This is a genomic window from Streptomyces sp. NBC_01750 (assembly GCF_035918095.1).
Lineage (GTDB): Bacteria > Actinomycetota > Actinomycetes > Streptomycetales > Streptomycetaceae > Streptomyces.
In genome coordinates this window covers 3,032,302-3,089,972 of record NZ_CP109137.1, presented here as the reverse complement: position 1 = coordinate 3,089,972, position 57,671 = coordinate 3,032,302, and the positions used below count along the sequence as shown (strand labels likewise).

Sequence of the window (57,671 nt, the reverse complement as noted above, 5' to 3'; positions counted from 1 at the left end):
GGCACGGGCGCCGTCAAGGTGACGCCCGCCCACGACCCGAACGACTTCGAGATCGGCCAGCGGCACGGCCTGCCGAACCTCGCGATCATGGACGAGCACGCGGTCATCACCGTGCACGGCCCGTTCCAGGGGCTGGACCGGCTCGAGGCCCGTTCCGCGATCGTCGGCGCGCTGCGCGCAGAGGGCCGGATCGTGGCCGAGAAGCGCCCGTACACCCACTCCGTCGGCCACTGCTCGCGCTGCAAGACGACGATCGAGCCGCGGCTGTCCATGCAGTGGTGGGTCAAGGTCGGCCCGCTCGCCCAGGCCGCGGGCGACGCGGTCCGCGACGGCCGGGTCACCATCCACCCGAAGGAGATGGAGTCCCGGTACTTCGGCTGGGTCGACAACCTGCACGACTGGTGCATCTCGCGCCAGCTGTGGTGGGGCCACCGCATCCCCGTCTGGTACGGGCCGAACGGTGAGGTCGTCTGCGTCGGACCGGACGAGCAGCCGCCGACGGGCGAGGGCTGGACCCAGGACACGGACGTCCTGGACACCTGGTTCTCCTCCGGCCTGTGGCCCTTCTCCACCCTCGGCTGGCCCGAACAGACCGAGAGCCTCGAGAAGTTCTATCCGAACTCCGTCATGGTCACCGGGTACGACATCCTCTTCTTCTGGGTCGCCCGGATGATGATGTTCGGCCTGTACGCGATGGACGGCACCCCGCCGTTCCACACCATCGCCCTGCACGGCATGGTCCGCGACCAGTTCGGCAAGAAGATGTCGAAGTCCTTCGGCAACGCGGTCAACCCGCTGGACTGGATGGACACTTACGGCTCCGACGCCGTTCGGTTCACGCTGGCCCGTGGTGCCAACCCGGGGGTGGACGTCCCGATCGGCGAGGACTGGGTCCAGGCCTCCCGCAACTTCGCCAACAAGATCTGGAACGCGACCCGATTCGCCCTGATGAACGGCGCGACGGTGGAAGGCGAACTGCCGCCCACCGAGCAGCTGTCGGCGGCCGACCGGTGGATCCTCTCCCGGCTCAACGCGACCGTGGCCGAGGTCGACGCGTACTACGAGGACTACCAGTTCTCCAAACTGTCCGACGCCCTCTACCACTTCGCGTGGGACGAGGTCTTCGACTGGTACGTCGAGCTGTCCAAGACCACGTACTTCGCGGGCGGCGAGCAGGCGCGTGTCTCCGGCCGTGTGCTCGGCGAGGTCCTCGACGTCACGCTGCGGCTGCTGCACCCGATCGTCCCCTTCGTCACCGAGACGCTGTGGACCACGCTCACCGGCAAGGAGTCCGTCGTCATCGCCGACTGGCCCGGCGACAGCGGCTTCCGGGACGAGGCGGCCGAGCGGGAGATCGAGCTGGTCCAGCGGGTCGTCACCGAGGTCCGCCGGTTCCGTTCCGACCAGGGCCTGCAGCCCGGTCAGAAGGTCCCGGCGCGGCTCACCCTCGACGGCACCGCGCTGGCGCCGCACGAGGCCGCGATCCGGCAGCTGCTGCGGCTGCAGCCGGAGGGCGAGGGCTTCAGCGCCACGGCGACCCTTCCGGTCGCGGGGGCCACGGTCGCGCTGGACCTGTCCGGCACGATCGATGTGGGCGCGGAGCGCAAGCGGCTGGCGAAGGACCTGGCCGCGGCCGAGAAGGAGAAGGCGCAGGCACAGGCGAAGCTCGGCAACGAGGCGTTCCTCGCCAAGGCACCGGACAACGTGGTCGACAAGATCCGTACGCGCCTGGCCAAGGCCGAGGAGGACATCGCCCGGATCACCGCGCAGCTGAACAGCCTGCCGCAGGCGTAGCGGCACGCGGGATACGTACGAGAGGCCCCGGGATTTCCCCGGGGCCTCTCGCGTTGCCCCGGTCCCCGGGCGTAGCAGCGGCGTGACCGGCGGTGTGGGGAACAGGGCGGGAACGTCGTGTCACTCCTCCTCCGTAGACTGGCCCTGTGAGTGAGCAGCCGGACCCATTCGAAGAGATCGTCGACGCCGAGACCAACCGTGACCCCGACCTGGCGGTGATCGAGGCCGGCAGCCGTACCCTGCGCGCGCAGGCCGGCTCGCCCCAGGGTGACCCCGTGCCCGCCCGGCCCGCAGACCCGGAGGTGGACAAGGCGCTGCGCGCGGTGGAGCAGGAGCTCGCCGGGCGCTGGGGCGAGACCAAGCTGGAGCCCTCGGTCGCCAGGATCGCGGCGCTGATGGATGTGCTGGGCGAGCCCCAGCACGCGTACCCCTCGATCCACATCACCGGTACGAACGGCAAGACCTCCACGGCCCGCATGATCGAGGCCCTGCTTGCCGCCTTCGACCTGCGCACCGGCCGCTACACCTCGCCGCACGTCCAGTCGATCACCGAGCGGATCAGCCTGGACGGCGCCCCGATCGAGGCCGAGCGCTTCATCGAGACGTACAACGACATCAAGCCGTACATCGAGATGGTCGACTCCGCGCAGGAGTACCGGCTCTCCTTCTTCGAGGTGCTGACCGGCATGGCCTACGCCGCCTTCGCCGACGCGCCCGTTGACGTCGCGGTCGTCGAGGTCGGCATGGGCGGCAGCTGGGACGCGACGAACGTCATCGACGGGTCCGTCGCCGTCGTCACCCCCATAGACCTGGACCACACCGACCGGCTCGGCAACACGCACGCCGAGATCGCCGCCGAGAAGGCCGGTGTCATCAAGCAGGGCGCGACGGTGATCCTCGCCCAGCAGCCGGTCGACGCCGCGCAGGTGATGCTGAAGAAGGCCGTCGAGGTCGACGCCACGGTTGCCCGCGAGGGCATGGAGTTCGGTGTGGTCGCCCGCGAAGTCGCGGTAGGCGGTCAGCAGGTGACGCTGCGCGGGCTCGGCGGTGAGTACGAGGAGATCTTCCTCCCGCTGTACGGGGCGCACCAGGCGCACAACGCCGCGGTGGCGCTCGCCGCGGTCGAGGCGTTCTTCGGCGTCGGTGCCGAGCAGTCCCGCACGCTGGACATGGACACCATTCGCAAGGCGTTCGCCTCGGTGGCCTCGCCCGGCCGCCTCGAGGTCGTGCGCCGCAGCCCGACGGTCGTCCTGGATGCCGCGCACAACCCGTCCGGTGCCCGGGCGAGCGCCGAGGGCATCAGCGAGGCCTTCGGCTTCTCGCGTCTGATCGGTGTGGTCGGCGCGAGCGGGGACAAGGACGTCCGGGGACTTCTCGAGGCGTTCGAGCCGATCTTCGCCGAGGTCGTCGTCACACAGAACTCGAGCCATCGGTCGATGGACGTCGACGAGTTGGCGGCGGTCGCCGTGGAGGTCTTCGGCGACGAGCGGGTGGTCGTCGAGGCTCGTCTCGACGACGCGCTGGAAGCGGCGATCACGCTTGCCGAGGAGGAGTCCGAGTTCGCGGGCGCGGGCGTCCTGGTGACCGGCTCCGTGATCACGGTCGGCGAGGCCCGGCTGCTCCTGGGAAGGGCCTGACAACCGATGCGTACGCTCTGTGCATCCACCCTGATCGGTGAATTCTTCGTGATCGGCTTCGCCGGTCTGGTCGCCATGAAGTCCGACGACCTGTCGATGGCGACGGTCTGGACGGTCTGCGGTATCGGGATGCTGCTCTCGGTGCTGCTCTGCGGGATGATCAGCCGCCCGGGCGGAGTGCAGCTCGGCTGGGCGCTGCAGATCGCGCTGATCGCGAGCGGCTTCGTGGTGCCGACGATGTTCTTCCTGGGCGCGGTCTTCGCGGCCCTGTGGTGGGCCTCGGTCCACTACGGCCGCAAGATCGACGAGGCCAAGGCCTCCTGGGCCTAGTGCCCGGTCCTGCTGGGCGTGCCGGGGCGTTGTCTGCTGCTGTCCGGTGGGGGATGCCCGGGGGCCTTCGGCGGACGGCCCTGGCGTCGGCCCCCGGACCTGACGCTGCGTAATCGGTAACCCCTTTGGCCCTGTAGCCTCTGAACTCTTGAATCCGCACATGAAGGAGCCCGTACCGTGAGCCAGCGCACGCTCGTCCTGCTCAAGCCCGACGCCGTACGCCGCGGCCTGATCGGCGAGATCATCGGCCGTATCGAGGCCAAGGCCGGCTGGACCATCGGCGCGCTGGAGCTGCGCTCCCTCGACCGGGAAATCCTTGAGCAGCACTACGGCGAGCACAAGGGCAAGCCCTTCTACGAGCCGCTGGTCGAGTTCATGTCCTCCGGTCCGGTCGTCGCGCTGGTCGTCGACGGCGAGCGGGTCATCGAAGGCCTGCGCCAGCTGTCGGGCCCGACCGACCCCATCGCCGCCGCGCCCGGCTCCATTCGCGGTGACTTCGGCACGATCGTCCGGGAAAACCTGATCCACGCCTCGGACTCCGAGGAGTCCGCCATTCGGGAACTCAAGATTTTCTTCCCCGGCCTCGCGGACCACCAGAAGTAGGCCTCGCCACTCCCGGCGGCCCAGGCGCCCGGGCCACGCAGCCATGAGGGCAGCGAGTTCCTGATTGGGCGTCAGCCATACAGCGCTCATGACCTGGGGCGACCGAAGTAATTTCGGTCGCCCCCAGGCATATGGACGAGCATTGCGGGAACGCATCGGTCCGACACCTCGTCACCTAATAGAGAGGTGGACCACCGCGCGGTGTCCGTGCAGGCGGCACTACGATGGAAACCTCCACGCCACAGCGCACCCACCTCGCCATCCTGAAAAGCCATCAACGCTCGATTTGGGAAGGCCAGACGCATCCTCATGGGGAACAACATGTCGTTCATCGGCCGTGACATGGCTGTCGACCTCGGGACCGCCAACACGCTGGTGTACGTCAGGGGCCGGGGGATCGTCCTCAACGAGCCGTCCGTCGTCGCCATCAACACCAACACGGGCGGCATCCTGGCGGTCGGCGCCGAGGCGAAGAAGATGATCGGCCGGACACCGGGCAACATCGTTGCCGTCCGGCCGCTGAAGGACGGCGTCATCGCCGACTTCGAAATCACCGAACGGATGCTCCGCTACTTCATCCTGAAGATCCACAAGCGCCGGTACCTCGCCCGTCCGCGCGTCGTCGTCTGTGTGCCCTCCGGCATCACGGGTGTTGAGCGCCGCGCGGTCATCGAGGCATCGACGCAGGCGGGCGCCCGGCAGGTGCACATCATCGAGGAGCCCATGGCCGCGGCCATCGGCTCCGGACTCCCGGTTCATGAAGCCACCGGCAACATGGTCGTCGACATCGGTGGCGGGACCACCGAGGTCGCCGTCATCTCACTCGGCGGAATCGTCACAGCACAGTCCATCCGCGTCGCCGGCGACGAGCTGGACAACGCGATCATCCAGCACATCAAGAAGGAGTACTCGCTCCTGCTCGGCGAGCGGACCGCCGAGAACATCAAGATCACCATCGGCTCGGCGTTCGACATGGGCAAGGACGAGCACACCGAGATCCGCGGTCGTGACCTCGTCTCCGGTCTGCCGAAGACCGTGGTGATCTCCGATGCCGAGGTCCGCAAGGCGATCGAGGAACCGGTCAACGCGATCGTCGACGCCGTGAAGACCACCCTCGACAAGTGCCCGCCCGAGCTCTCCGGCGATGTCATGGACCGGGGCATCGTCCTCACCGGCGGTGGCGCGCTGCTGCGCGGCCTCGACGAGCGGCTGCGCCGCGAGACCGGGATGCCGATCCATATCGCCGAGGATCCGCTGGACTCCGTGGCCCTCGGAGCCGGCAAGTGTGTCGAGGAGTTCGAGGCGCTCCAGCAGGTGCTGGACGCCCAGCCCCGCCGCTAGGTCGTATCTCGCCGCGGAGACTCACGAATCCGCCGTCCGGGGGCCTGCCAACCCGTACGGCGGATCGTTGATATACAGACATCCACATTCCTACGAGGAAGGCACGGCCGCCGCACGTGAGGGACACACGAGAGAGCCGGCTGCTCCTGGTGCTGCTGATCGCCATCGCGTTCGCTTTGATCACGGTGGACATCCGCGGAGGCGAGGAGTCGCCGGTCGACGGCGCCCGGCAGGCCGCCGCCACGGTCTTCGGACCCGTCGAGAAGGGCGTCGCGAGTGCGGTCGACCCGATCGGCAACGTCATCGGGGCCGTTCGCGACTCCGGCGAGCGTCATGACCGCATCGGCAAACTGGAGCAGGAGAACGCCGCGCTGAAGCAGAGGCTCGGCAGCGACGACCGAAACCGCAGCCGGGTGCGCGAACTCGACACCATGCTCAAGAAGGCAGGCGCCGGCCAGTACGGCATCAAGGGCGCGGAGGTCATCGCCATAGGAGCGGCCCAGGGCTTCTCCTGGACGGTGACCATCGATGTCGGCTCGGGCGACGGCATCAGGCGCGATATGACCGTCCTCAACGGCGACGGACTCGTCGGCCGGGTCACCACCGTCGGGCCGAACACCTCGACCGTACTCCTCGCCAACGACCCGGACTTCACGGTCGGCACCCGGATGGAGAAGACGAACGAACTCGGCTTCGCCACCGGCCAGGGCGACCGGCCGCTCTCCGTCCAGCTGCTCAACGGCAAGGCCAAGGTGAAGAACGGCGACCGGCTCGTCACCTTCGGCTCGCAGGGCGACAAGCCCTTCGTGCCCGGTGTCCCGGTCGGCGAGGTCGTCCGCGTCGACCCCTCCGGCGGCGACCTCACCAGGAACATCTACGTCCGCCCCTTCGTCGGCTTCACCCAGCTCGACATCGTCGGCGTCGTCGTCCAGGCGCCCAGATCCGATCCGCGTGACACGGTCCTGCCGCCCAAGCCCGCCGCGCCCAAGCCCACCCCGACCGTCACGGTGACGGTCACCCCGTCACCGAACGGCGAGGGTGAAGGTCAGCAGGCCCAGGGCGACGTCGGCGCCAGAGCCGACGGCAAGGGGCAGGACCCGGCGAACGCCGACGGCCAGAACGATGTCGAGTAGTAGGAGCTGATCCGTCATGCGTTTCAACCGGATGCTGCTCTCCACGACACTCGTCGTGGTCGCCCTCGTCATCCAGGTCTCCGTCCTCGCCCGCCTCCAGCTCCCCGGCGCCGTCCCCGATCTGCTGCTGCTCGTCGTTCTCGGACTCGCCTTCGTGTACGGGCACGTGGCAGGCGCGTTCATCGGCTTCGGCGCCGGACTGCTCGCCGACCTCGTCCCGCCCGCCGACCACGCCGCCGGACGCTACGCGCTCGTGCTCTGCGTGATCGGCTACCTCGCAGGCCTGGTGCGCCCCGACAACGGCCAGCTCAGGTCCGCCACCGCACCGATGATCGCGGTCGTCGCCGCCGCCATCGGTTCGACACTGCTGTACGCGGGCGTGGGCGCCCTCGTCGGCGACACCGCGGCCCGCCATGTGGGCCTCGGCAGCCTGCTGTTCACCGCCGCCGTCTACGACCTGCTGCTCGCGCCGTTCACCGTGCCGCTGATCATGGCCCTGGCCAGACGCTCGGAGAACGATCCGCTCGGCGAGAGCAAGGGCGGCGGTGGGGGCGGTGATATCGCCGCGCGCTGGACCAGCTCCGGCACCGGCCTGCGCATCGGCAAACAGCGCGGCGGACTGCGGGTGAAGGCCACCCGGGCCAAGGTGGCACGGGCCGGCCGTATCAAGGGAGTCAAGCGACTGTGATCGAGGGGGCAGCGTGAGCAACATTCCGGAGACCGGGCGGACCCCCCGGGTCCAGATCCGGCTCATCGTCATTCAGGTGCTTGTCTTCTCCCTCCTGCTCACCCTCGGCGGACGGCTCTGGTACCTCCAGATCCGCAACGGCCAGGAGTACACCAACGAGGCGAAGAACAACCACGTCCAGCAGGTCGTCCAGCCCGCCGTCCGCGGCTCGATCCTCGACTCCCGCGGCATCCCGCTCGCCGACAACGAGACCCGTCTTGTCGTCTCCGCGTCGCGCACCGAGCTGATGAAGATGAAGGACGACGGCAAAGGCGTCCTCACCCGGCTCGCCGGTGTCCTCGGCATGAAGCCGAAGGACGTCATGGACAAGGTCCGGCTCTGCGACGCCAAGACCCCGCAGCCTTGCTGGAACGGCTCGCCCTACCAGCCGATCCCGGTCACCGACGAGGCCAACACCCAACAGGCCCTCCAGATCCGCGAGCGCGCCGAGGACTTCCCGGGCATCACCGCCGAGCCCACCGCCGTACGCCGCTACATCGGGCCGGGAAAGACCAACACCGCGCAGGTTCTCGGCTATCTCTCGCCCGTCACCGACGAGGAGATCATCAAGGCCAAGGACACCGACTCGCCGTTCCTCCGCTCCGACCAGGTCGGCCGCTCGGGCCTCGAGCGCACCTACGACAAGGAGCTGCGCGGCAAGGCCGGCGTCACCCGCTACGAGGTCGACAACCTCGGCCGGGTCATCGGCGAGGCGGCCAGGGACGAGGCCCAGCCCGGCGCCAACCTCGTCACCTCGATCGACGCACGCGTACAGGCGGTCGCCGAGTACGAGCTCAACAACGCGATGAAGGCCGCCCGTCTGGAGTTCGACAAGAACACCGACGAGAACTACAAGGCCGACGCCGGTGCCGTCGTGGTGATGGAGAACAAGACCGGCCGGATCGTCTCGATGGCCTCCCAGCCGACGTACGACCCCAACTCCTGGGTCGGCGGCATCTCCGGCAAGGACTACGCCAAGCTCACCGGCAAGGCCTCCAACTACCCACTGCTGAACCGCGCGATCCAGGGCCAGGCCGCCCCCGGCTCGATCTTCAAGGTGATCTCGTCGACCGCCGCGGTCAACGCCGGTTACCCCTTCGACGGCGGCTACCCCTGCCCCAGCTCGTACTCCGTAGGCGGCCAGGTCTTCAAGAACTTCGAGTCCAAGGGCTACGGCAGCATCTCCCTCGGCAGGGCCCTGGAGGTCTCCTGCGACACCGTCTTCTACGGCATCGCACACCGGGAGTGGCAGAAGGACGGCGGCACCAAGCCCAAGAAGCGCACCAACGACTGGTTCTACAGGACCGCCCACCAGTTCGGCCTCGGCAACGAGACCGGCATCGACCTCCCCAACGAGGTCAAGGGCCGCGTCCCGGACCGCCAGTGGAAGCAGAACTTCTGGGAGGCCAACAAGGACGGCTGGTGCAAGCAGGGCAAGAAGAACGGCGACTACGTCGAGAAGATCGCGTACGAGAACTGCCTCGAAGGCAACCGGATGCGAGCGGGTGACTCCGTCAACTACTCGATCGGCCAGGGCGACACGCTCGTCACCCCGATCCAGATGGCCACGATCTACTCCGCCATCGCCAACGGCGGCACCCTGCACAACCCCACCATCGGCAAGGCCGTCATCAGCGCGGACGGCAAGAACGTGCAGGAGATCAAGCCCACATCGCACGGCAAGCTGCCGATGAACGCCCGGACCCGGGACCAGATCGACGAAGCCCTCGCGGGAGTCACGACCCGCGGTTCCGCCGCCTGGCGATTCGGCGGCTGGCCGCAGGACAAGATCCCGATGCACGCCAAGACGGGTACCGCCGAGGTCTACGGCAAGCAGACGACCTCCTGGTTCGTCTCGTACACCAAGGACTACACGATCATCATGACGATCGCCCAGGGTGGTACGGGATCCGGCGCCTCGGGTCCCGCCGTCCGCAACATCTACGAGGCGATGTACGGACTCGACAAGGACGGCGGCCAGGACCTGAAGAAGGCACTCCTGCCCGAACCGCAGAAGACGCTCCCGAAGATGGAGCCGGACGGTTCCATCGAGGCCCCGAAGATCGAGCCGTACGAGCCGGAGAAGAAGGAGCCCCCGGCCGAGGACCAACAGCTCGCGGGCCCGCCCGCGCGGAGGGACTGAGACATGGCCGGCTCGAATGGCTTCTCCGTCTCCGGCTACGGGCCCGAGCGCGGAGGTCTGTGGTCCCAGCTCTCCGCCCGCGACTCGGTGGTGCGCAGGCTCGACTGGCCGATGCTCTTCTCGGCGCTCGCGCTCTCCTTCGTGGGCTCGCTGCTGGTGTGGTCCGCGACGCGCGGCCGCACCGAGCTCAACCAGGGCGACCCGTACTACTTCTTCCTCCGGCACGCCCTCAACACCGGTATCGGCTTCGCGCTGATGATCGGCACGATCTGGCTCGGGCACCGCACCCTGCGCGGCGCGGTCCCGGTCCTGTACGGGCTGTCCGTCCTGCTCGTCCTGCTCGTCCTGACACCGCTCGGCGCGACCATCAACGGCGCGCACGCGTGGATCGTGATCGGCGGCGGCTTCTCCCTCCAGCCCTCGGAGTTCGTGAAGATCACGATCATTCTGGGGATGGCGATGATGCTGGCCGCGCGCGTCGACGCCGGCGACCTGTTGCACCCGGACCACCGCACGGTCGCCAAGTCGCTGGGCCTGGCGGCCCTGCCGATGGCGATCGTCATGCTGATGCCGGACCTCGGCTCGGTCATGGTGATGGCGGTGATCGTGCTCGGAGTGCTGCTCGCCTCCGGTGCCTCCAACCGCTGGATCCTCGGTCTGATCACCGCCGGAGCCATCGGCGCCGTACTGGTCACCGCGCTCGGACTGCTCGACGAGTACCAGATCAACCGCTTCGCGGCGTTCGCCAACCCGGAGCTCGACCCGGCCGGTGTCGGCTACAACACCAACCAGGCGCGGATCGCCATCGGATCCGGCGGACTGACCGGCACGGGCCTGTTCAAGGGCTCCCAGACCACCGGCCAGTTCGTCCCCGAACAGCAGACCGACTTCGTCTTCACGGTCGCGGGCGAGGAGCTCGGCTTCCTCGGTGCCGGCCTGATCCTGCTGCTCCTCGGCGTCGTCCTGTGGCGTGCCTGCCGTATCGCACGCGGGACGACCGAGCTGTACGGCACGATCGTCGCCGCGGGCATCATCGCCTGGTTCGCCTTCCAGGCCTTCGAGAACATCGGGATGACGCTCGGCATCATGCCGGTGGCGGGTCTGCCGCTGCCGTTCGTGTCGTACGGAGGCACCTCGATGTTCGCGGTCTGGATCGCGATCGGACTACTCCAGTCGATCCGGGTGCAGCGGCCGATAACTGCGTAGCCCGGGCAGGCCCGACCGGCCTGCCCGGCGCTTCAGGGCACAGCACAGCAAGCCCGACCGGCGCTGGAGGACAGCGTCGTCACGAGAGTGGGTCTGCCACAAACGAGCTTCGGCGACTAAGTTCGGTTCATGGCGGACACAAAGCGCGAGATCGAGCGGAAGTACGAGGCCACCCCCGACACCAAGCTGCCGGACCTGACCCGGGTGGCCGGCGTCGCGGCCGTCATCGACAACGGCGTCGCCGAACTCGACGCCGTCTACTACGACACGGCAGACCTGAGACTGGCCGCCTCCTCCATCACCCTGCGCCGCAGGACGGGCGGTACGGACGCGGGCTGGCACCTCAAGCTCCCCGTGGCACCGGGTGTGCGGGACGAGATCACCGCGCCGCTGGCCGAGCCGGTTCCCCACGCCCTGGAGAGTCTGGTCCGCGCCCGCACCCGGGGCGCCGAACTCGTCCCCGTGGTGCGCCTGCGGTCCTCGCGGCACATCCACCATCTTCTCGACGCGGACGGTGCCCCGCTGGCCGAGCTCAGCAGAGACGGCGTGCGCGCGGAACGCCTCACGGACGGCGGCCGCACCGCGCAGTGGGACGAGATCGAGGTCGAGCTCGCCGACGACGCGGACCCGGCGTTCCTCGACGCGGTCGACAAGAAGCTCCGCAAGGCGGGCGTGCGCCCGGCCAAGTGGCCGTCCAAGCTGGCCAGGGCCCTGGCGGAGACGGCCCCCGAGGATGGCGAGCACGCGAAAGCGGCCGCGGAGCCGGCGGCCCCCGCCCTCGTGGAGGAACCGGCGAACGCGGGCGATCACATCCTCGCCTTCTTGCGGGAACAGCTCGACGCCATCCTCGCGTACGACCCTGCCGTGCGCCGCGATCTGCCCGACTCCGTCCATCAGATGCGGGTCGCCACCCGGCGGATGCGCAGCGCGTTCAAGACCTACCGCAAGATCATCGATCGCACCGTCACCGACCCGATCGGCGAGGAGCTCCGATGGCTGGCCGGTGAGCTGGGCGTCGCCCGGGACCAGGAAGTGCTCACCGAGCGACTGCGCTCCCGGATCGACGCCCTGCCGAGGACCCTGCTGCTCGGCCCGGTACGCGGGAGGTTGCGCATCTGGTCCGTTGCCCATGGCTCGGGCGCGCGCCGCAAGGCCATCGCCGTACTCGACAGCAAGCGGTACTTCGCGCTGCTCGACTCGCTGGACACGCTGCTCGCCGACCCTCCGCTGCTGAAGGCCGCGTTCGGCGCGGCCGCACGGGTCGTCCCCAAGGCCGTCCTCAAGGACTACGACCGGCTGGCCGGCCGGATCGACCACGCCCTCGAGCTCCCCCCGGGACACGAACGCGATCTGGCGATGCACGACGCCCGCAAGGCCGCCAAGCGCGCGAGGTACGCGGCCGAGGCGGCGATCCCCGCGCTCGGCAAGCCCGCCAAGCGCTTCGCCAAGCGGATGAAGGCCGTGCAGACGGTGCTCGGCGATCACCAGGACAGCGTCGTCGCCCGCGAGGCGCTGCGGAATCTCGGGATCCAGGCGCACGCGGCCGGGGAGTCGGCCTTCACCTGGGGACTGCTCCACGGCCAGGAGGAGGCGCAGGCCGCCGAGCGCGAGCGGGAGCTGCCCGAGGTGTGGCGGGAGGCTTCGGACGAAGATCTTCGGGCGGCGCTCAGCGGCTGAGCCCCGGGGTACGCTTGATGGTCACCCTGCCCGCTCACGAGAGACACCACAATGCCTGTCGAGTCGGTCTTCCCACGCCTGGAAGCGCTTCTCCCGCACGTCCAGAAGCCGATCCAGTACGTCGGTGGAGAGCTCAACTCCACCGTCAAGGACTGGGACGCCTGCGATGTCCGCTGGGCGCTCATGTACCCGGACGCGTACGAGGTCGGGCTGCCCAATCAGGGCGTCATGATCCTCTACGAGGTACTCAACGAGCGCGCCGGAGTGCTGGCCGAACGCACCTACAGCGTCTGGCCGGACCTCGAAGAGCTCATGCGCGAGCACAAGCTCCCGCAGTTCACCGTGGACTCGCACCGTCCCGTGAAGGCCTTCGACGTCTTCGGGCTGAGTTTCTCCACCGAGCTCGGCTACACCAACATGCTCACCGCCCTGGACCTCGCGGGCATCCCGCTCGAGTCGAAGGACCGTACTGTCGACGACCCGATCGTGCTCGCGGGCGGCCACGCCGCCTTCAACCCCGAGCCGATCGCGGACTTCATCGACTGCGCGGTCATCGGCGACGGTGAACAGGCCGTCCTCGACATGACCGAGATCATCCGCGTCTGGAAGGCCGAAGGCCGACCGGGCGGGCGCGAGGAAGTCCTCTTCCGCCTCGCGAAGACGGGCAATGTCTACGTCCCGCGCTTCTACGACGTCGAGTACCTTCCCGACGGCCGGATCGGCCGCGTCGTCCCGAACAAGTCGGGCGTGCCGTGGCGTGTCTCCAAGCACACGGTCATGGACCTCGACGAATGGCCGTACCCCAAGCAGCCCCTCGTGCCGCTCGCCGAGACCGTTCATGAGCGGATGTCGGTCGAGATCTTCCGCGGCTGTACCCGCGGCTGCCGCTTCTGCCAGGCCGGCATGATCACGCGCCCTGTCCGGGAGCGAAGCATCACCGGCATCGGCGACATGGTCGACAAGGGTCTGAAGGCGACCGGCTTCGAGGAGGTCGGCCTGCTCTCGCTCTCCTCCGCGGACCACAGCGAGATCGGCGACATCGCCAAGGGCCTGGCCGACCGGTACGAGGAGGACAAGATCGGCCTGTCCCTCCCGTCCACCCGTGTCGACGCGTTCAACGTGGATCTCGCCAACGAGCTGACCAGGAACGGCCGTCGGTCGGGTCTGACCTTCGCCCCCGAGGGCGGCTCCGAGCGCTTGCGCAAGGTCATCAACAAAATGGTCTCGGAAGAGGACCTGATCCGCACGGTCTCAACGGCGTACGGCAACGGCTGGCGCCAGGTGAAGCTGTACTTCATGTGCGGCCTGCCCACCGAGACCGACGAGGACGTGCTGCAGATCGGCGACATGGCGGTCAAGGTCATCGCCGAGGGCCGCAAGGTCTCCGGCCAGAACGACATCCGCTGCACGGTCTCGATCGGCGGGTTCGTGCCCAAGCCGCACACACCCTTCCAGTGGGCCCCGCAACTGTCGGCGGAGGAGACGGACGCGCGCCTGGCGAAGCTGCGCGACAAGATCCGCGGCGACAAGAAGTACGGCCGCTCGATCGGCTTCCGCTATCACGACGGCAAGCCCGGCATCGTCGAGGGCCTGCTCTCGCGCGGTGACCGCCGTATCGGCTCCGTCATCCGCGCCGTCTACGAGGACGGCGGCCGCTTCGACGGCTGGCGCGAGTACTTCTCGTACGACCGGTGGATGGCGTGCGCCGCCAAGACGCTGCCCGAATTCGGTGTGGACGTCGACTGGTACACCACCCGTGAGCGTACGTACGAGGAGGTCCTGCCCTGGGACCACCTGGATTCCGGTCTCGACAAGGACTGGCTCTGGGAGGACTGGCAGGACTCGCTGGACGAGACCGAGGTCGAGGACTGCCGCTGGACGCCGTGCTTCGACTGCGGTGTCTGCCCTCAGATGGACACGCAGATTCAGATCGGCCCGACCGGCAAGAAGCTGCTGCCGCTGACGGTCGTCAAGTAACAGCTGCGCGAAGGCCCGGCCGTATGGGCCCCGTGGCCGGGCTTTCCTGCGTCCCGACGGCGGACGAGCGCGGCGAAAAGCGCAGGTAGTGGATCCGGACGGGGCTGTAATGCGTCATCTCTGACATGGAGTTCGAGAAGTCGCCTCAGACCTACGGGAGTCACCAGGCTCCCGCGCACTACCAGCCCGGCGCGGGCTGTCTGACCACGGTCATCCGGATTCCGGTGCGGATCGTGGTGCTGCTTGTCGTCCTTCCCGTGCGGATGGTCTGGGACGTCCTCGTCGTCTGCGCGCTCGCCGTCGACCGCGTGCTGCTGCGACCGCTGCGCCGGGCGCTGGCCTGGGTGTACGAGAACGTCCTCACCCCGATCGGACACGGTCTGGCCCGGCTCGCGTCCTTCGTCGGCAGGGCGCTGTTCGTCTGGCCGTGGGTCGCGCTGTGGCGCTATGTGCTGGTGCCGGTGGCGATGTACGGGCTGGTGGTGCCGCTGGTGTGGATCTACCGGCAGCTGGTGACCCCGCTCGGCCACGGCATCGCCTGGCTCGTGGAGCATCTGCTGCTCGCGCCCGGGCGCTGGACCTACCGCCGGCTGCTCACACCCGCCGGTCACGGCATCGCCGCGGTCCTCGGATGGCTGGGCAGGGCGCTGTTCGTCTGGCCGTGGGTCGCGCTGTGGCGCTATGTGCTGGTGCCGGTGGTGATGTACGGGCTGGTGGTGCCGCTGGTGTGGATCCACCGGCAGCTGGTGACCCCGCTCGGCCACGGCGTCGCCTGGCTCGTGAGCACCGTGTGCCGCGCTGTGTGGACGGCGGTCGTCTGGCTCGTGGTGACGCTGCTCGTCACGCCCGTCGCCTGGGTGTACCGCCATGTCCTCGCTCCGGTCGGCCGGGAGATCGCCGACGCGATCGGCGTCGCCTGGAGCATCGCCGGACATATCTCGCGCGCCGTCGGCCGGGCCCTCAAGTGGCTTGCCCGGAACTTCGTCGGGCGGCCGGTGCGCTGGTTCTACCAGTACGTCTGCACCCCAGTGGGGCATGTGCTGCGCGACGGCGTCTGGCGTCCGGCCAGGAAAGCCGCTGTCGAGGTGGGCCGGGCGGCGCGGGCCGCGCTGCGGTCGGCCGGCGAAACGGTGCGGCAGGCACGGCGCGACGCCTGGCGGGCGCTCGTCGGCGAGCCACGGGCTTTGAAGCCCGTGGAACCGGCAGTGCGGCAGGCGCGTACGCTGGGTAGTACAACGACTGTTCCCGGCGCGGCGGCCGAACCCGAGATCTCCCTGCACAACCAGGGGTGAGCCGGGCGGCCCCCGAGGAACACCACCGCACGTCCGAGGGCGGGCGCGCCACCCGCGCTCGCTCCGCACCGAGGAGAAGAACCACTGGGCAAGCGACAGCCCGAAGGCCCGCCGCCCGCACCGGCGGTGCAGCGCATCCGACTGCGCTACACCAAGCGCGGCCGCCTCCGGTTCACCAGCCACCGTGACTTCCAGCGCGCTTTCGAGCGTGCACTGCGCCGTGCAGAGGTGCCCATGGCGTACTCGGCGGGCTTCACTCCGCACCCCAAGGTCTCGTATGCCAATGCCGCACCCACCGGTACGGGCAGTGAGGCCGAGTATCTGGAGATCGCCCTCACCGAGCACCGTGACCCGGACAAGCTGCGTGAGCTGCTCGACGAGTCGCTGCCCGGCGGGCTCGACATCACCGACGCCGTGGAGGCCCGCACCTCGGGTCTCGCCGACCGGCTCACCGCATCCGTGTGGGAGCTGCGGCTCGACGGCGTGCCCGTCGAGGACGCGGAGAAGGCCGTTTCCGGCTTCCTCGCCGCCGAGACCGTCGAGGTCGAGCGGAAGACGAAGAACGGTATGCGGACCTTCGACGCACGAGGTGCCGTAGCGGAGCTGCAGGCGCTCCGTCCGGCGTCCGATGCCGGCGTCGGCACCACCGGAGCGGCTGCCACCGCGCTCATCAATAGGCCGGGGGACGGGCCCTGTGCGATACTGCGCCTGGTTGTTCGGCACGTGACACCTGCCGTGCGACCCGACGACGTCCTGTCCGGTCTCCGAGCTGTGGCCGACCTGGCGCCGCCGGTCCCCGCAGCGGTGACCAGGCTGGCGCAGGGGCTCTTCGACGAGGAGTCCGGCACGGTGACCGACCCGCTCGCGCCCGACCGCGAGGCAGTTCTGGCCGCTCCACCCACGGCCGCCGGAACAGCCGCCGCGACGGCGCCGGAAGGTCCCGCCGCGTAAGGGCAGTCGTTGTAGCGCAGCCCTGGTACTCGGGAGCCACCTGGGTCGGGCCGCGTACTGACAGGAGACTTTCGCCAGGCCGTACGTACATCGCGTAGGGAACCGGCGAGCCATACATCAGCTCCCGTGCGGCGCCCGCGCCCCGGACGGCGGCACCGCGCACATCACGCGGGCCGTGGCCGGACCGGAATCAGGCGCGGCGCCCGGGAGCGTGACGGGAGAACCGCCCGCATGCTCGAACCGATCGAATCCGGCACCGCCGGAGACACTGAGAACAACTCCCCCAGCGACACGTTGCCGCCGCGCCGCAGGCGTCGCGCCGCGTCGCGTCCCGCAGGGCCGCCCACGGCGGCCGCGGGCACCAAGGACGCCGTGGAAGCCACGGACGTCACCGAGACGGCCGCTCCGGCCGCAGCGGCCGTCGAGAGCGCTGAGAGCGCCGAGCCGGAGGCCGCCGCGCCGCGTTCGCGCCGCCGTGCGACTCGCAAGGCGACGGCGCCGGCCGGTGCGCCGCAGTCCGACGAGGCCGCTGAGGCCGCTGAGCCCGAGGCTCCCGCCGCCGAGGCGTCCGAGCCTGAAGACGAGGCCGCCGCGCCGCGTTCGCGCCGCCGTGCGACCCGTAAGGCGACGGCGCCCGCCGGTGCGCCGCAGTCCAACGAGGCCGCTGAGGCCGACGAGACTGTTGCCGCCGAGGCCGCCGAGCCCGAGGCCGAGGTGGCCGCGCCCCGTACGCGCCGCCGCGCGACCCGTAAGGTCACCGCGCCCGAGCCGGTCGCCGAGGCCGTGACCGGCGAGGCCGTGTCCGCCGAGGCCGTGTCCGCCGAGGCAGAGACCCCTGCCGAGGCCCCCGCGCCGCGCGGCCGTGCCCGCCGCCGGGCCTCCGCGCCCGCCGGTGCGCCGCAGGGTGCCGAGGCCGCGGAGGCAGCCGGGCCCGAGGCGCCCGCCGAGGAGGCGGCCCCCGCAGGCCGTACCCGCCGCCGCGCCACCCGCAGGGCCACCGCGCCCGCCGACGCCCCGCAGGCCGCCGAGGCCGACGAGAACGGCGTCGCCGACGGGGGCGAGAGCCTGCCGCAGGACGTGGTGGCACAGATCACAGCGGACGAGGCCGAGGTCGAGGCCGCCGCGAAGGCGGCGAGCCGTGGCCGTTCGCGCCGTCGTGCCGTCTCGCCCGAGTTCACCGCCCAGCCGGAGAAGGCCGCCATGGCCGAGCAGGGTGAGAAGGCGGAGAAGAGCGAGAAGGCGGAGAAGAGCGAGAAGGCCGCCAAGGCCGAGAAGAGCGAGGCGCCCGCGCGCGGCCGCCGGGCCACCCGGCCCGCCGTCGCCGTCTTCCAGGCACCGGTCTTCACCGAGCCGATGTTCCAGACCCCGGAGACGGCCGCCGCGGCCGCCGCCGCTGCCGTCGAGGCGGAGCCGGAGGTGGACGAGGAGTTCGCCGAGCCGGTCGCCGAGCCCGTCGCTGCCGAGCCCGCCGGACGTCGCCGTCGCCGCCGCCGTGGTGAGCCCGCCGAGGCCCCGGCGCCCGTGGCCCACGAGGCCGAGCCCGCCGAGGCGGAGACCGAGTCCGAGCAGGCCGCCGAGGGCGAGGAGTCGGACGAGTTCGAGGACCGCCCGTCGCGTCGCCGCCGCCGTGGTGGCCGTCGCCGCCGCCGTGGCGAGCCGGCCGACGCCGACGAGACCTCGGAGGAGCAGGCGGACGAGGCCACCGCCGAGGACATCCAGGACGACGAGGAAGCCGAGGAGGACGACGAGCAGGGCGACAGCGAGACCCCTTCGGCCGCCGGCACCAGCAGCAGCCGTCGCCGTCGCCGCCGTCGTCGTCGCAGCGGTGATTCCGGCCCCGAGGAGGAGACGGCTTCGGGCGACCCGGAGCGTACGGTCGTCAAGGTCCGCGAGCCGCGCGCCCCGCGTGCGAAGAGCGACGAGCCGTCCGACGAGGTGCAGTCCATCAAGGGCTCGACCCGTCTGGAGGCGAAGAAGCAGCGCCGCCGCGAGGGCCGCGAGCAGGGCCGCCGCCGGGTGCCGATCATCACCGAGGCCGAGTTCCTGGCCCGCCGTGAGGCCGTCGAGCGTGTGATGGTCGTCCGGCAGAACGGCGAGCGCACCCAGATCGGTGTCCTCGAGGACAACGTGCTCGTCGAGCACTACGTCAACAAGGAGCAGGCCACCTCGTACGTCGGCAATGTCTACCTGGGCAAGGTGCAGAACGTACTGCCGTCCATGGAGGCCGCGTTCGTCGACATCGGCAAGGGGCGCAACGCCGTCCTGTACGCCGGCGAGGTCAACTTCGAGGCGCTGGGCATGGCCAACGGCCCGCGCCGTATCGAGGCCGCGCTCAAGTCCGGCCAGTCGGTCCTCGTCCAGGTGACCAAGGACCCGATCGGCCACAAGGGCGCCCGCCTCACCAGCCAGGTCTCGCTGCCCGGCCGCTACCTGGTCTATGTGCCCGAGGGCTCGATGACCGGTATCAGCCGCAAGCTGCCCGACACCGAGCGCTCGCGTCTGAAGACCATCCTCAAGAAGATCGTCCCCGAGGACGCGGGCGTCATCGTGCGTACCGCGGCCGAGGGAGCCAGCGAGGACGAGCTGCGCCGCGACGTCGAGCGGCTGCAGGCGCAGTGGGACGACATCCAGAAGAAGGCCAAGAGCGGCAACGCCCCGACGCTGCTCTACGGCGAGCCGGACATGACCGTCCGCGTCGTCCGCGACATCTTCAACGAGGACTTCACCAAGGTCATCGTCAGCGGCGACGAGGCGTGGGACACCATCCACGGCTATGTCTCGCACGTCGCGCCGGACCTGGTCGACCGCCTGCAGCGGTGGACCAGCGAGGTGGACGTCTTCGCGTCGAACCGCATCGACGAGCAGCTGATGAAGGCGCTGGACCGCAAGGTCTGGCTGCCGAGCGGTGGCTCGCTGGTGATCGACAAGACGGAGGCCATGGTCGTGGTCGACGTCAACACCGGGAAGTTCACCGGCCAGGGCGGCAACCTTGAGGAGACCGTCACCAGGAACAACCTGGAGGCGGCCGAGGAGATCGTGCGCCAGCTGCGGCTGCGCGACCTGGGCGGCATCGTCGTCGTCGACTTCATCGACATGGTGCTGGAGTCCAACCGGGACCTGGTCATGCGGCGGCTGCTCGAGTGCCTGGGCCGTGACCGTACGAAGCACCAGGTGGCCGAGGTCACCTCGCTGGGCCTCGTCCAAATGACCCGTAAGCGGGTGGGCCAGGGCCTCCTGGAGTCTTTCTCCGAGACCTGTGTCCACTGCAACGGCCGCGGTGTGATCGTGCACATGGAGCAGCCGACCACCGCCGGTGGTGGCGGCAAGCGCTCCAAGAAGCGCGGCCGCGGCGGCGCCGATCAGGTGCACGAGCACGAGCACGAGGCCGTCCTCGAGACCGAGGCCGAGACCGAGGCGGAGGTCGCCGCCGAGGTGGCTGCCCCGGTCGCGCTGGCCGAGCCCGAGTTCGTCCCGGACGAGGAGCTCTACAGCAGTGCCGCGGAGGCCGAGGCGGCCGTGTCGCGCGGTCGTGGCCGCCGGCGGGCGACCCGTAAGGCGACGGCTCCGGCCGGTGCTCCGAAGGCCGCGGAGGTCACGGTGGCCGAGTCCAGGGCCGAGGAGCCGAAAGCCGTCGAGGTCACGTCCGAGGCCCCGGTCGCCGAGTCGGCGGCTCCCGCGGAGGCCGAGGCGGCCGTGTCGCGCGGTCGTGGCCGCCGCCGGGCGACCCGTAAGGCGACGGCTCCGGCCGGTGCGCCGAAGGCCGCGGAGCCGGAGATCGTCATCGAGGCGAAGGCCGAGGCTCCCGCCGCCGCGGTCGAGGCCACGGCAGTCGAGACCGCCGGGTCCGAGGAGGCTCCCGTCGCGGCCCCGCCGCGTGCGCGCCGCCGGGTGACCCGCAAGGTCACCGCTCCCGCCGGTTCGCCCTCGGGCACGGAGGAGGCCGCGATCGTCGTGGTCCCCGCCACGGCCGAGCCGGACGCCGGGTCTTCGGAGGCCGCCGAGAGCGAGGACCAGGCTCCGGCCAAGAAGGCGGCCCGCAAGACCGCCAAGAAGGTCACCGCGAAGAAGGCCGCCACCAAGAAGACTGCGGCCAAGAAGACCGCGGCGAAGAAGACGACCGCCAAGAAGGCCACCGCGAAGAAGACCGCGGCCGCCGAGCAGCAGACGCCGACGTCGGTCTCGGCATCGACCGACAGCTGAACAGCTGAACAGTTGATGAGCCTTCAGTGAACAGGCCGTGTCCCATCCCGCAACCCGCGGGGTGGGACACGGTTTTTGTCGCCGAATCGATGCCGTGCTCCGTTAACAGCCCCGAAATTCGCTAGGAAATCCCTGATAATGTGACGGCGGTCGCTGCCGGGTGCGGTCTCGTTCCAGACACTACGGTGGGTGACCGGCCCGGTTCGGGACAAGACCGGTCCCAGAATCCTCGGTAGGGCGTCGGCTTCGCGCCGGAGGGGTTTGCGCGGCCTCGTGAGACGTCCGCACGGCCCCTGATCCTCTGCCATAAAGAGTTCAGCGGTGTTCAAGGAGGACGTCCATGACGAGCAGCAACCAGCAGCCCATTCCCGCTGCCCGCCCGGTCATCGGTGAGGAAGAGATCGAGGCGGCGGTACGCGTACTGCGTTCCGGCAGGGTCGTACAGGGCCCGGAAGTAGCGGCATTCGAGGAGGGCTTCTCGGAGCTGGTCGAGGGGCGCCATTGCGTGGCCGTCAACTCGGGTACCTCCGCACTGCACCTCCTTCTGCTTGCACTTGGCATCGGCCCGGGTGACGAAGTGATCGTTCCTTCGTTCTCGTTCGCCGCCTCGGCGAACGCGGTCCGCCTGGTCGGCGCCGACGTCGTCTTCGCCGACATCGAGCCCGGCAGCTACGGCCTGGACCCGGCAGCGGTCGAGGCGGCCATCACGCCGCGCACCGCCGCGATCATGCCGGTGCACCTCTACGGCCACCCGGCCGCGATGGACAAGATCATGCCCATCGCCGCCAAGCACAAGCTGGCCGTGGTCGAGGACGCCTGCCAGGCGCACGCCGCGGCGCTGAACGGCACCCCGGTGGGCGCCTTCGGCTCCGGCGGTACGTTCAGCTTCTACCCGACCAAGAACATGCACTCCCTCGAGGGCGGCATGATCTCCACCGGTGACGCCGAGGTCGCCCGCACGCTGCGCCTGCTGCGCAACCAGGGCATGGAGCAGCGGTACGCCAACGAGATCGTCGGCGCCAACATGCGGATGACCGACGTCGCCGCCGCCGTCGGCCGCGTACAGCTGTCGAAGCTGGGCGGCTGGACCGAGCAGCGCATTGCCAACGCCGCGTACCTCACCGAGAACATCACGGCACCGAACGTGCAGACGCCGACGGTCGCCGAAGGCGCGCGTCACATCTACCACCAGTACACGATCCGGATCACGGGGGACCGCGACGCCGCCATGGCGAAGCTCACCGAGGCGGGTGTCGGCAACGCCGTCTACTACCCGACCCCGATCCACCGGCTGAAGCCGTACTGGGAGCCGGACCAGAAGGCCGGCCGCAACTGGGACCTGCCCGAGACCGAGCGTGCGGCCTCCGAGGTCGTCTCGCTGCCGGTGCATCCTTCGCTGACCGCGGAGGACCTCGAGCGTATCGTCGCCGCCGTGAACGATCTTGGAGAGAATCTGTGACCACCCGGGGACTGCGAGCCGGCCTGATCGGCCTCGGCTCGATGGGCCGCCACCACGCCCGCGTACTCGCCGGTCTCGAGGGCGTCGAGCTTGTCGCCGTCGTCGACCCGATGGGTGACAAGAACGGCTGGGGGCAGGGCGCCCCTGTGCTGTCGACCGTCGAGGAGCTCATCGCGCTCGGCATCGACTACGCCGTCGTGGCCTGCCCCACCGCCCTGCACGAGGAAGTCGGCCTCGAGCTCGCCGGGGCCGGTGTCAGCGCGCTGGTCGAGAAGCCGGTCGCGGACACCGTGGAAGGCGCCCGCCGCCTCGTCGAGGCCTTCGAGTCGCGCGGCCTGGTCGCCGGCGTCGGCCACATCGAGCGCTGCAACCCCGCGCTGCGCTCCCTGCGCCAGCGCCTGGAGGCCGGCGAGCTCGGCGACGTCTACCAGGTCGTCACCCGCCGCCAGGGTCCCTTCCCGCACCGCATCGCCGATGTCGGCGTGGTCAAGGACCTCGCCACCCACGACATCGACCTCACCGGGTGGGTGACGGGCCAGACGTACACCTCGATCTCCGCGCGTACGGTCTCCAAGTCCGGCCGTCCGCACGAGGACATGGTCTCCGCGGTCGGTCAGCTCTCCGACGGCACCATGGTCAACCACCTGGTCAACTGGCTGAGCCCGCTCAAGGAGCGGTTCACCTCGGTCACCGGTGAGAAGGGCTGCTTCATCGCGGACACCCTCACCGCCGACCTGACCTTCTACTCCAACGCCGCCCAGGCCACCGAGTGGGAGGCCCTGCAGGCCTTCCGCGGTGTCGCCGAGGGCGACATGATCCGCTACGCCATCCCGAAGCGTGAGCCGCTGCTGGTCGAGCACGAGCTCTTCCGTGACGCGGTCCTCGGCAAGTCCCAGGACATCTGCACGCTCCGCCAGGGCCTTCGTACGGTCGAGGTGGCAGCCGCGGTGCTGGAATCCGCTTCCCACGGCATCACCGTCGATCTCTCCGCGCACACCGCGGCCCAGTAGGGCGAGGAGCCTTGACCAGTCCTGATGTCACCGTCGTCGTCGCCGTGTACAACACGATGCCGTACCTGACGGAATGCCTTAACTCCCTTGTCGGGCAGAGCATTGGCCTGGACAGGCTCGAGATCGTGGCCGTCGACGACGGTTCCACGGACGACAGCGGAGCAGAGCTCGACCGCTTCGCCAAGAAGTACCCGGACACCGTCAAGGTGATCCACCAGGCGAACTCCGGTGGCCCGGCCGCGCCCAGCAACAGGGCGCTGGACGTGGCCACCGGACGCTACGTGTATTTCATCGGCTCCGACGACTACCTCGGCAAAGAGGCGCTCGAGCGGATGGTGGCCTGTGCCGAGAAGCACGGCTCCGATGTCGTGATCGGCAAGATGGTCGGCACCAACGGCCGCTATGTCCACCAGGCGCTCTTCAAGAAGAGCGACCCGGACATCAGCCTGTACGACTCGGCGCTGCCGTTCACGCTGGCCAACACCAAGCTCTTCCGCCGTGAGCTGGTGGAGAAGTACAACCTGCGCTTCCCCGAGGACCTGCCGGTCGGCAGCGATCAGCCGTTCACCATCGAGGCGTGTGTCCGGGCCGGGAAGATCTCGGTGCTCGCGGACTACACGTACTACTACGCGGTGAAGCGCGGGGACGCGAGCAACATCACCTACCGGGCCGATCATCTGGCGCGGCTGGGCTGCACGGCGAAGATCATGAAACATGCGGCCGCGCTGATCGAGCCCGGCCCGCAGCGGGACACGGTCTTCAAGCGCCACTTCACCTGGGAGCTGTCGAAGCTCATCCAGGGCGACTTCCCGGCGCTCGACCCGCAGACCAGGCGCGAGGTGTGCGCCGGTATCGCCGATCTGGCCGACGAGTACCTCACGGACGGTCTGAGCGACTCGCTGCCGGTCATGAGGCGGGTCAGGCTCACCCTGGCCCGGCGCGGCGCGGTGGACGAGCTCGTCGCGGCGATCGCGGCGGAGGAGGAGAACGGCGCGCCGCCGTTCCATCTGGAGGACGGCAGGGCCTTCGCGCTCTACCCGGGCTTCAGGGACCCCGTGATGGATGTCCCCGACCGGGTCTTCGAGGTGGTCGGGGAATCGGTGCCCGGAAGGCTCTCGGCCAGGACCGAGCTGGTCTCGGCCGAATGGGAGCAGAACGGCGACGATCTGGCCCTGGCCCTGGCGGTACGGACCGGGCTCACCGGTGACACCGACTCGGCCGTCGTCCGGCTCGTCCAGGGCGCGATGCCCAAGAGCGCGGACAAGGCCGGCGCCCGCAGGCTGCCCGCCGGCCATGAACTCCCCGAACCTGTGGGGGAGTTCACCCAGGAAGTCACTGCCGACGGCCTCGGCACGGTCGTCCGTGCGCGGATTCCGATCCAGCCCCGCCAGGCCTCGCTCGGCGTGCGCGTCTATGTGGACGTCGCGGGCTGGACGTACGAGATCCCGGTGCGCGGCAAGGATCTGCCGATGCCGCTCGCCCGGCGCTGGCGCAGTGGCACCCCGTATCGAGTGGCGGCGCGCGTGAACCCCAAGGGCCGGATGGTCATCCAGACCGGCCTGCTGTTCCCGCCCGCGCAAAGATGGTGGTCGCGCGTGCGACCCCTGCTGGTTCGGTTGAAGAGGAAAGTAACCCGATGAATATCTGTGTAGTCGCGCTCGGCAAGATCGGGCTTCCGCTCGCCGTGCAGTTCGCCGCCAAGGGCCACCGGGTGATCGGCGCCGACGTCAATGAGAAGGTCGTCGAGCTGGTCAACGCCGGCACCGAGCCCTTCCCCGGCGAGCACGACCTCGACCGTCTGCTCAAGGAGACCGTCGGCGCCGGGCTGCTGACCGCCACCACCGACACCGCGGCCGCCGTTGCCGAGTCCGACGCCGTCGTGGTCGTCGTCCCGCTCTTCGTGGATGCCGAGGGCGTGCCGGACTTCGGCTGGATGGACTCCGCGACCAAGGCGATCGCCGCTGGTCTCAAGCCCGGCACCCTCGTCTCGTACGAGACCACCCTGCCGGTCGGCACCACCCGCACCCGCTGGGCCCCGATGCTGGAGCAGGGCTCCGGCCTCACCGCGGGCAAGGACTTCCACCTGGTCTTCTCCCCGGAGCGGGTGCTCACCGGCCGCGTCTTCGCCGACCTGCGCCGCTACCCCAAGCTCGTCGGCGGTATCGACGAGGCCTCCACACAGCACGGTGTGGAGTTCTACGAGCAGGTCCTGGACTTCGACGAGCGCGCGGACCTCGCGCAGCCGAACGGCGTCTGGAACCTGGTCACCGCCGAGGCCTCGGAGCTGGCGAAGCTCGCCGAGACCACCTACCGCGACGTCAACATCGGCCTGGCGAACCAGTTCGCCCGCTTCGCCGACAAGAACGACATCGACGTCAAGAAGGTCATCGAGGCCTGCAACTCCCAGCCGTACAGCCACATCCACCAGCCCGGTATCGCGGTCGGCGGCCACTGCATCCCGATCTACCCGCGGATGTACCTGTGGAACGACCCGGAGGCCACCGTCGTGCGCTCGGCGCGCGAGGCGAACGCCGCCATGCCGGAGTACGCCGTCGACCTGCTGGCCGCCGCCTACGGCGACCTCGACGGCGTGGGCGTGCTGGTGCTCGGCGCCGCCTACCGCGGCGGTGTGAAGGAGACGGCCTTCTCCGGCGTCTTCCCGACCGTCGAGGCGCTCAAGGCGCGCGGGGCCGTCCCCTTCGTGTCGGACCCGATGTACACCTCCGAGGAGCTGGCCGCGCACGGTCTCACTCCGCACGAGGGCCAGGTCGTCACCGCCGCGATCCTGCAGGCCGACCACGCCGAGTACCGCGAGCTGGCCGCCACCGACCTGCCGGACGTCCGCGTCCTGGTCGACGGCCGGCGCACCACGGACCCGGCGCGCTGGGAAGGCGTCCGCCGCGTCGTCATCGGCGGCTGACGCTGCCCCTGCGCCTGAACCGGCGCCGCTCTCGCGGAGACGTTGCTCTCCGCGGGGGTTGCTCAACTGATGGCTGATCTACGAGACGAAGGCCCTGCCCCGCGTACTTGTGGGGCAGGGCCGACCTGCAGAGGGTTTCCCCATGACCTGGTTGATCACTGGCGGAGCCGGATACATCGGCTCGCACGTGGTGAAGGCGATGACCGACGGCGGCGAGCGTGTCGTCGTCCTCGACGACCTCAGCACGGGCAGCACCGAGCGGCTGTCCGCCGGAGTCCCGCTGGAAGTGGGCTCGGTACTCGACCGTGAGCTGGTCGGCCGCGTCCTGCGCGAGCACTCCGTCACCGGCATCGTGCACCTCGCGGGCAAGAAGCAGGTCGGCGAGTCCGTCGCGCTGCCGCTGCACTACTACTACGAGAACGTCGAAGGCCTGCGGACCGTCCTGGCGGCGGCCGCGGACGCCGGTGTGCGCCGGTTCCTGTTCTCCTCCTCCGCCTCGGTCTACGGCATGCCCGATGTCGACCTGGTCACCGAGCAGACGCCGTGCCTGCCGATGAGCCCGTACGGCGAGACCAAGCTGGCCGGCGAGTGGCTGGTCACAGCAGTCGGCAAGGCACACGGTATGGCCACGGCCTCGCTGCGCTACTTCAACGTCGCGGGCGCCGCCTCGCCCGAACTCGGTGACGACGGCATCTTCAACCTGGTGCCGATGGTCTTCGAGCGCCTCACGGCCGGCGAGTCGCCGCGTATCTTCGGCGACGACTACCGGACGCCCGACGGCACGTGCATCCGCGACTACATCCACGTCGAGGACATCGCCTCCGCCCATGTCGCGGCGGCGCGGCGGCTCGCCGATGACGCCGCGGCCTCGCTGATCCTCAACATCGGCCGCGGGGAAGGCGTTTCGGTCGCCGAGATGGTCACCACCATCCAGGACGTGACCGGACGGGACGACCTCAAGCCGGTGGTCACCCAGCGCCGTCCCGGCGACCCCGCACGGGTCGTGGCGGCGGCCGACCGGATCCGCGAGGAGCTGGGCTGGCAGGCACGCCACGACGTCCGCGCGATGGTCACATCGGCCTGGGCGGGCTGGTGCCTGCGCCACCCGGAGGCACGCGGCTGAGCGGGATCCACCGCGCAGATCCCCCGCACGTACGAGACAAGGAAGGGCCCCCGGGATTCCCGGGGGCCCTTCCTGCGTACAGGCTCCGTGCTACTCGCCGAGCAGCAACTCGTCGAAGCGCCGGCTCACCACGGGCCAGTCCCACGCGGAGAGCGCGTGCTCGGAGGCGAGCTTGCCCGCATTCCGCCAGCTCTCCTCGGTCGCCGTGGTCTCGAGGATGCGCTTCGCGGCCTCCTCGGGAGAACCGACGACCCAGCCCTCGGGGTAGAGCGTACGAGCGCTGTGCTCGCGCCCGGCGTAGAACGGCCAGTCGCGGACGACGGGGACGGCGGCGCTCGCCGCGCCCTCCATCAGCCCGACGTGGCAGCCCTCACGCACCGAGGAGCTGAGGATCGTGCCGATCTCGGTGAGCGCGGACGGCACATCGTCGGTCGGTCCGAGACGTACCACCGCACCGGACTCCTCCAGGGGAGCCAGCTGCTTCTCGAACTCCGCGAGGTAGTCCTTGGTGGCACGGCTGGTCTTGCGGTCCATGTCGCCGCCGACCAGCAGCAGCCGGTAGCGCTCGTCCTTCCTGCGCACCCGCTGCAGTACGTCGATGGCCCACAGCGGGTCCTTCGCGACCTGCGAGATACCGATGAGCCCGAGGTTGAAGCGGGCGTCGGCCGGCTTCGCGCGGTTGAAGGCGCTCAGGTCCATGGCGTTGTCGAGCATGTGCGTGCGCGGCGCCTGCGGACCGCGCAGCTGCGGAACCAGCGAGGTCGCCAGGTCCTGCACATGGTCCGCGACGTACACGAGGTCGTCCACACGCGAGAAGTCGACCAGGTGCGGCCAGCGGGTGAAGGCCTCGTAGCTGTGCAGCCGGACGACGATCCGGGTGTCGCCCGGGTCGATCGTCGTGAGCATCACGGCCGGTGCCACACACCAGTCCAGGAACACCGTGTCGGCCCAGTCCAGATGGGGCCGCATGAGCTGCTCGACCTGATCCGCGTAGAGGGCGTCGCCCCCGAGACGGTTCTCTATCATCCGCCGTCCGGCCCACGAGATCCGCTTGAGGGCCGGAGTGGCCGCGAGGTCCAGGTAGCGGACCTCGACGCCCTGGTGGGCCTCGTAGTGGGACAGGATCAGCTTCAGGAAGTTGTCGTTGGCGCTCGTCGTGACCAGGAGTCGCAGCGGCCGGTCGGACGGCGGTGTGGCGGCGGGAGTCTTCCTGCCGCGCGGCTCCCCTATTTTCTTCATGACCGCCGAGCTGTGCACCGGCGCGGAGAATGCCCCGGGGTCGGCGGCCAGCGGAGAGCTCAACTGGTCGATGTGCACGACCCGGTGGAAACCGAGAACGAGCGCCCGGTCCAGCGTGGACGCCGCCGCAGCCGGGTCACCGGCCTTGTGGTACTCGTCCGCGGAGGCCAGCAGCTCGTTGACCGTCTGGTCCAGAGCACGCGGTGCGATGCCCTTGTTGAGCTCGGTCTTGACCGCCTCGTCCAGCAGCCCGGTCCTGATCTTCCGGTCCGAGATGCGCGCCGCGGCGGTGGTCAGGGCGAGCGTCGCGCCACCGGGCCGGCCGGCCCAGCGCATGCCCTCCGCCACCTGGCGGGACAGCGCGGCCCGCACCTTGGCGGGCACACCGGGCGCACCGAGGGCGGTGCGCCACAGCCGGGCGCCGACGGAGCTGCGCATCACGGGGCGCGCGGTGGCCGTACGCAGCACGGTCTGGGGCAGCGACTTGGCCTGGCGGCGTACATCGCTGGCGAGCAGCGCCGGCGGCGGCACGAGCGCCTTGCGCTTGGCCGGAGCCCCGGACGGGCGGCCCGGGACACGCGGATTCTCCATGGCCCTCAGAGCCGGCGCGATACCGAAGGAGGCACCGGCGCCGGGGTTGTACTGGGCCAGCCGCCAGACCGTGTACACGGCGTTCGCGTCGAGCGCGACGAGGTGCTGCGCGCCCAGACCGTGCCGGCGCAGCCAGACGTTGCGACGGCTCTGGACCCACAGCCGACGGCTGTGCGGCACCTTCTTCAGCTTGCGCCGCGTGGAGGTGCTCAGATGCCCTATTCCGTACGGCAGTTGGTGGTACCCGTCCAGCTCGAGGCGGTCGAGTTCCTCCTGGAGGCCCTTGGTGTCGAAGGCACAGGCCAGGTAGACGCTGGCGCCGAGAGCGCGGAACTTCTGCACCGCACCGGCCAGCACGCCGAGCTGCGGCTGGGTGGCGGCGACGAACAGCACATCGGTCACGGGGTGGGACCTCCGGCGACGATCGACTTCGGGGAGCGGTTGTCCACATCCGCGGTTCCCGCAGACTGGGAGATGGTGGCCCCGGGAAGCACGGCCGGCCCGTCGTGATCCGCGGCGAGCCGGTTCACCAGGTTCTTCACGGCGACGGACATCAGCGCCTCGCGGGTGAACTGATCGGCGTGCGCCATCGCTTCCGCGTGCACCTCGTCGCTCGTCTCGACGGCCATGTGCGCCGCCCTGACGAACGACTCCGCCAGGCCTTCCTCGTCGATCCCCACGGCGCCGGTCCACAGGGGGTGACCCTGCAGGACGTTCGAGGCGTCGTGCTCGACGACGTGCGCCGAGACGATCGGCAGGCCGGTGGCCATGTACTCGTAGACCTTGCCGGAGGTCACGAAGCGACCGCCGATCAGGATGAGCACCATCGCGTCCCAGCGGGCATAGATGGAGGAGACCTCGGCCTTGGCGGCGGGCCCGCCGAACGAGACGCCGTAGGCCTCGGCCTGCTTGAGCATCTCGGAGTGCTTGTTGGCCTCGCGGCCCGCTCCGTTGCCGATGTGGCCGCGTACCTCGAAGCGCGCGTTGGCGAGCAGCGGCTCCCGCTCACGGGCCGCACGCCAGGCGTTGAGCACCGTCTCCAGGTGCGCGGGCGTGAAGTTGACCGTGCCGAGGTAGCCGAAGACCAGACCGGCCTCGGTGTCCGGGCGGTGCGCCCGGCCGGGCGAGCTGTCGGCGTCGTAGCCGTTGCGTACGACCTCGACGCGGGAGGCGACCTCCGGGTAGCGGGCGCGGTAGTGGTCGGCGATCGGGTCGTTCACGACCCAGAGCGAGACCGCGTGGTCGAGGACCTTCTGCTCCCAGTGGCCCAGCTCGGAGTCCTTGGTGAAGGCCTCGATGCCGGTGATCACGTCGATGGACCAGCCGTCGCGGAAGTCCACCGCGTACGGAACTCGGGCCTCTTCCCAGAGCTTCCAGGCGGCCGCGAGGTTCACATACGGAACGCAGCTGGCCACGAGCAGGTCCGCCGGGTGCTCCCGGTGAATGTCGAGCACGGCCTGCTCGAGCGCGCCGCGCCACTCGCCGAAGTTCGGCTCGGGGAACGGCTTCTGCTGCCGCTTGCGCAGCTGCGTGACCCACTTGTTGGGGTTGAGCGCGCGCTCCTCCGCGTAGAGGCGGATGTCCGTTTCCAGGTCCTCGCGGGAAAGCGGCAGCTCGATGATCTTCACCCGCGGGTCGACCTGCTCGAGGAGCGTGAGGTCGACGCCCGAGTCCCGCTCCCAGGACTCCTGGGCGATATTGACGACAGTGACATCCCAGCCCGCCTTGCAGAACTGGTTCGCCGTCTCGCGCATGCGGTAAGCGCTGCTCTTCGCAGCCGGCGGGAAGCCGATGGCGAGATAGATGACATGAGGCCGAGCGCCTTCTGAGGGCAGCCCGGACCTGGGAGACGCTGACATAAACGGTGACGCTAGCACGGTGACATGTACGGATTCGGGCCCCTGTGAAGCCCTGTGTCCGTCACGCGCGCCGGCTGCCCCCCTTCCACTGTTCCATGATCCGGACAACATTCTGCGCGGCTCGTCCGTCGCCGTACGGCGTGCCCGGGTCGGTCGTCGGGACCGCTCGGGTGACAGTGGCGGCCCACTCGTCGGCGGAGAGCTCGTGAGGGTCGGGAACCAAGACGTTCCAACCGGTGTCGACGGTTTCCACCCACTCGGTCTCGGGACGGATCGTGGTGGTGATCCGCTCCAGGAGGAAGGCTTCCTTCTGGAGACCGCCGGAGTCGGTGACGACACCGGTCGAAGCCAGGACCGCGGCGACCAGACCGGCGTACGGCAGCGGGCGGCCGACGTGCACAGAGCCCTGCGCGAGGTCGATTCCGTGCTGCTCGGCGCGCGCGACCAGGCGCGGGTGCGCGAGCAGCGCCACCGGCACCGGCAGCTTGGCCAGCGAGCCGATGATCGCGGCGAGGCGCTCGGGGTCGTCGGTGTTGTCCGGGCGGTGCAGGGTCGCCAGCAGGAACGGCTTCGAGGGGTCGATGCCCTCGGGCAGCTCGGGCGCCGCGTGCTCGCCGGCGAGGACCGCGTCGCGGATGCGAAGGCAGATATCGACCATGACGTCACCGGCCAGCACGGCGCGGTCCTTGAGGCCCTCGTCGGCGAGGTGGCGCATGGCCTCCTCGGTCGGGGCCAGCAGGATGTCGGCGCAGTGGTCGGTCAGCACGCGGTTGTGCTCCTCCGGCATACGCCGGTTGAAGGAGCGCAGGCCCGCTTCGAGGTGCGCGACCGGCAGGTGCATCTTCACGGCCGACAGCGCACCGGCGATCGTGGAGTTGGTGTCGCCGTAGACGAGGACCCAGTCCGGCTGCTCGCGTTCGAGGACCGGGTCGAGCGCCGTGAGCACCGAACCGGTCTGGACGCCGTGGCTGCCGGAGCCGACACCGAGGTGGACGTCCGGGTCCGGGATGCCGAGACCGTCGAAGAAGACGTCGGAGAGGTCGGCGTCGTAGTGCTGCCCGGTGTGCACGATGAAGTGCTCGTGCTCCGTCTCGGAGAACGCGGCCGCGATGGGGGCGAGCTTCACCAATTGAGGACGGGCACCGACGATGCTGATGACTTTCACTGAACACTCTTCTTCTGGGTCAGGTCACTGGCAGGGGCGTGTCACGGTCTCATACTGCTGGCAGACACCCCGCGCGATCGCGCCGCCGCCGGTGCGGCCGGTCAGCCCGGTGCGGCACACGCGCCCAGGGGTGTTCTACGCAATGGTAGGCAATCGCCGAGGTGAGCAGGCTCACGGCCCGGCCGTCGCACGTAAGTCGGTGCCTTCCCGTCCATGGTCAGGACGTCCCACCTGTGCGACGAGTGATCGGATAACGATTCTGTGAACGGGCCGTGTGGCGGCTGAGCGGTCCTCCGGCCTGCCCGTGCGGGCCGCCTGTCGTACTATCGTCGCGCAAGTTTCGCGGGGCGGTCACGGGAAAGTCGACGGTGTGCCATGGCGGTCTGGTCCGGACGGAAATCTGCGCGTCGTACGGATGCGCCGCCGAGCGGCAAGGCCGGCAGAACACCTCCTGTGGACACCTCCCTCGCCGCCACCACCGGCTGGCTGCTGCGTGGCAAGGACGGCAGGCTCACGGCGTACGCCCCGGCCGCCGAAGGTGTCCTGCGCTGGACCGAGACCCGTCCGGGCGGCCCGGAGTGGTCCGCACCCGATCTGATCCCCGCCCCGGGCGTACTGCCGTATCTCTGCCTGGCGCAGGGCGCCGACGGCTATGTCCACATGGTGGGGCTGCGGCGCAAGCGTCTCGCGGACGGCCGGACCGGCACCGATGTGGTGTACGCCCTCCAGTACCAGTCGGGCCTGGCGATACGGGACTGGTATCCGCTCGGCAGCCCGTACCCGAACGACCCCGCCCTTGCCGAGAAGATCGGCCTGCCGTCGGCGGTGGTGGACGCGGAAGGTTCACTGCACGTCTTTGTGCGCAACGCGGGCGGCGGCGTCTGCGGGCGCAGCCAGGTGCCTTCGGGCAAGTGGAACAAGTGGGCCGACTTCAAGGGCAGCGGAGCGTCCGGCACGGTCTCCGCCTCGGTCACCGCGGACGGCCTGATGGAACTCCTCGCGCCCGCGGCGGACCACATCATGCGCTGGGAGCAGCGTGAGGCGGGCGTGAAGTTCGAGCGCGCCGACGACATCCCGGCATCGGCCGCTCCCGACTCGCTCACGGCCGAGCGCACCGGCGGCAACCGGCTCACCCACTTCTGGCACGACGCCGGCGACCGCACGGTCCGCGCCTGGCGCGAGTCCGACGACACGCCGTCCGAACTCGGCAACGGTGCGGGCACCGGCCCGGTCGCCCTGCTGCGTACCCCGGTCGACGGCTACGACTGCACGATCCTCGCCCACCGTGACGCCGAGACCGGCCGCCCGGCCCTCGCCGCCTATCCGTCGGAGGACGAGTCCAGCGGCGTCAGCTGGACCCTGACGGGCGAGCCGTGCGTGGGTGCGCCCGCGCTGGCGATCGACGCCAGGGGCCGGGTGGTGATGGCGGCGTTCGGCACGGACGGCACGCTGCGGGTGACCCGCCAGAAGGAAGAGTCGGGGCTGGCCCTGGAGGCCTGGACCCGGGCGTAGGCGGGACCGACCGGGGGCGGTTCCGGGCCGTCGGCGGGACCGTTGTCGGGACGGGTGGCCGGACCCGCTGTCGGGACCGGCCCGCCGAACCTGGTGTCAGACCGCCTGCTCGGCGAGGACACCGTCCTTCTCGACGTACACCACGCCGGTCTGCGGGCACTCCCACACACCGGATTCGTCCGCTCGCTCCACCAGGCGGACACCCGAGCGGCCGACCCAGCCGATCTGCCGGGCGGGCACACCGACGACCAGCGCGAAGTCCGGTACGTCCTTGGTGACGACGGCGCCCGCGGCGACCATGGACCAGCGCCCGATACGGACCGGGGCGACGCACACCGAACGCGCGCCGATCGAGGCACCGTCGGCGATCTTCACGCCGACCGCCTCCCAGTCGCCGCCGCGCTTCTGCTTGCCGTCGGGGTCGACGGAGCGCGGGTTGTGGTCGTTGGTGAGCACCACGGCGGGGCCGATGAAGACACCGTCGCCGAGCTCGGCCGGCTCATAGACCAGCGCGTAGTTCTGCAGCTTGCAGTTGTCGCCCATCGTGACGCCGGTGCCGACATAGGCGCCGCGCCCGATGACACAGCCCTCACCGAGCTTCGCGCCCTCGCGGATCTGGGCGAGCTCCCAGACACTGCTCCCGGCGCCGATCTCGGCGGTCTCGTCGACCTGGGCGGTGGGCTGGACCCTGTAGTTCACTTCTCTGCCTTCCGGTGCGCGGCTTCGCCCGGCGAGCATACGGCCCAGGGCAGGCTCACCGGCTGTGGACCCGGGCCTTCCGCAGCTGGACCGCGAGGTAGAGCGCGGCGGCCGTCGGGGCGATGGTGCGGTACCAGCCCACGTCCGGGGACCACCAGGCGTACGCCGCCGCCGAGGTGAGGAGCAGCAGGCCCAGAATCCGCAGGATCCACCAGCGTGCAGGGTGGCGGACCGGGAGAGCGGGGGAGCCCAGGTCCGTCGACAGGGTGTCCCTGATTCCCTTGAACACCCCGCGGCGGGGGAGGAGTTGGGCTCCCGGCAGGCTCTTGAGGATCTCGTCGCGCTCGCCGAAGCCGTCCGGGACGGGCGGCAGCCCGAGCGCGGCCACCAGCTCGGACTGGCGCCGGGCCGGGCTGTCCGAGCCGCGCAGCAGTGTGACCAGCGGGCGCGGGTCGGGCACCGGGAAGACGGTGGCGATGGCCTGGGTGGTGGCGGCGGCCTCGGCGTGGTCGGTGACCGGTGCGGCCGGGTCCCACAGATGCGTCGCGAGTGCCCTGCCCTTGTGGAACAGAGTGAAGCCGTAGCGGTCGGCGGTGCGGCGCAGGACGAGGGCAGGCCATTTCTCGCCGGTGGTGAAGTTGTCCGCGGCCGCCGTCAGCATCTCTCCGCCGGTCGCGAGGGTGGCGCGTCTGCCGGGGGAGGGGTCGGGGACGAGTTCGACGTAACTCATACGGGACGGTGCCGGGGCGATACGGAGCGAGACACCGCACATCAGTGCCGCGTCGGCGACCTCGTGGGGCGGGGCCGCGGCTATCGCGAGCGAGCGTGGCGTGGGCACGGGGACGCCGGGGCCGGCGGAGAGTGCAGCCGCCGGTGTGGCGGGCTTCGGCGGGTGGCCGAAGAACGGGGTCTGCGACGCGACCTGCATCCGTACACCCAGACGGAATTCCAGGAACTCCTTGCGGCTCTCGCCGACGTACGCCCACGGGTACTCGCGCGCGTGCACCCCGATCGCGCGGAAGACGTCGAGCGCCTCGGCCCAGCGCTCGCCGAAGATCAGCATGAGGGCGAGGTGATTGCGGAACCCGGCGGCCTCCGGGTCGCCGGGCGCGTACCAGCCGGAGAGCTCCAGGGCGCGGTCGATCGCCGCATCGATCCGGGCGCGGTCGATCGGGCCGTTCTCGGTGGAGTCGTGGGACACCACCTCGTACTCAACGGCGGCGAGCAGCGGCAGCGCGTGCAGCTTCGAGCCGGGCAGCGCACCCTCGGCGGCCTGCTCGGCGAAGGCGAACATCTCCTCGTGCGAGCCGTACCACTTGTCGCACAGATACTGCAGGGCGGTGGCATGGCATCCGTAGTGGTGCGGGGCGCGGGCGACGGCCTCCGCCCAGTACGCGTCGAACACATCGCGCGGTGCCTGGGTGCCGCGTGCGTGTGTGAGCGCGACCTCCCAGGGCACCGGGTCGCCGGGGTTCAGCCCGGCCGCGGCGGCGATCACCGCAGTGGCATCGTCGAGGAGTGTGAAGAAGGCCCGGAACCGGTCCTCGGACACATGCCTGGCGCGGTAGCCGGTACGTATCTCCCAGGCCTGCTGGATACAGAGTTCCGCCTTCACGAGCATCGCGTCGGGATCCTCGGGGGACTCCGCCAGCCACGCCTCCAGCCAGCCGGGGCTCCGCAGCGCGTACTCGGCCAGCTCCGAGACGCAGACGCTGCGCCGCTCCCACTGCGCGTCGAGGCGGGTCCCGGCGAGCAGCTCGCGGGCGGGACCGGCGTCGCCCGCCGCGGCCACCGCCAGCGCGGCCCGCAGCGCGGGCTCGGCGACCCGATCGACGCTCACGGCCTCGTCCGGCGGCAGATCCGCTCCCACGGACGAGCCGTGACGGAGCATGCGAGGCAGGGTGATGAGTGAACGAAAGGACACGAGCGCTCATTGAACAGGCCGGAGCCGCCGCGTACCAAGGGGTGACGCAGGGCCAATGGGAGCGCCGACCCCGGTTTGACCCCTTGCCCGGGCGCCCGTAACCTTGACCCTCGGCGTGTTTCCATACACAGCCACCCCTGAGCAACTCCCTCCCGCTGGTTCTGCCGGCCGGGAGAGGCCGCTCATCCTTCCGGATCGCCGCAGGCTTCGGCCTGTGCGAGCGGCTGGCATCAGGGGATCCGTTCCGAGCGAAAGAGAGTCCGCGTGTACGCCATCGTGCGCAGCGGTGGTCGCCAGCACAAGGTTGCTGTCGACGACATCGTTGAGGTTGACAAGATTCCCACCGCCAAGGTTGGCGACACGGTCGAGCTCTCGACCCTGCTCGTTGTCGACGGCGACGCTGTGACCAGCGACCCGTGGGTGCTGGCCGGCATCAAGGTCACGGCCGAGGTCGTGGATCACCACAAGGGCGCGAAGATCGACATCCTTCGCTACAAGAACAAGACCGGCTACCGCCGTCGCCAGGGTCACCGTCAGCAGTACACGGCGATCAAGGTCACCGGTATCCCCGCGGCTGCGAAGTAAGGGACTGAGGAGACATGGCACACAAGAAGGGCGCATCGTCCACTCGGAACGGGCGCGATTCCAATGCTCAGCGGCTCGGCGTGAAGCGCTTCGGCGGTCAGGTCGTGCTCGCCGGTGAGATCCTGGTCCGCCAGCGTGGCACCCACTTCCACCCGGGTGCGGGCGTCGGTCGCGGTGGCGACGACACCCTGTTCGCGCTGAACGCCGGTGCGGTGCAGTTCGGCACCCACCGCGGCCGCAAGGTCGTGAACATCGTTCCGGTCGCCGAGTAATTCGGTCGCTGTAGAGCGGTTTTCTTCGTGAGGCGGACCTCGCTTCCCGGCATCGGGAAGCGGGTCCGCCTTTCGCTTGTTACTAGATAGACATTCCGTATGTAACTGGAGGAACACCCATGACCACCTTCGTGGACCGCGTCGAGCTGCATGTCGCCGCGGGTAACGGAGGCCACGGCTGCGCCTCCGTTCACCGGGAGAAGTTCAAGCCGCTCGGCGGCCCCGACGGCGGCAACGGCGGCCGTGGTGGTGACGTCATCCTGGTAGTCGACCAGTCGGTGACCACGCTGCTCGACTACCACCACAGCCCGCACCGCAAGGCCACCAACGGCCAGCCCGGCGCCGGTGACAACCGCTCCGGCAAGGACGGCCAGGACCTGGTCCTGCCCGTACCGGACGGCACCGTCGTCCTGGACAGGCACGGCAACGTCCTCGCCGACCTGGTCGGCCAGGGCACCACTTTCATCGCGGGCCAGGGCGGCCGCGGCGGCCTCGGCAACGCCGCGCTGGCGTCCGCCCGCCGCAAGGCCCCCGGTTTCGCGCTGCTCGGTGAGCCGGGTGAGGCCCGTGACGTCGTCATGGAGCTCAAGACCGTCGCCGATGTGGCGCTGGTCGGCTACCCGAGCGCCGGCAAGTCCTCGCTGATCTCCGTGCTCAGCGCCGCCAAGCCGAAGATCGCGGACTACCCGTTCACGACGCTCGTACCGAACCTGGGCGTCGTCACCGCCGGCTCGACCGTCTACACCATCGCCGATGTCCCCGGCCTGATCCCGGGCGCCAGCCAGGGCAAGGGCCTCGGTCTGGAGTTCCTGCGCCATGTCGAGCGCTGCTCGGTGCTGGTGCACGTCCTGGACACCGCGACGCTCGAGTCCGACCGGGACCCGGTCTCCGACCTCGATGTGATCGAGGCCGAGCTCAGGCAGTACGGCGGACTCGACGACCGGCCGCGGCTCGTCGTCCTCAACAAGATCGACATTCCGGACGGCCAGGACCTCGCGGACATGATCCGCCCGGAGCTCGAGGAGCGCGGGTACCAGGTCTTCGAGATCTCGGCGATCGCCCGCACCGGCCTCAAGGAACTCTCCTTCGCGCTCGCCGGCGTCATCGCCGAGGCGCGCGCGGCCAAGCCGGCGGAGGAGGCGACCCGGATCGTCATCCGCCCGAAGGCGGTCGACGACACGGGCTTCACCGTCACCCAGGAGGAGGACGGCATCTTCCGGGTGCGCGGCGAGAAGCCGGAGCGCTGGGTGCGCCAGACCGACTTCAACAACGACGAGGCCGTCGGTTACCTCGCGGACCGCCTCAACCGCCTCGGTGTGGAGAGCGAGTTGATGAAGGCCGGTGCCCGCAGCGGCGACGGCGTGGCCATCGGTCCCGAGGAGAACGCTGTCGTCTTCGACTGGGAGCCGACGATGATGGCGGGTGCGGAGATGCTCGGCCGTCGCGGCGAGGACCACCGTCTTGAGGCTCCGCGGCCTGCGGCGCAGCGTCGCCGGGACCGGGATGCGGAGCGGGACGAGTCCCAGCGTGAGTACGACGAGTTCGACCCGTTCTAGGAGCACCGGCACGGGGCGGCACGGCGGGAGGCCGGGTCGCCCCGATGAGTCCGATCCGTATCCATGCGTGCGGCGGCGCAACCTCCCGCCCCCAATGACCGTCTTGTACGCGGGGGCGGGGCGAAGTGCCCCGGTACACGGAACGGAGCGTTGATGAAGATTTCCTTCCTCATCCACACCATTTACGGCATCGGCGGCACCATCCGCACCACGCTGAACCTTGCGGAGGAGCTTGCCGACCGGCATGAGGTAGAGATCGTCTCGGTCTTCCGGCACCGGGACAACCCGCTGTTCGCCATAGACCCCTGCATCAGCGTCGTACCGCTCGTGGACACCCGTCCGTCCTCGCCGACGAACGAGATCAAGCACCCGCTCCAGCTGCAGCCCGCCGAGCTGTTCCCGAAGACCGACGCCCGCTACAAGGAGTACAGCAAGCTCAGCGACGAGCGGGTGCGGGCCCACTACGCCGGGTCGGACGCGGATGTGATCATCGGGACCCGGCCCGGACTGGTCGCGTACGTCGCGCAGTTCGCGCCGGAGGGCGCCGTGCTCATCGGCCAGGAGCACATGACGCACAATCATCACAAGCCCGAGCTGCGCGACGAGATGTACGACCACCTCGCCAGGCTCGACGCCTTCGTGACGGTCTCCGAGGGCGACGCGGCCTCCTACCGGGAGCAGATGCCGCTGCCCGGCACCCGCGTGCTCGCCATTGCGAACAGCGTGCCCGAGCCGATGGTCGCGCCTTCCGACACCTCGGGCACCACGGTGGTGGCGGCGGGACGGCTGGCTTCGGAGAAGCAGTACCAGGTACTCATCGAGGCCTTCGGCAAGGTCGCCGCCGTCCGGCCGGAGTGGACGCTGCGGATCTGCGGCTGGGGCAACCAGAAGGACCGGCTCCGCAGACGCATCGACGAACTGGGTCTGTACAACAGAGTCCATCTCATGGGCCCCCGCTCGCCCATCGAGCCGGAGTGGGTCAAGGGCGCGATCGCCGTATCCACCTCCCGCCACGAGTCGTTCGGCATGACGCTCGTGGAGGCCATGCGCTGTGGTCTGCCGGTGGTCAGCACCGACTGCGACTACGGACCGCGGGAGATCATCGACGACGGCGTGGACGGGCTGCTGGTCCCCGTCGGTGACGTCGACGCCATCGCCGACGCTCTGCTGAAGCTCATCGACGACGAGGATCTGCGCCGACGGATGGGTGCGGCCGCGCTGCGCAACGCACGGCGCTTCGACCCGGGCCCGGTCGCCAAGCAGTACGAGGAGCTGTTCGCCGAGCTCGGCGCGGCCACCGCCTCGCGCGGGGCTGCCCCGCGCACCGCCTCCGCCGCTGGGGGCGGCGGGGAGTTCGCTCCCGTCGCCGACTGCGTGGTGGGCGGGGACGGCGGGCTGGCCGTCACCCTGCTTCCCCGGAGACCGCAGGGCCAGGACGTCGCGGGTCTGAGCCGGGGCACCGGACTGCGGCTGGTCTGTACACATCAGGATGCCTCGGTCGAGGAGCGGACCTTCGCGTTCGACGCCGCCGGCCGGGCTACCGTCCCGGCCGGTGCCGACTTCCCCGAGGGCGTCTGGACCTGCCATGTGGAGCCGCCCGGGGGCGAGCGGGTGGCGCTCGCGACCCGTGCCGTCGACCAGCGCGGCGCCATGCGGGCCGCGGACCGCGCGGTGGCCGGCGCGGCCGTCGGCCAGCTCGTCCCGTATGTGAGGCAGTCAGTGCTCTCTCTGCGCTCCTGGGCCAGACCGGTCCACGCGGAGGTCGGCGACATCCTGCTCGCAGACCGGAAGATCACCCTTTCCGGCCGGCTGCTGGGCAAGGGCGCCCTGGCCGACGACCCGGTGCTGCTGCTGCGCCGACGGGGCAAGGACCCGGTCGAGCTGACGTTCCCCGTCGGCCGGGAGGGAAGCGACGGCTTCCGGGTCACCGTTCCGTGCGCGGCGCCGGCCGCTCGCCGGTCGGCCCCGCACGACGTCTGGGACCTGTGGCTGCGGTACGCGTCCGACGCCGGTCCGGTCAGGCCGGGCCGGGTGCTCGACGATGTCGTGGAGAAGGGGTCACTCGTCCCGTATCCCGGCATCGAGCTTTTGAAGAAGAGACCGTTCGCCGTGGTGCGTGCGGTGGCCCGCAAGCTGCGGGGCAGGCCCCAGCAGCGGGTCACGGTCAAGGTCTTCTACAGTGCTTCCAACGATCTTGTACTGAGCGTTGTCGACAAGCCGATCAAGTAGCTGAGCGCATCATTGGCACATGTGGTGTCAGTCACCCCGCGGGTGCGGCGGGTCGCCGCTATCTCCCTGGCCACAGGGTGAACTTCCCGTTTCGAAGAGGTGTGGAGCTCTCGACGTCCGCCTTGCGGGACGGTCACGGAGAGTGCGACCATCGCCCCGTCCCCCACTCATCGCAAGGTAGGTCGTCTTGTCTGTGCCGCACCAAGCCAAGCCCCGCACCACAGCAGTCGTGCTCGCCGGTGGTACCGGCCAGCGCGTCGGACTGGCAATTCCGAAGCAGCTGCTGAAGATCGCCGGCAAGGCCGTCATCGAGCACACGCTGTCGATCTTCGAGCAGGCCGAGTCGGTCGACGACGTGATTGTGCTGATGGCGCCGGGGTTCGTGCCCGATGTGGAGAAGATCATCGCGAAGGCCGGGCTGACCAAGGTCAGCAAGGTCATCGAAGGCGGCGCGACCCGGAACGAGACCACCGAGCGCGCCATCGAGGCTCTCGGTGAGGGGCTCGCGGAGGGCGAGGACCGCAACGTCCTCTTCCATGACGCAGTGCGTCCGCTTTTGTCGCAGCGTGTGATCAAGGCCTGCGTCGAAGCCCTCGACCGCTACCAGGCCGTCGATGTCGCCATCCCCTCCGCCGACACGATCATCGTGACCCGCACCCACGGCGGGGACGGCGAGTTCATCACCGACGTCCCGGACCGCTCCCGGCTTCGCCGTGGGCAGACGCCGCAGGGCTTCAAGCTCTCCACGATCCGCCGGGCGTACGAGATCGCTGCCGGCGACCCCAACTTCCAGGCCACCGACGACTGTTCAGTGGTGCTGAGGTATTTGCCGGACGTGCCGATCTATGTCGTCGCGGGCGACGAGTACAACATGAAGGTGACCCAGCCGGTCGACGTCTTCATCACGGACAAGCTCTTCCAGCTGGCCTCCACCGCGGCCCCGCGCCAGGCCGACGAAGCCGCCTACCGCGCGCTGCTGTCCGGCAAGACGCTGGTGGTCTTCGGCGGTTCGTACGGCATCGGCGCCGACATCGCGGCGCTGGCCGGACAGTACGGCGCCAAGGTGTACGCACTGGGCCGCTCCACCACGGGCACCCACGTCGAGAACCCGGAGCATGTGGACGACGCGCTCTCCAAGGCGTACTCCGAGACGGGCCGTATCGACTACGTCATCAACACCGCCGGCGTGCTGCGCATCGGCAAGCTGGCCGAGACGGACAACACCACCATCCAGGAGGCGTTGAACGTCAATTATCTGGCGCCGGTGCAGATTGCGCGAGCTTCGTACAAATACCTGGCGGAGACCAAGGGCCAACTGCTGCTCTACACCTCCTCCAGTTACACCCGCGGCCGCGCCGAATACAGCCTTTACTCCTCCACCAAGGCGGCCATGGTGAATCTCACCCAGGCCCTCTCGGACGAATGGGCGAGCGAGGGAATCCGGGTGAATTGCGTCAATCCGGAGCGCACGGCCACCCCGATGCGGACCAAGGCATTCGGCACGGAGCCGGAGGGCTCGCTGCTCTCCTCCGACGCTGTGGCGCGGTCCTCTCTGGACGTGCTGCTCTCCGAGCTGACCGGTCATGTCATCGATGTGCGGCAGCAGGATCCGACCCGCGAGGCGAGCGAGGCATCGGACTTCGAGCAGGCCCTCGCCGCGGCCCTGGACCGCGAGGAAGATGTGTAATAATCCTCCATTAAATTACTTTCGGGCCTCTGTTATCGCCTTGAGGCGAAAGCAGGGGCCCGAGTTCGTGAAGCCCCACCTTCACAATTCCCGCCAAATGTGAAACAACCGGCACCCTTGGAGCAGGTTCTTCGTGATTTCGACCGCCATTCGTCTGGCACGCGTAGGCAGCCTGTCAGAGCTGGCCGCGGCAGCTCTGATGGGACTCGGCTATCCGTGCGTCATGATCGCCGCGCTGATCCCGAACATCTGGTTCTTCGCGGCTGCCGGTGCCGTGACCTATGCGGCGGACTGGTATCTGCACCAGAAGGGCAGCTACCTGGTCAACCGCCTCAACAAGGTCCGGATCGGCCTGCCGATCCGCTTCCTGCTGCGTGAGCTGCTGCTTGTCCTGCTGCTCGCCCGGGAGAACATGGCGGAGACCCCGCTCTTCTATGCAGCTGTCGCCTGCTTCCTGGTCTTCTACGGTTTGCAGGCGCCGCAGGGCGCCCTGGCGACCCTGATCCGGCTGCGCCGCACCATGCCGGTCGTCACCCGCAACGTCGACCTCCACGCCATACGCATCCCGGACGCCCCGCCGAAGGCGCTGCTGCGCCGCTCCGGCGAGAAGATGCTCCACCTCGACATCCCCGCCATGGCCGGTGTGGTGCTCGCCGCCGGGACCGGCAAGGACGTCATCGGCTACGCGGGCATCGCCACCACCCTCGCTCTCGGACTGATCTACACGGCCGTCCTCGTGCCGTATCTGCGCCGCAAGCGCAGGGTGCCGGGCGCGCCCACCGTGCTCAAGGCCGTGAGCACCTGGCTGCGCGAGTACCGGCCGACCGTCGTGCTGTACTTCTCCGGCTCCGACGAGTCCGCGTACCAGGTCAACATGTGGCTGGAGACGATGGAGCGGGCCGAGGGCCGGCCGCTGATCCTCATGCGTGAGCGCAGCCTGGTGCCGAAGCTCGCCCCGACCTCCGTGCCGGTGATCTGCGTTCCCGGCGGCACGCATCTGATGAACCTCGACCTCTCCATGGTCCGCGTGACGCTGTACCCGGCCAACGTCGGCAAGAACATCCACATGCTGCGTGTCCCGACCATGAAGCACGTCTTCATCGGCCACGGCGACAGCGACAAGCTCGCCAGCGTCAACCCCTTCTCCAAGGTGTACGACGAGGTGTGGACCGCGGGCCGGGCGGGCCGCGACCGCTACGCGCTGGCCGACGTCGGCGTGCGCGACGACGACATCGTCGAGGTCGGACGCCCGCAGCTGGCCCCGATAGAGACCTGGACCGGCGCCCCGAAGAACGACATCCCGACCATCCTGTACGCCCCCACCTGGGAGGGCTGGGACGACAACCCCGGCAACACCTCCCTGCTGCTGGCCGGCGAGAACATCGTCCGGCGGCTGCTGGAGGCGGAGAAGCCGGTCCGCGTCATCTACAAGCCGCACCCGTTCACCGGTATCCGCAACAAGAAGGCCAAGGCCGTCCACGAGCGGATCACCGCGCTGGTGCAGGCCGCCGGCGCCGAGCGCGCCGCCGACCCGCGCTGGGCGAAGGAAGCCGCCGCCGCGCAGTCCGCTCAGGCCGCCGCACGGGCCGAGCTGACCCGTATCGAGGCCGCACTGGCCGTGGTGACCGCGCCGGGGCGCGCGGGCGGGGACGAGTCCGAGCAGTCGCGGGTCTCACTCGCCGACCCGGTGCGCCTTGCCGAGATCAAGAAGCTGCGGGCCGAGTGGAACAACGCCTATTGGCGCTCCTTCGGCTGGTGGGAGCACAAGGTCGTCACCGGCGCCGAGCCGAAGCTGTACGACTGCTTCAACGAGGCCGACGGCATGGTCTCCGACATCTCCAGCGTGGTCTCGGACTTCATCGCGAGCGGCAAGCCGTATGCCGTCACCGACTCCGCCGAGCTGGGCATCGAGGAGTTCCAGCGGCAGAACACCGCCGTGCGGGCCGCGGTCATCCTCTCCAACGGCGCCGAGGAGCTCGGCGAGCTGCTGGACGCGGTGGCAGACCCGGCCGCCGACCGGCAGGCAGACGCGCGGCGTGAGCTCAAGGAGTATCTGCTCGGCCCCGACGAGCCGACCTCGACCGAGCGGTTCAACGCGGCGGTACGGGTGCTGACGGACATGGCCGAGGAGCGCAACGTGGCTGTGGAGCAGCGCATCGGCGGACAGTTCCTGGGCGAGCTCGACCGAGAGTCCGACGCCGGCGGCGAGCAGCTGGTCGGCGGCGAGGCCAATGGTGTCGAGCGCAACGGAGCCGAGGCCCCGGTAGCGCGCTGACGCGTGCCGCATCTCTTTTCACGGCCCGGAAACCGCCCGCGAAGGCGAGTTTCCGGGCCGTGTCGCGTCCGACACGCATGTGACACATGAGCCGGGCACCCTGGCGCGACGTTCCACCGCGTAAGACTGTCGGAGTGTCCATGTGCGATGTCAGCGTGATCATCGGGGCCTATGAGGCCATGCCGTATCTGGTGCGCTGTCTGGAGTCGGTGGAGGCGCAGACCATCGGTGCCGACCGGATCGAGATCGTGGCTGTCGACGACGGCTCCACCGACGGTACGGGGGAGTACCTGGAGAAGTTCGCGGCCGCGAGCAGGATCCGGACGCGGGTATTGCGGCAGGCCAACTCCGGTGGCCCCGGCGGACCGCGCAATGTCGGCCTGTCGCTGGCCCGCGGCCGCTATGTGTTCTTCCTCGACGCGGACGACTACCTCGGCGAAGAGGCACTGGAGCGACTGGTGGCGATGGCCGACCGCGCCGGAACGGATGTGGTGCTCGGCAGGGTCGAGGGCGTCAACCGCAACGCCGCCAAGTCGATGTGGGACCAGAACCTGGAGCACGCCGACATCCATACCTCCAACGTGAAGTTCACACTGAGCGCGCAGAAGCTGTTCCGGCGCGAGCTGCTCGTACGACTGGACATGCGCTTCGACGAGACCATGCGGACCGGCGAGGACGCGCTGTTCACGATGGAGGCGTACCTGCGGGGCAACGGCGTCTCCGTCGTCGCCGACTACACCTGCTACTACCTGGTGGGCCGGGACGACGGCAAACATGTGACCAAGAGCGGGAGTTACACGCTGCGCTTCGACTCGGCGCAGCGGCTGATGGAGCTCATCGCCGCCCACGAACCGCCGGGTGCGCGGCGCGACCAGCTGATGATCAGGCCGTTCGCGGTGACGCTGCTGCCGCAGTTCGGGCCCGTCGTGCTGAGGCAGAGCGAGGAGATCCTGCACCACAAGATGGAGCTGGCCGCGCCCTTGATGGAGGCGTACTGGACGCCGGGAGTGGCGCGGCGGCTGGGCGCCAGGGACCGTCAGCGGCTCACGTGTGTCGCCGAGGGGCGGCCTGATCTGCTCAAGAAGACGCTGCTCGCGCCCGACGCGCCGCGGAAGGTGTCCTTCGCCAGGCGGGTGGTGCGGCGGCTGCGCCGGGAGGTGCGACGGCGGCGGCCCGGGACCCGCACGGCGGCGTAGTGCCGTACTACTCCGCCTCCGCGATGGTGGCGTGGTCGGCGGCCGGCGGCTCTGCCCCTCGGTCCTCGGTCCTCGGCCCTCGGTCGTGCTGTCCAGCGAATGAAATGACCGAGCACCCACCACCTGCCCTGACATAGGTTCGGCCCTGTGACAGTGGCAAGACAACAGGTAACACAGGCCCGCAGGATCGTCGTCAAGGTCGGCTCGTCCTCCCTGACCACAGCCACGGGCGGACTCGACGCCGACCGCGTCGACGCACTCGTCGACGTGCTCGCCAAGGTCCGCAGCGGCGGCGAGAGGGAGATAGTGCTGGTTTCCTCCGGTGCCATCGCCGCGGGCCTCGCACCGCTGGGCCTGGCCCGCCGGCCCAAGGACCTGGCCCGCCAGCAGGCGGCCGCCAGCGTCGGCCAGGGCCTGCTCGTCGCCCGCTACACCGCCTCCTTCGCGCGCTACGGCGTACGCGTCGGCCAGGTGCTCCTCACCACCGACGACACCAGCCGCCGCGCGCACTACCGCAACGCCTACCGCACCCTGGACCAGCTGCTCGCCATGGGCGCCGTCCCCGTCGTCAACGAGAACGACACCGTGGCGACGGACGAGATCCGCTTCGGCGACAACGACCGTCTCGCCGCGCTCGTCGCCCACCTCGTACGCGCCGATCTGCTGGTCCTCCTCTCGGACGTCGACGGGCTGTACGACGGGGACCCCTCCCGGCCCGGCACCTCGCGGATCGAGGAGGTACGCGGCCCGGCCGACATCGCACACGTACAGATCGGCAGCACGGGCAAGGCCGGCGTCGGCACCGGCGGCATGGTCACCAAGGTCGAGGCCGCCAGGATCGCGGCGGCCGCCGGGGTCCCCGTCGTCCTCACTTCCGCCAGCCGCGCCGCCGACGCCCTCGCGGGTCGCGTCACCGGCACGTACTTCCACAGCACCGGACGCCGCTCCGCCGACCGGCTCCTCTGGCTCGCGCACGCCTCCACCCCGCAGGGCGCGCTGATTCTGGACGACGGTGCGGTTCGGGCCGTGGTGCACGGCAAGAAGTCGCTCCTGGCGGCCGGGATCGCCGCGGTCGAGGGCGAATTCAGCGCGGGCGATCCGGTCGAGCTGCGCGACACCGCGGGTCACGCCGTGGCCCGCGGGCTCGTCAACTTCGATGCGAAGGAGATCCCGCAGCTGCTCGGCCGCTCCACCCGGGAGCTGGCGCAGGAACTGGGCCCGGCGTACGAGCGTGAGGTCGTACACAGAGACGATCTGGTCGTCCTCCAACCCTGAAACGGCTGAAAGACCGGTCTTCTCGCAGAGACCTTTACCAAAACCGCCCCGCGTTCCGCCCGGGACTGGTCAACTTTGTTGCGGGGGTATGGCGGGGTACAGCAGGACGACACATGCGACAGGAGGCCGCCGGTGAGACGAGCGCGCCCGGGGGATGTGCCCCGCGGGGCGGGGGGTATCCCTCATGCCCGTAGGGCCGTGGGCGAGGAACGAGCCCTGACCAGCGTCGGAGCGGGCGCCGACTTCGGCGACGCCGAGGAGGATCGGGAGACGGGGGCGGGAACGGACACGTACGGCGAGGGGCATGTGCTGTCCAAGCTGTGGCACATCACGCTCAGCGTCTCCGGCTCCGAAGCCCCGCTGAAGGAGGTCAGGCGCGGCCTTGAGCAGCTCGCGCACGACCATCCCTTCCTGCTGACCAGCCGGTACGCCAACGACCACGCGGAGATCCGCTACTGGGAAGAGGCGCGTGACCTGCACGACGCCGCGGCGGTGGCGCTGCGGTTGTGGGGCGAGCACCGATCGAGCGCCCAGCTGCCGCCGTGGGAGATCGTGGGCCTGGAGGTCATCGACCGCCAGACGTACCACCAGCGCATCGCGGAGGGCTACGGCCCGCCGCCCGCCGCCCCGGTGGGCGTGCACCCCTTCTGAGGCTTCTGTCTCGCAGGGCGGGATACGTGAGGGACGCCCGCGGGGCGCGCACTACCCTGCGGGTATGACGACGTTCTCGCCGCTTTCGCCGTACGACAACCTCTCCCCGGTCGCACGGGCCGCCTACCGGGCCCGTGGCGCTGCCGCCGACATCGCGCCACTGCCGCGGTCGGCCAAGGACGACGCCCTGCTGGCGATCGCGGACGCGCTCGAGGTCCGTACCAGCGAGATCGTCGCGGCCAACGCCGAGGACATCGCGCGCGCCAGGGAGGCCGGCACCAGCGAGTCGATCATCGACCGCCTCACCCTGACCCCGGAGCGGGTACGGGCCATCGCCGCCGACGTACGGGACGTGGCCGCCCTGCCCGACCCGGTCGGCGAGGTGGTGCGTGGCTCGACCCTGCCCAACGGCATCGATCTGCGCCAGGTGCGCGTGCCTCTCGGCGTCGTCGGGATCATCTACGAGGCCCGGCCGAACGTCACCGTGGACGCCGCCGCGCTCTGTTTGAAGTCCGGCAACGCGGTCCTGCTGCGCGGCTCCTCCTCCGCGTACTCCTCCAACACCGCCCTGGTGAAGGTCTTGCGGGACGCCGTCGGCGGCTCCGGTCTGCCGGCCGACGCCGTACAGCTCGTGCCCGGTGAAAGCCGGGAATCCGTACGGGAGTTGATGCGCGCCCGCGGTCTGGTCGACGTACTGATCCCGCGCGGCGGAGCCGCACTGATCCGGACGGTCGTCGAGGAGTCGATCGTCCCGGTCATCGAGACCGGCACCGGCAACTGCCATGTGTACGTGGACGCCGAAACCGACCTCGACATGGCCGTCGACATCCTGATCAACTCCAAGGCGAGCCGGCCGAGCGTCTGCAACTCGGCCGAGACGCTCCTGGTCCACCAGGACATCGCCGCCGACTTCCTGCCGCGCGCCCTGGACGCGCTCGCCGAGGCCGGGGTGACCGTGCACGGCGACGAGCGCGTGCTGGAGTACTCCGACGCCACCAAGGCCACGGTCGTGGCGGCGACGGCCGAGGACTGGGAGACGGAGTACCTCTCGTACGACATCGCCGCCGCCGTCGTGGACTCGCTGGACGCGGCAGTCGCCCACATCCGGCTCTGGTCCTCCGGGCACACCGAGGCGATCGTGACCACGTCGCAGGCCGCCGCCCGCCGTTTCACCCAATTGGTGGATTCCACGACGGTCGCGGTGAACGCGTCCACGCGCTTCACGGACGGGGGCCAGTTCGGATTCGGCGCCGAGATTGGAATCTCCACGCAGAAGCTGCACGCGCGCGGGCCCATGGGCCTGCCGGAGCTGACCTCCACGAAGTACATCGTGACAGGAGACGGTCACACTCGGTAGCCGGTAGCCGGTAGCCGGTAGCCGGTAGCCGGTAGCCGGTAGCCGGTAGCCGGTAGCCGGTAGCCGGTAGCCGGTGGCCGGTGGCCGGTAGCCGGGTGCTGGACGTGGGCCTGGGGGCGCGGCGGCTCCCACGGTGGGTGGTGGGTTGCCTCCGGCGAGCCGGTACCCCGCAGCACGCAGGGTTTCAGGCAGCTGGAGGTCACCAGGGCAGGCAGACTTCGGACTCTGTCTGCCGAAACTGACCGGCCAGGTCTACTCTGAATACGTGCCGGACGACGTGGGGGGCAAGCCGTTCCCGGACGGCTGGGAGCCCGACGACGACCGCGGGGGCGCGGACGAGGACTTCGCCACCGTGGTGTTCGACGAGGACTTCGTACGGGCCGCCGAGATCCATGAACCGACCGCCGTCGAGCGACTCCTGGCCGCCGCGCAGGCGCGTGCCGAGGCCGAGGCCGCACGTGGCGGATACGGCGGTGGAGCGGCCGACGACGAGTTCTACGACGACGGCTACGGCCCAGGCGGCGAATACGGCCGCGAACGCGCGTACGACGACGATGACGAGGCCGCCGACGGCGAGCACGGGCCCTACGGACGGCACGGTGGCGCCCTGCGCCCCTACCGCGGCAGCGCCCGCTGGCACCGCCCGGTGGCCTGGATCCTGGCCTTGCTGATGGGTATCGGGATGGTCGCCCTCGCCTTCACCGCGGTGTACCGAGGGGCCGCCGGCAATCGCCAGGACCGGGTGCCGGCGCCCGCCACGACCGGCGTCGACTCCACACCCTCGAGCGGCTCCGCCACCGGCCGGGTCACAGGACCTTCCGCCTCCGCGGAGTACACGGGGCCGCCGGTTTCCGCCGTTCCACGCACCCCCTGAACAGCCACTGAACGACTGCGTGGGAACTCGTCAGAGTTTGTCGCGCACCAGCGCGTTTATCGTGGCCCTGCCAGACCTACCCTGAAAGTATGGCTGGGCGCGGAGACCCGCCTGAGGGGACACCCGAGGGACTCCCCGGCGGTGGTGAGGACGAGTACCGATCCGTCGTCTTCGACGAATCGTTCGTCCGGGCTGCCCGGCTGCAGGAATTCTCCGCGCAGGAGCGGATGGGCGAGCACGCGCGGGCCGTGCGCAGCCTCCCCGCCTGGGGCCGCAGACGCGGCGCGAGGCAGGTCCTGATGCTCATCCTGCTGGTCGCGATGGCCTTCGGAACCGCGATCTACCTCGGCGTCCGCCACCCCTACGAGGTTCCGCAGGCCAAAGACGCGGCACCGCTGCGCATCACGATGATCCCGCTCTCGCCGCAGGGCCCGGTCCCGGGCGACACCCCCGCCGATCTCTATGCGCACAGCCCCGCCGCGCAGTTCCGCGTCGGCGCGTCGGGCATCACACTTCCCGGCGCCCGGCGCACCAAGAACTTCTCGGAGGACCAGGTACTGACCGCGCTGACCACGGCCAAGGACTACCTCGTCGAGTCCTCGCTCGACCCCGATGTGCTTACCGGCGGTGCAGTGCGGCCCGTGCGGCTGCTGCTCGACCCGGCCCAGCTGGAGCAGTTCGACCAGAGCATCTCCTCCCCGGCCGGCGACGGCCGCCATGCCGCCACCGGCTGGCTGGTGCGCTACGACCCCGCGAAGGTCGCGCTGGCCGACCCCCATGTGCGCGTGCAGGGCACGCTGACCGTCGCCGAGGCGGGGCCCGACGCCCTGGAGGTGACGTCGGACCACACCTTCGCCTATGCCCTGCGGCCGGTCGGTGTGAGCGGCCCACGGGCGAACGAGGCCTCGTTGTTCACCGTCCGCCGTGAACTGCACTTCCGCTTCGACCGCGAGGACCTGCGCCAGCACCGGGTCGAGCTGCTGGTCAGCTATGTCCAGGCCGGACCGCAGGCCTGCTCCGCCGACGCGTCCGGCACCCTGCGCCCGCTGCTCGCCGGCCAGCGGGCGAGTGCGGACGGTCCGGCGGGCACCGATCCGTATGCGACGGGCCAGGCCACCGCGGCGCTCTGCGGGGCGCTGGCGCCCCGGGCTCAGCCCTTGCCCTGACCGCTCTGGCCGCTCTCACCGCTGTCGCCGTCGTTCGCAGGACCGCTGTCCTTGCCGCCGTCGCTCCCGCCGGAGCTCCCACCACTGGCGCTGCTGCCTCCGCCCGTGAACTTGTCCCGTAGCTTGCCGCCCAGGTCGCCCGCGCCGCCGGCTATGTCACCGACCAGCTTTATCAGGGGATCCTTGCTGGTGCGGACCGTGTCGGCGTAGTGCGAGGCGGACTGGCGGAAGGAGTCCGACACCGAGGTGTCACCGTCCTCCGTGCGCCGCGGGTAGTGACCGTCCATGATCCGCTGGTAGTCGCGGCTCGCGGCCCACTTCTTCAGCTCGGCGGCGCGCACCGTGGTGAACGGGTGCGAGCGGGGGAGCAGATTCAGAATCTTCAGCACGGAGTCGCGCAGATCGCCGCCCGCCTCGTACTCCTCGGCCTGCTGCAGGAACGCGTCGACATTCATCTCGTGCAGATGATTGCCCCCGGCGATCTTCATCAGGCCGCGCATCGACGCCTGCAGGTCCTGGCCGACCAGCAGCCCGGCGCGGTCCGCCGAGAGCTCCGACTTGCGGAACCACTCGCGCAGCGCGGTGACGATCGCCATGATCGCGACGTTGCCGAGCGGGATCCAGGCGATCTTCAGCGCCAGACCGGTGAGGAACAGCAGGATCGTGCGGTAGACGGAGTGGCCGGAGAGGGCGTGGCCCACCTCGTGTCCGACGACCGCCCGCATCTCCTCCTCGTCGAGGAGCTCCACCAGGCCGGTGGTGACCACGATGATCGGCTCGTCCAGGCCGATGCACATGGCATTGGGCCGCGGGTCCTGCGTGACGTACATCGCCGGGACCTTCTCCAGATCCAGGATGTAACAGGCGTCCCGCAGCATGCTGTTGAGGTGCATGAACTGCGCGTCGCTCACTCGCACAGAGTCGGAGAGGAAGAGCAGCCGCAGGCTGCGCTCGGGCAGCAGTCCGCTGAGCGCCTTGAAGACGGTGTCGAAGCCGCTGAGCTTGCGCAGGGCGACCAACGCCGAGCGGTCCGCTGGATGTTCGTACGCCCGTGAGGAGATGCCCGGGAAGCGCTTGCGCTGCCTGCTCGGAACACTCTCGTGATTGCTTTCGGCCATCAATGCCCCCTGTTTGCGCGAGTCCCTGCTCGTCCCCCTGACGGCCCCCAGCGTAGGTGCTGGGGCTACGGTGTGGCGGGGGCTGTGGATAACTGAGGAGTACACCCGACATGCCGGAGACCGCCGCACTGCTCGCCGCCGTAACCGAGCAGCAGGGACTGGGCAGCACACTGCGCATCCTGCTGATCGCCTCGATCGCCGGAGCGGCTCTGCTCGCCTGGTTCCTGCTGCGCGGCTACCGAGGAAACGGCAGCGACGAAAACCACAACGACTGAGTCGGCGTGAGCGTGCCCGGGCAGCCCGCATACGATGTGCGCGAAGTCTCTCCGCTCCGATTCCCGAGCTCCGGCTCCCGGACTCCCGATCGATAGGTTCCGCTGACGATGAGCCTCACCAGCACCGCCGCCAACCTGGTCACTCTTGCCGAGGGCGCCGAGCACGGTGGCAACCACCCAAGCCTCAGCCCCTACCTCACCGGTGGCGGCGCGCTCTTCGCGCTGCTCCTGCTGCTGTGGATCACCACGCGCTTCAACCGCGACCGCTGAGTCGGGGCCGGGCCGTCGTGCCAGTAGGCTCTGCACGCATGGGAGAGCAGGAAGTGCCTACCGGTTCCGGTTCCGGGAAGCGCCGAATCGGCGTGATGGGCGGGACGTTCGACCCGATCCACCATGGACACCTGGTGGCCGCCAGTGAGGTGGCCGCCCTGTTCCACCTCGACGAGGTGGTGTTCGTACCGACCGGGCAGCCGTGGCAGAAGAGCCACAAGGCGGTGTCCCCGGCCGAGGACCGCTATCTGATGACGGTCATCGCCACGGCGTCCAACCCGCAGTTCTCGGTGAGCCGCATCGACATCGACCGCGGCGGGCCGACTTACACGAACGATACGCTGCGGGACTTGCGCGCCCTCAACAGCAACGCGGATCTTTTCTTCATCACGGGAGCCGACGCGCTCTCGCAGATCCTCGGCTGGCGGGACGCGGAAGAACTGTTCTCACTCGCCCATTTCATCGGTGTGACCCGTCCGGGTCACGACCTGACGGACGACGGGCTGCCCGAGGGCGGTGTCTCTCTGGTGGAGGTTCCGGCGCTGGCCATCTCGTCGACCGACTGCCGGGCTAGGGTCGCCAACGGGGACCCGGTCTGGTACCTGGTGCCGGACGGTGTGGTGCGCTACATCGACAAGCGCCAGTTGTACCGCGGCGAGTGAGCCACGGAGAGGGGCACCGGTGAACGACCAGCAGAATCCGTACGACCCGTACTACCAGCAGCCGCAGATCATCGGCTACGACGAGTACGGACAGCCGGTGTATCAGCAGCCCCAGCAGTACGACCCCTACGCGCAGCAGCAGCCCCAGCACCCTCAGCAACCGCAGGCTCCCGAGCAGGGCCAGGGGCAGGGGTACGGCTACGACCCGTACGCGCAGCAGCAACCGCAGGCCGGGCAGTCCCGGCAGTACGACTCGTACTACCAGCAGCCGCAGTCCCCCGGGCAGGGCCAGGACCAGGGATACGGCTACGACGGGTATGGCTATGACACGGGCACGCAGCCCGCGGCGGTCGACACCACCCAGCAGTGGAACATCCCGCAGCAGCAGGGTCCGGCCGAGCCGCGGACGCAGCCGCAGGCGCCCGAACCGGCCGCCGTGCCGGAGCAGCGCCGCCCCGCCGCCGACCGCGACTACCGGACCGAGCAGTTCTCCTTCATCGAGGAGCCCGACGAGGACTCCGAAGACGTCATCGACTGGCTGAAGTTCACCGAGAGCCGCTCCGAGCGGCGCGAGGAGGCCAAGCGCCGCGGCCGCAACCGCGTTGTCGCGCTCGTCGTCGCGCTGGCGCTGGTCGTGGTGGGCGGCGTTGGCTACCTCTGGTACGCGGGCAAGTTGCCCGGCCTGTCGGACGCGGACAAGAAGAGCAGCACGGCGACCGGACCGCAGAAGCGGGACGTGATCGTGGTGCATCTGCACAACACCAAGAAGAAGGGCACCTCCACCGCCCTCCTCGTCGACAACGCCACCACCAAGCAGGGCACCACCGTCCTGCTTCCCAACTCGCTCGCCGTCGCCAACGACGACGGCACCGCCACCACGCTCGGCAAGTCCGTCGAGGACGACGGCTCGACGGGTACCCGTGAGGCGGTCGGCACCCTCCTCGGCGCCAAGATCACCGGCACCTGGCGGCTCGACACCCCGTTCCTGGAGAATCTGGTCGAGCTGGTCGGCACCATCGACCTGACCACGGACACCGAGGTGCCCGGCGCGAAGAAGGGCGAGGCGCCGCTGGTGAAGAAGGGCGAGAACCAGACCCTGAACGGGCGGATGGCCGTCGCGTACGCCACCTACCTCGGGCCCGGCGAGGCCGAGGCGAAGCAGCTGCAGCGCTTCGGCCAGGTCATGCAGGGTGTCCTGCGGAAGTTCCCCGACGACCCGAAGGCGGCGACCGTCACCGTCGAGACGCTGGCGCAGATCCTCGACCCGTCACTGCGCGAGAGCGACCTGGGCGCCTCGCTGGCGAAGCTCGCCGAGCACGCAAAGGGCGGCGACTACAAAACAGCAGTGCTTCCGGTCCAGCAGGACGGCACGCTCACCGAACAGACCGCCAACAGTGTCGTCAAGGACGTCCTGGGCGGCACGGTCACCGCACCGGAGAAGGGCGCGGCCATCCGCGTGGGCGTCAAGAACGCCACCGGGACCACGGCGGCCACCGAATTCGCCCGGATCGCCCTGGTCAACGGCGGCTACGCCGTCCTCGACGGCGGCAAGGCCGCCGACACCGTCACGTCGTCGCAGGTCACCTACGGAGACGCGGCGCAGAAGGCAAAGGCGGTCGAGGTCGCCAAGACCCTGGGTCTGCCGGTGAGCGCGGTCCAGAAGGGCAAAACCGTCACCAACGCCGATGTCTCGGTCGTCCTCGGCAAGGACTTCAAGCTCCAATGACGGGCGAACCATCAGGTCCGAAATAAACGCGTCATGGGCCGTCGGCGGTCCGTGAGACCCTTGAAGGGTTCCCGACCGCCGACGAAAGCCTGCTTGTGACCGCCACGGATCGCTCCATCGAGCTCGTCAACGCTGCCGCCCAGGCAGCCGCCGACCGGCTCGCGCACGACATCATCGCGTACGACGTCAGCGATGTGCTGTCGATCACCGACGCCTTCCTGCTCGCCTCCGCGCCCAACGACCGCCAGGTCAAGTCGATCGTCGACGAGATCGAGGAGCGGCTGAACAAGGAGCTCGGCGCCAAGCCGGTGCGCCGCGAGGGCGACCGCGACGCCCGCTGGATCCTCCTCGACTACGTCGACATCGTCGTGCACGTCCAGCACAGCGAGGAGCGCGTCTTCTACGCCCTGGAGCGGCTGTGGAAGGACTGCCCCGAGCTGCCTCTCCCCGAGGACGCCCTGAAGACCCGCGGCAAGGCCGAGGAGCACGCGAAGCTCGCCGGTGACCCGGACGGTGAGCTGAGCTGAGCGGAAAAGACACCAGCGAGCGCGCCACGGGACGCCGCGTCGTCCTGTGGCGGCACGGCCAGACCGCCTGGAACCTGGAGCGCCGCTTCCAGGGCTCCACGGACATCGCGCTGACCGGGACCGGCGTGGCCCAGGCGCGCCGCTCCGCGCGGCTCCTCGCCTCGCTGAGGCCTGACGTGATCATCGCCTCCGACCTCAAGCGGGCGGCGGCCACGGCCGGCGAGCTGGCCGAGCTCACCGGGCTCGACATCTCGTACGACGCCGCCCTGCGCGAGACCTACGCCGGTGCCTGGCAGGGGCTGACGCACGACGAGATCGTCGCGCGGTACGGCGAGCAGTACGCCGCATGGAAGCGCGGCGAGCCCGTGCGCCGCGGTGGCGGTGAGCTCGAGACCGAGGTCGCCGACCGGGCCGCTCCCGTGGTGCTGCACCACGCCGAGAAGCTCCCCGAGGACGGCACGCTCGTCGTGGTCAGCCACGGCGGCACGATCCGCACCACGATCGGTCGGCTGCTGGGCCTGGAGTCCCACCACTGGGAGAGCCTCGGCGGACTTTCCAACTGCTGCTGGTCGGTGCTCGGCGAGGGCGCGCGTGGCTGGCGGCTCCTTGAGCACAACGCCGGCACGCTGCCGGAACCGGTCCTCGGCGACGACGACTGAGCCGGGCCGGACCGGGCGTCCGGCCCCGCACCCCCGGATTTCACTTTCCGGCAGGTCGCAGGCTAAAGTTCTTCTTGTTCGCAGCGCGGAGCGCGAAGAACACGCGGGGCTATAGCTCAGTTGGTAGAGCGCCTGCATGGCATGCAGGAGGTCAGGAGTTCAATTCTCCTTAGCTCCACAATCCGGATCCCGCCTTCGTCAGAAGGCGGGATTTCGCATTTCCATGCGCCGGTTTTCCGGGCGGCCTCCGGCCCGTCCCGGTCCCGGTCCTGGTCCCGACCGTGTCTCAGTCCCGCAGCTCACGCAGCGCGCCCATCCGGCGGCTGCTCTCCTCGTCGTTCGGGCTGTAGGCGACGATCCGGCATTCCGGCATTCCGTTGATCGACAGCGATACCGAGGTCATCCGCACCTCGCCGACGGCGGCATGCCGGAAGACCTTCACCCGCGGCCCCGGCGGGACTACATTCCCGCTCTCCCACAGCTCGGCGAAGTACTCACTCGCCGACGAGAGCCGGTGGACGAACAACTCCCAGGCCGGCTCACCCACATGACGCCCGTACGCACCGCGCAGCTGCGCCACCATCAGCGGCAGCTCCGCCTCCCGGAAGACCAGTGGGCAGGACGGCTCGGGCACCGTGAAGAGCGTCCACAGCACATTGCGTATGCCGAAGTGCTCCGGGCGTGAGAGCGCGAACAGCTCGCGGTAGGCGGGGTTGGTGGCCAGGACGTCGTACCGCGCGTTGTAGACCACGGCTGGACGCGGGTCGAGGGCGTCGATAATGCCCTGGATCTCCGGGCC

Annotated in this window: 45 protein-coding genes and 1 tRNA gene (2 of these 46 only partly in view); 39 read left to right on the top strand and 7 right to left on the bottom strand. The window is 69.8% G+C overall.

Annotation, left to right across the window (positions count from 1 at the left end; all coding sequences use genetic code 11):
• The 19 genes from OG966_RS13900 to galE form a co-directional block, all read left to right on the top strand.
• On the top strand, nucleotides 1–1,794 hold the 3' portion of the coding sequence (locus tag OG966_RS13900; protein ID WP_326649908.1) for a valine--tRNA ligase. The gene continues 828 nt to the left of window position 1, outside the view; 1,794 of the gene's 2,622 nt are visible here — the last part of the coding sequence; its start codon lies beyond the left edge, outside the window; it ends in the stop codon at nucleotides 1,792–1,794.
• Between the two features lie 146 nt (nucleotides 1,795–1,940).
• Entirely contained in the window at nucleotides 1,941–3,431 is a 1,491-nt protein-coding gene (gene folC, locus OG966_RS13895) for a bifunctional tetrahydrofolate synthase/dihydrofolate synthase (protein WP_326649907.1), read from the top strand.
• A gap of 6 nt (nucleotides 3,432–3,437) precedes the next feature.
• Entirely contained in the window at nucleotides 3,438–3,761 is a 324-nt protein-coding gene (locus tag OG966_RS13890) for a DUF4233 domain-containing protein (RefSeq protein ID WP_326649906.1), read from the top strand.
• Nucleotides 3,762–3,938: 177 nt separating this feature from the next.
• Complete coding sequence (gene ndk, locus OG966_RS13885; protein ID WP_326649905.1) at nucleotides 3,939–4,364, top strand: nucleoside-diphosphate kinase; 426 nt, start codon at nucleotides 3,939–3,941, stop codon at nucleotides 4,362–4,364.
• Nucleotides 4,365–4,685: 321 nt separating this feature from the next.
• Nucleotides 4,686–5,705: a rod shape-determining protein gene (locus OG966_RS13880; protein ID WP_326655195.1), complete on the top strand. Its 1,020-nt coding sequence runs from the start codon at nucleotides 4,686–4,688 to the stop codon at nucleotides 5,703–5,705.
• 116 nt (nucleotides 5,706–5,821) lie between these two features.
• The gene (gene mreC / locus OG966_RS13875) at nucleotides 5,822–6,838 is read left to right on the top strand and encodes a rod shape-determining protein MreC (RefSeq protein ID WP_326649904.1); all 1,017 of its coding nucleotides are present in this window, start codon (nucleotides 5,822–5,824) and stop codon (nucleotides 6,836–6,838) included.
• Between the two features lie 16 nt (nucleotides 6,839–6,854).
• Nucleotides 6,855–7,526 carry a rod shape-determining protein MreD gene (mreD, locus tag OG966_RS13870; RefSeq protein WP_326649902.1) on the top strand — a complete coding sequence of 224 codons (672 nt, stop codon included), beginning with the start codon at nucleotides 6,855–6,857 and terminating at the stop codon, nucleotides 7,524–7,526.
• Between the two features lie 13 nt (nucleotides 7,527–7,539).
• The gene (mrdA, locus tag OG966_RS13865) at nucleotides 7,540–9,708 is read left to right on the top strand and encodes a penicillin-binding protein 2 (protein WP_326649901.1); all 2,169 of its coding nucleotides are present in this window, start codon (nucleotides 7,540–7,542) and stop codon (nucleotides 9,706–9,708) included.
• A 3-nt stretch (nucleotides 9,709–9,711) separates the two neighbouring features.
• Nucleotides 9,712–10,914 carry a rod shape-determining protein RodA gene (gene rodA / locus OG966_RS13860; RefSeq protein WP_326649900.1) on the top strand — a complete coding sequence of 401 codons (1,203 nt, stop codon included), beginning with the start codon at nucleotides 9,712–9,714 and terminating at the stop codon, nucleotides 10,912–10,914.
• Between the two features lie 129 nt (nucleotides 10,915–11,043).
• Nucleotides 11,044–12,591: a CYTH and CHAD domain-containing protein gene (locus tag OG966_RS13855; RefSeq protein ID WP_326649899.1), complete on the top strand. Its 1,548-nt coding sequence runs from the start codon at nucleotides 11,044–11,046 to the stop codon at nucleotides 12,589–12,591.
• A 51-nt stretch (nucleotides 12,592–12,642) separates the two neighbouring features.
• Complete coding sequence (locus OG966_RS13850) at nucleotides 12,643–14,568, top strand: TIGR03960 family B12-binding radical SAM protein (protein WP_326649897.1); 1,926 nt, start codon at nucleotides 12,643–12,645, stop codon at nucleotides 14,566–14,568.
• A 125-nt stretch (nucleotides 14,569–14,693) separates the two neighbouring features.
• Nucleotides 14,694–15,860 carry a hypothetical protein gene (locus OG966_RS13845; RefSeq protein WP_326649896.1) on the top strand — a complete coding sequence of 389 codons (1,167 nt, stop codon included), beginning with the start codon at nucleotides 14,694–14,696 and terminating at the stop codon, nucleotides 15,858–15,860.
• A gap of 126 nt (nucleotides 15,861–15,986) precedes the next feature.
• Nucleotides 15,987–16,811 (top strand): TIGR03936 family radical SAM-associated protein, encoded by an 825-nt coding sequence (locus tag OG966_RS13840; RefSeq protein WP_326649895.1) that lies wholly within the window; start codon nucleotides 15,987–15,989, stop codon nucleotides 16,809–16,811.
• A 231-nt stretch (nucleotides 16,812–17,042) separates the two neighbouring features.
• The gene (locus OG966_RS13835) at nucleotides 17,043–21,011 is read left to right on the top strand and encodes an Rne/Rng family ribonuclease (RefSeq protein WP_326649894.1); all 3,969 of its coding nucleotides are present in this window, start codon (nucleotides 17,043–17,045) and stop codon (nucleotides 21,009–21,011) included.
• 340 nt (nucleotides 21,012–21,351) lie between these two features.
• Complete coding sequence (locus OG966_RS13830; RefSeq protein WP_326649893.1) at nucleotides 21,352–22,470, top strand: DegT/DnrJ/EryC1/StrS family aminotransferase; 1,119 nt, start codon at nucleotides 21,352–21,354, stop codon at nucleotides 22,468–22,470.
• Entirely contained in the window at nucleotides 22,467–23,480 is a 1,014-nt protein-coding gene (locus tag OG966_RS13825) for a Gfo/Idh/MocA family protein (protein ID WP_326649892.1), read from the top strand. Before OG966_RS13830 ends, OG966_RS13825 begins: the two co-directional genes overlap by 4 nt.
• 11 nt (nucleotides 23,481–23,491) lie before the next feature.
• Nucleotides 23,492–25,120: a glycosyltransferase family 2 protein gene (locus tag OG966_RS13820; RefSeq protein WP_326649891.1), complete on the top strand. Its 1,629-nt coding sequence runs from the start codon at nucleotides 23,492–23,494 to the stop codon at nucleotides 25,118–25,120.
• Nucleotides 25,117–26,400: a nucleotide sugar dehydrogenase gene (locus OG966_RS13815; RefSeq protein WP_326649890.1), complete on the top strand. Its 1,284-nt coding sequence runs from the start codon at nucleotides 25,117–25,119 to the stop codon at nucleotides 26,398–26,400. Before OG966_RS13820 ends, OG966_RS13815 begins: the two co-directional genes overlap by 4 nt.
• 142 nt (nucleotides 26,401–26,542) lie before the next feature.
• The gene (galE, locus tag OG966_RS13810) at nucleotides 26,543–27,523 is read left to right on the top strand and encodes a UDP-glucose 4-epimerase GalE (protein ID WP_326649889.1); all 981 of its coding nucleotides are present in this window, start codon (nucleotides 26,543–26,545) and stop codon (nucleotides 27,521–27,523) included.
• A 90-nt stretch (nucleotides 27,524–27,613) separates the two neighbouring features.
• Here galE and OG966_RS13805 read toward each other — a convergent pair whose 3' ends face one another.
• The 3 genes from OG966_RS13805 to wecB all read right to left on the bottom strand — a co-directional run bounded on the left by OG966_RS13805 (nucleotide 27,614) and on the right by wecB (nucleotide 32,377).
• Nucleotides 27,614–29,755 (bottom strand): glycosyltransferase family 1 protein, encoded by a 2,142-nt coding sequence (locus OG966_RS13805; RefSeq protein WP_326649888.1) that lies wholly within the window; start codon nucleotides 29,753–29,755, stop codon nucleotides 27,614–27,616.
• The gene (locus tag OG966_RS13800; protein WP_326655194.1) at nucleotides 29,752–31,107 is read right to left on the bottom strand and encodes a glycosyltransferase; all 1,356 of its coding nucleotides are present in this window, start codon (nucleotides 31,105–31,107) and stop codon (nucleotides 29,752–29,754) included. The genes OG966_RS13805 and OG966_RS13800 overlap by 4 nt, the downstream gene beginning before the upstream one ends.
• 166 nt (nucleotides 31,108–31,273) lie before the next feature.
• Nucleotides 31,274–32,377 (bottom strand): non-hydrolyzing UDP-N-acetylglucosamine 2-epimerase, encoded by a 1,104-nt coding sequence (gene wecB, locus OG966_RS13795; RefSeq protein WP_326649887.1) that lies wholly within the window; start codon nucleotides 32,375–32,377, stop codon nucleotides 31,274–31,276.
• A 453-nt stretch (nucleotides 32,378–32,830) separates the two neighbouring features.
• Here wecB and OG966_RS13790 point away from each other — a divergent pair, with 453 nt between their 5' ends.
• A complete protein-coding gene (locus OG966_RS13790) occupies nucleotides 32,831–33,889 on the top strand; it encodes a hypothetical protein (protein ID WP_326649886.1) in 1,059 nt (352 codons plus the stop codon).
• A gap of 96 nt (nucleotides 33,890–33,985) precedes the next feature.
• Here OG966_RS13790 and OG966_RS13785 read toward each other — a convergent pair whose 3' ends face one another.
• A complete protein-coding gene (locus OG966_RS13785) occupies nucleotides 33,986–34,588 on the bottom strand; it encodes an acyltransferase (RefSeq protein WP_326649885.1) in 603 nt (200 codons plus the stop codon).
• Nucleotides 34,589–34,643: 55 nt separating this feature from the next.
• Nucleotides 34,644–36,479 carry a hypothetical protein gene (locus tag OG966_RS13780; RefSeq protein WP_326649884.1) on the bottom strand — a complete coding sequence of 612 codons (1,836 nt, stop codon included), beginning with the start codon at nucleotides 36,477–36,479 and terminating at the stop codon, nucleotides 34,644–34,646.
• Nucleotides 36,480–36,776: 297 nt separating this feature from the next.
• Between OG966_RS13780 and rplU the strand changes: the two genes are divergently transcribed.
• The 12 genes from rplU (at nucleotide 36,777) to OG966_RS13720 (ending at nucleotide 51,635) form a co-directional block, all read left to right on the top strand.
• Nucleotides 36,777–37,097, top strand: coding sequence for a 50S ribosomal protein L21 (gene rplU / locus OG966_RS13775; RefSeq protein WP_108148675.1), 321 nt, complete (start codon nucleotides 36,777–36,779; stop codon nucleotides 37,095–37,097).
• 14 nt (nucleotides 37,098–37,111) lie between these two features.
• Nucleotides 37,112–37,369, top strand: a complete 258-nt coding sequence (gene rpmA, locus OG966_RS13770; RefSeq protein ID WP_326649883.1) for a 50S ribosomal protein L27 — start codon at nucleotides 37,112–37,114, stop codon at nucleotides 37,367–37,369.
• Nucleotides 37,370–37,488: 119 nt separating this feature from the next.
• Entirely contained in the window at nucleotides 37,489–38,925 is a 1,437-nt protein-coding gene (gene obgE, locus OG966_RS13765) for a GTPase ObgE (RefSeq protein ID WP_326649882.1), read from the top strand.
• Between the two features lie 153 nt (nucleotides 38,926–39,078).
• Entirely contained in the window at nucleotides 39,079–41,154 is a 2,076-nt protein-coding gene (locus OG966_RS13760; RefSeq protein ID WP_326649881.1) for a glycosyltransferase family 4 protein, read from the top strand.
• Nucleotides 41,155–41,341: 187 nt separating this feature from the next.
• Nucleotides 41,342–42,841, top strand: coding sequence for a bifunctional cytidylyltransferase/SDR family oxidoreductase (locus tag OG966_RS13755; RefSeq protein ID WP_326649880.1), 1,500 nt, complete (start codon nucleotides 41,342–41,344; stop codon nucleotides 42,839–42,841).
• A gap of 133 nt (nucleotides 42,842–42,974) precedes the next feature.
• Nucleotides 42,975–45,116, top strand: coding sequence for a hypothetical protein (locus tag OG966_RS13750; protein WP_326649879.1), 2,142 nt, complete (start codon nucleotides 42,975–42,977; stop codon nucleotides 45,114–45,116).
• A gap of 140 nt (nucleotides 45,117–45,256) precedes the next feature.
• Nucleotides 45,257–46,312, top strand: coding sequence for a glycosyltransferase family 2 protein (locus tag OG966_RS13745; protein WP_326649878.1), 1,056 nt, complete (start codon nucleotides 45,257–45,259; stop codon nucleotides 46,310–46,312).
• A 147-nt stretch (nucleotides 46,313–46,459) separates the two neighbouring features.
• Nucleotides 46,460–47,587: a glutamate 5-kinase gene (gene proB / locus OG966_RS13740; RefSeq protein ID WP_326649877.1), complete on the top strand. Its 1,128-nt coding sequence runs from the start codon at nucleotides 46,460–46,462 to the stop codon at nucleotides 47,585–47,587.
• Between the two features lie 132 nt (nucleotides 47,588–47,719).
• Nucleotides 47,720–48,238 (top strand): hypothetical protein, encoded by a 519-nt coding sequence (locus OG966_RS13735; protein ID WP_326649876.1) that lies wholly within the window; start codon nucleotides 47,720–47,722, stop codon nucleotides 48,236–48,238.
• A gap of 64 nt (nucleotides 48,239–48,302) precedes the next feature.
• Complete coding sequence (locus tag OG966_RS13730) at nucleotides 48,303–49,595, top strand: glutamate-5-semialdehyde dehydrogenase (RefSeq protein ID WP_326649875.1); 1,293 nt, start codon at nucleotides 48,303–48,305, stop codon at nucleotides 49,593–49,595.
• Nucleotides 49,596–49,860: 265 nt separating this feature from the next.
• A complete protein-coding gene (locus tag OG966_RS13725) occupies nucleotides 49,861–50,469 on the top strand; it encodes an SCO2584 family spore wall biosynthesis protein (protein ID WP_326649873.1) in 609 nt (202 codons plus the stop codon).
• Nucleotides 50,470–50,558: 89 nt separating this feature from the next.
• Nucleotides 50,559–51,635 (top strand): SCO2583 family membrane protein, encoded by a 1,077-nt coding sequence (locus OG966_RS13720; RefSeq protein WP_326649872.1) that lies wholly within the window; start codon nucleotides 50,559–50,561, stop codon nucleotides 51,633–51,635.
• Here the strand turns inward: OG966_RS13720 and OG966_RS13715 are convergent.
• A complete protein-coding gene (locus tag OG966_RS13715) occupies nucleotides 51,620–52,753 on the bottom strand; it encodes a M48 family metallopeptidase (protein ID WP_326649871.1) in 1,134 nt (377 codons plus the stop codon). The two genes, OG966_RS13720 and OG966_RS13715, sit on opposite strands and share 16 nt — an antisense overlap.
• Before the next feature lie 110 nt (nucleotides 52,754–52,863).
• Between OG966_RS13715 and OG966_RS13710 the strand changes: the two genes are divergently transcribed.
• The 7 genes from OG966_RS13710 to OG966_RS13680 all read left to right on the top strand — a co-directional run bounded on the left by OG966_RS13710 (nucleotide 52,864) and on the right by OG966_RS13680 (nucleotide 57,050).
• Nucleotides 52,864–53,028 (top strand): hypothetical protein, encoded by a 165-nt coding sequence (locus OG966_RS13710; RefSeq protein WP_326649870.1) that lies wholly within the window; start codon nucleotides 52,864–52,866, stop codon nucleotides 53,026–53,028.
• A 108-nt stretch (nucleotides 53,029–53,136) separates the two neighbouring features.
• Nucleotides 53,137–53,298: a hypothetical protein gene (locus OG966_RS13705; RefSeq protein WP_326649869.1), complete on the top strand. Its 162-nt coding sequence runs from the start codon at nucleotides 53,137–53,139 to the stop codon at nucleotides 53,296–53,298.
• A gap of 38 nt (nucleotides 53,299–53,336) precedes the next feature.
• Complete coding sequence (gene nadD / locus OG966_RS13700) at nucleotides 53,337–53,960, top strand: nicotinate-nucleotide adenylyltransferase (RefSeq protein WP_326649868.1); 624 nt, start codon at nucleotides 53,337–53,339, stop codon at nucleotides 53,958–53,960.
• A gap of 19 nt (nucleotides 53,961–53,979) precedes the next feature.
• On the top strand, nucleotides 53,980–55,686 hold the full coding sequence (locus tag OG966_RS13695) for an LCP family protein (protein ID WP_326649867.1): 1,707 nt from the start codon (nucleotides 53,980–53,982) through the stop codon (nucleotides 55,684–55,686).
• A gap of 95 nt (nucleotides 55,687–55,781) precedes the next feature.
• Entirely contained in the window at nucleotides 55,782–56,213 is a 432-nt protein-coding gene (gene rsfS, locus OG966_RS13690; protein WP_326649866.1) for a ribosome silencing factor, read from the top strand.
• Nucleotides 56,210–56,872, top strand: coding sequence for a histidine phosphatase family protein (locus tag OG966_RS13685; protein ID WP_326655192.1), 663 nt, complete (start codon nucleotides 56,210–56,212; stop codon nucleotides 56,870–56,872). Before rsfS ends, OG966_RS13685 begins: the two co-directional genes overlap by 4 nt.
• A 105-nt stretch (nucleotides 56,873–56,977) precedes the next feature.
• Nucleotides 56,978–57,050, top strand: a tRNA-Ala gene (locus tag OG966_RS13680).
• A 108-nt stretch (nucleotides 57,051–57,158) separates the two neighbouring features.
• Here the strand turns inward: OG966_RS13680 and OG966_RS13675 are convergent.
• A protein-coding gene (locus OG966_RS13675) for a helix-turn-helix transcriptional regulator (RefSeq protein ID WP_326655191.1) crosses the window boundary here: on the bottom strand, nucleotides 57,159–57,671 show its 3' portion. The gene runs 366 nt beyond the window's last position; 513 of the gene's 879 nt are visible here — the last part of the coding sequence; its start codon lies beyond the right edge, outside the window; the stop codon is at nucleotides 57,159–57,161.

What these genes read in the sequence shown, in the direction of transcription:
- OG966_RS13890 (WP_326649906.1), top strand. Translation starts at nt 3,438, where the DNA reads ATGCGTACGCTCTGTGCATCCACCCTGATCGGTGAATTCTTCGTGATC.
- OG966_RS13880 (WP_326655195.1), top strand. Translation starts at nt 4,686, where the DNA reads ATGTCGTTCATCGGCCGTGACATGGCTGTCGACCTCGGGACCGCCAAC.
- mreD (WP_326649902.1), top strand. Translation starts at nt 6,855, where the DNA reads ATGCGTTTCAACCGGATGCTGCTCTCCACGACACTCGTCGTGGTCGCC.
- rodA (WP_326649900.1), top strand. Translation starts at nt 9,712, where the DNA reads ATGGCCGGCTCGAATGGCTTCTCCGTCTCCGGCTACGGGCCCGAGCGC.
- OG966_RS13855 (WP_326649899.1), top strand. Translation starts at nt 11,044, where the DNA reads ATGGCGGACACAAAGCGCGAGATCGAGCGGAAGTACGAGGCCACCCCC.
- OG966_RS13850 (WP_326649897.1), top strand. Translation starts at nt 12,643, where the DNA reads ATGCCTGTCGAGTCGGTCTTCCCACGCCTGGAAGCGCTTCTCCCGCAC.
- OG966_RS13845 (WP_326649896.1), top strand. Translation starts at nt 14,694, where the DNA reads ATGGAGTTCGAGAAGTCGCCTCAGACCTACGGGAGTCACCAGGCTCCC.
- OG966_RS13835 (WP_326649894.1), top strand. Translation starts at nt 17,043, where the DNA reads ATGCTCGAACCGATCGAATCCGGCACCGCCGGAGACACTGAGAACAAC.
- OG966_RS13830 (WP_326649893.1), top strand. Translation starts at nt 21,352, where the DNA reads ATGACGAGCAGCAACCAGCAGCCCATTCCCGCTGCCCGCCCGGTCATC.
- OG966_RS13815 (WP_326649890.1), top strand. Translation starts at nt 25,117, where the DNA reads ATGAATATCTGTGTAGTCGCGCTCGGCAAGATCGGGCTTCCGCTCGCC.
- galE (WP_326649889.1), top strand. Translation starts at nt 26,543, where the DNA reads ATGACCTGGTTGATCACTGGCGGAGCCGGATACATCGGCTCGCACGTG.
- OG966_RS13800 (WP_326655194.1), bottom strand. Translation starts at nt 31,107, where the DNA reads ATGCGCGAGACGGCGAACCAGTTCTGCAAGGCGGGCTGGGATGTCACT.
- OG966_RS13780 (WP_326649884.1), bottom strand. Translation starts at nt 36,479, where the DNA reads ATGCTCCGTCACGGCTCGTCCGTGGGAGCGGATCTGCCGCCGGACGAG.
- rpmA (WP_326649883.1), top strand. Translation starts at nt 37,112, where the DNA reads ATGGCACACAAGAAGGGCGCATCGTCCACTCGGAACGGGCGCGATTCC.
- obgE (WP_326649882.1), top strand. Translation starts at nt 37,489, where the DNA reads ATGACCACCTTCGTGGACCGCGTCGAGCTGCATGTCGCCGCGGGTAAC.
- OG966_RS13760 (WP_326649881.1), top strand. Translation starts at nt 39,079, where the DNA reads ATGAAGATTTCCTTCCTCATCCACACCATTTACGGCATCGGCGGCACC.
- OG966_RS13745 (WP_326649878.1), top strand. Translation starts at nt 45,257, where the DNA reads ATGTGCGATGTCAGCGTGATCATCGGGGCCTATGAGGCCATGCCGTAT.
- OG966_RS13730 (WP_326649875.1), top strand. Translation starts at nt 48,303, where the DNA reads ATGACGACGTTCTCGCCGCTTTCGCCGTACGACAACCTCTCCCCGGTC.
- OG966_RS13720 (WP_326649872.1), top strand. Translation starts at nt 50,559, where the DNA reads ATGGCTGGGCGCGGAGACCCGCCTGAGGGGACACCCGAGGGACTCCCC.
- OG966_RS13715 (WP_326649871.1), bottom strand. Translation starts at nt 52,753, where the DNA reads ATGGCCGAAAGCAATCACGAGAGTGTTCCGAGCAGGCAGCGCAAGCGC.
- OG966_RS13710 (WP_326649870.1), top strand. Translation starts at nt 52,864, where the DNA reads ATGCCGGAGACCGCCGCACTGCTCGCCGCCGTAACCGAGCAGCAGGGA.
- OG966_RS13705 (WP_326649869.1), top strand. Translation starts at nt 53,137, where the DNA reads ATGAGCCTCACCAGCACCGCCGCCAACCTGGTCACTCTTGCCGAGGGC.
- nadD (WP_326649868.1), top strand. Translation starts at nt 53,337, where the DNA reads ATGGGAGAGCAGGAAGTGCCTACCGGTTCCGGTTCCGGGAAGCGCCGA.